The organism is Roseburia lenta (assembly GCF_014287435.1).
Taxonomy (GTDB): Bacteria; Bacillota; Clostridia; order Lachnospirales; family Lachnospiraceae; genus Pararoseburia; species Pararoseburia lenta.
This window is the reverse complement of sequence record NZ_JACOPG010000001.1, coordinates 575,315-630,608: the sequence shown is the minus strand read 5'-3', so window position 1 is coordinate 630,608 and position 55,294 is coordinate 575,315. Positions and strand designations below refer to the sequence as shown.

69 protein-coding genes and 2 tRNA genes (2 of these 71 cut by a window edge) are annotated in these 55,294 nt (G+C 44.0%); 59 read left to right on the top strand and 12 right to left on the bottom strand.

Translation table 11 applies throughout. The annotated features are described in order from the left end of the window. The 3 genes in view from H8R94_RS03220 to H8R94_RS03210 are tightly spaced (at most 3 nt apart) and all read left to right on the top strand, a layout consistent with a single transcriptional unit that may run on beyond the window. A protein-coding gene (locus tag H8R94_RS03220; protein WP_118280832.1) for an AraC family transcriptional regulator crosses the window boundary here: on the top strand, nt 1–787 show its 3' portion. 203 nt of this gene lie to the left of the window's left edge; 787 of the gene's 990 nt are visible here — the last part of the coding sequence; its start codon lies off the left edge, out of view; it ends in the stop codon at nt 785–787. Nucleotides 788–790: 3 nt separating this feature from the next. Next, nucleotides 791–2,290, top strand: a complete 1,500-nt coding sequence (locus H8R94_RS03215; RefSeq protein ID WP_186853871.1) for a class I SAM-dependent methyltransferase — start codon at nt 791–793, stop codon at nt 2,288–2,290. Between the two features lie 3 nt (nt 2,291–2,293). Continuing rightward, a complete protein-coding gene (locus tag H8R94_RS03210; RefSeq protein WP_243238438.1) occupies nt 2,294–4,957 on the top strand; it encodes a putative bifunctional diguanylate cyclase/phosphodiesterase in 2,664 nt (887 codons plus the stop codon). A gap of 37 nt (nt 4,958–4,994) precedes the next feature. On the opposite strand, the gene H8R94_RS03205 is transcribed toward H8R94_RS03210, so the two are convergent. Continuing rightward, nucleotides 4,995–5,078 (bottom strand) — tRNA-Leu (locus H8R94_RS03205). Nucleotides 5,079–5,153: 75 nt separating this feature from the next. Then, nucleotides 5,154–6,533, bottom strand: a complete 1,380-nt coding sequence (locus tag H8R94_RS03200) for a DUF4874 domain-containing protein (protein WP_186853870.1) — start codon at nt 6,531–6,533, stop codon at nt 5,154–5,156. Between the two features lie 147 nt (nt 6,534–6,680). On the opposite strand from H8R94_RS03200, the gene H8R94_RS03195 reads away from it, so the two are divergent. After that, nucleotides 6,681–8,384 (top strand): GGDEF domain-containing protein, encoded by a 1,704-nt coding sequence (locus tag H8R94_RS03195; RefSeq protein ID WP_186853869.1) that lies wholly within the window; start codon nt 6,681–6,683, stop codon nt 8,382–8,384. 145 nt (nt 8,385–8,529) lie between these two features. Then, nucleotides 8,530–9,981, top strand: coding sequence for a 4Fe-4S dicluster domain-containing protein (locus H8R94_RS03190; RefSeq protein WP_118280836.1), 1,452 nt, complete (start codon nt 8,530–8,532; stop codon nt 9,979–9,981). Nucleotides 9,982–10,013: 32 nt separating this feature from the next. On the opposite strand, the gene H8R94_RS03185 is transcribed toward H8R94_RS03190, so the two are convergent. Next, nucleotides 10,014–10,292, bottom strand: coding sequence for a hypothetical protein (locus H8R94_RS03185; RefSeq protein ID WP_118280837.1), 279 nt, complete (start codon nt 10,290–10,292; stop codon nt 10,014–10,016). A gap of 160 nt (nt 10,293–10,452) precedes the next feature. On the opposite strand from H8R94_RS03185, the gene H8R94_RS03180 reads away from it, so the two are divergent. After that, the gene (locus H8R94_RS03180) at nt 10,453–11,454 is read left to right on the top strand and encodes a phosphatidylinositol-specific phospholipase C (protein ID WP_178009995.1); all 1,002 of its coding nucleotides are present in this window, start codon (nt 10,453–10,455) and stop codon (nt 11,452–11,454) included. Nucleotides 11,455–11,476: 22 nt separating this feature from the next. Continuing rightward, nucleotides 11,477–12,085: a DUF1653 domain-containing protein gene (locus H8R94_RS03175; protein WP_186853868.1), complete on the top strand. Its 609-nt coding sequence runs from the start codon at nt 11,477–11,479 to the stop codon at nt 12,083–12,085. A gap of 1 nt (nt 12,086) precedes the next feature. Here H8R94_RS03175 and H8R94_RS03170 read toward each other — a convergent pair whose 3' ends face one another. Then, nucleotides 12,087–12,530, bottom strand: coding sequence for a CYTH domain-containing protein (locus H8R94_RS03170; RefSeq protein ID WP_186853867.1), 444 nt, complete (start codon nt 12,528–12,530; stop codon nt 12,087–12,089). A gap of 94 nt (nt 12,531–12,624) precedes the next feature. On the opposite strand from H8R94_RS03170, the gene H8R94_RS03165 reads away from it, so the two are divergent. The 22 genes from H8R94_RS03165 to H8R94_RS03060 all read left to right on the top strand — a co-directional run bounded on the left by H8R94_RS03165 (nt 12,625) and on the right by H8R94_RS03060 (nt 32,629). Beyond that, a complete protein-coding gene (locus H8R94_RS03165; protein WP_178009993.1) occupies nt 12,625–13,182 on the top strand; it encodes a DJ-1 family glyoxalase III in 558 nt (185 codons plus the stop codon). 134 nt (nt 13,183–13,316) lie between these two features. After that, nucleotides 13,317–13,529 carry an alpha/beta-type small acid-soluble spore protein gene (locus tag H8R94_RS03160; RefSeq protein ID WP_118280842.1) on the top strand — a complete coding sequence of 71 codons (213 nt, stop codon included), beginning with the start codon at nt 13,317–13,319 and terminating at the stop codon, nt 13,527–13,529. 89 nt (nt 13,530–13,618) lie between these two features. Beyond that, entirely contained in the window at nt 13,619–14,185 is a 567-nt protein-coding gene (locus H8R94_RS03155; protein ID WP_186853866.1) for a TetR/AcrR family transcriptional regulator, read from the top strand. Nucleotides 14,186–14,304: 119 nt separating this feature from the next. Beyond that, nucleotides 14,305–15,675, top strand: coding sequence for a radical SAM protein (locus H8R94_RS03150; protein ID WP_186853865.1), 1,371 nt, complete (start codon nt 14,305–14,307; stop codon nt 15,673–15,675). Between the two features lie 209 nt (nt 15,676–15,884). Continuing rightward, nucleotides 15,885–17,291 (top strand): trigger factor, encoded by a 1,407-nt coding sequence (tig, locus tag H8R94_RS03145; RefSeq protein ID WP_118280845.1) that lies wholly within the window; start codon nt 15,885–15,887, stop codon nt 17,289–17,291. 37 nt (nt 17,292–17,328) lie between these two features. Beyond that, complete coding sequence (clpP, locus tag H8R94_RS03140) at nt 17,329–17,913, top strand: ATP-dependent Clp endopeptidase proteolytic subunit ClpP (RefSeq protein WP_118280846.1); 585 nt, start codon at nt 17,329–17,331, stop codon at nt 17,911–17,913. A gap of 67 nt (nt 17,914–17,980) precedes the next feature. Then, entirely contained in the window at nt 17,981–19,315 is a 1,335-nt protein-coding gene (gene clpX, locus H8R94_RS03135; RefSeq protein WP_118280847.1) for an ATP-dependent Clp protease ATP-binding subunit ClpX, read from the top strand. Then, nucleotides 19,315–19,914: a ribosome biogenesis GTP-binding protein YihA/YsxC gene (gene yihA / locus H8R94_RS03130; RefSeq protein WP_118280848.1), complete on the top strand. Its 600-nt coding sequence runs from the start codon at nt 19,315–19,317 to the stop codon at nt 19,912–19,914. Before clpX ends, yihA begins: the two co-directional genes overlap by 1 nt. After that, nucleotides 19,898–20,800, top strand: coding sequence for a metal ABC transporter substrate-binding protein (locus H8R94_RS03125; protein ID WP_186853864.1), 903 nt, complete (start codon nt 19,898–19,900; stop codon nt 20,798–20,800). The genes yihA and H8R94_RS03125 overlap by 17 nt, the downstream gene beginning before the upstream one ends. 12 nt (nt 20,801–20,812) lie before the next feature. After that, nucleotides 20,813–21,640, top strand: coding sequence for a metal ABC transporter ATP-binding protein (locus H8R94_RS03120; protein ID WP_118280850.1), 828 nt, complete (start codon nt 20,813–20,815; stop codon nt 21,638–21,640). Then, nucleotides 21,640–22,452: a metal ABC transporter permease gene (locus H8R94_RS03115; protein WP_186853863.1), complete on the top strand. Its 813-nt coding sequence runs from the start codon at nt 21,640–21,642 to the stop codon at nt 22,450–22,452. The genes H8R94_RS03120 and H8R94_RS03115 overlap by 1 nt, the downstream gene beginning before the upstream one ends. Nucleotides 22,453–22,602: 150 nt before the next feature. Further along, nucleotides 22,603–23,235 carry a stage V sporulation protein AA gene (locus H8R94_RS03110; protein WP_186853862.1) on the top strand — a complete coding sequence of 211 codons (633 nt, stop codon included), beginning with the start codon at nt 22,603–22,605 and terminating at the stop codon, nt 23,233–23,235. After that, the gene (locus tag H8R94_RS03105) at nt 23,225–23,698 is read left to right on the top strand and encodes a stage V sporulation protein AB (RefSeq protein WP_158575133.1); all 474 of its coding nucleotides are present in this window, start codon (nt 23,225–23,227) and stop codon (nt 23,696–23,698) included. Before H8R94_RS03110 ends, H8R94_RS03105 begins: the two co-directional genes overlap by 11 nt. An 18-nt stretch (nt 23,699–23,716) precedes the next feature. After that, a complete protein-coding gene (locus H8R94_RS03100) occupies nt 23,717–24,181 on the top strand; it encodes a SpoVA/SpoVAEb family sporulation membrane protein (protein WP_118534583.1) in 465 nt (154 codons plus the stop codon). A 229-nt stretch (nt 24,182–24,410) separates the two neighbouring features. After that, complete coding sequence (gene pflB, locus H8R94_RS03095) at nt 24,411–26,663, top strand: formate C-acetyltransferase (RefSeq protein ID WP_118280855.1); 2,253 nt, start codon at nt 24,411–24,413, stop codon at nt 26,661–26,663. A 93-nt stretch (nt 26,664–26,756) separates the two neighbouring features. Continuing rightward, complete coding sequence (gene pflA / locus H8R94_RS03090; protein WP_186853861.1) at nt 26,757–27,521, top strand: pyruvate formate-lyase-activating protein; 765 nt, start codon at nt 26,757–26,759, stop codon at nt 27,519–27,521. Nucleotides 27,522–27,586: 65 nt separating this feature from the next. Next, the gene (locus tag H8R94_RS03085; protein WP_186853860.1) at nt 27,587–28,090 is read left to right on the top strand and encodes a hypothetical protein; all 504 of its coding nucleotides are present in this window, start codon (nt 27,587–27,589) and stop codon (nt 28,088–28,090) included. 14 nt (nt 28,091–28,104) lie between these two features. Continuing rightward, nucleotides 28,105–28,785, top strand: coding sequence for a response regulator transcription factor (locus tag H8R94_RS03080; RefSeq protein WP_118280858.1), 681 nt, complete (start codon nt 28,105–28,107; stop codon nt 28,783–28,785). After that, on the top strand, nt 28,775–29,836 hold the full coding sequence (locus tag H8R94_RS03075; protein WP_186853859.1) for a HAMP domain-containing sensor histidine kinase: 1,062 nt from the start codon (nt 28,775–28,777) through the stop codon (nt 29,834–29,836). The genes H8R94_RS03080 and H8R94_RS03075 overlap by 11 nt, the downstream gene beginning before the upstream one ends. Before the next feature lie 79 nt (nt 29,837–29,915). Next, on the top strand, nt 29,916–31,076 hold the full coding sequence (locus H8R94_RS03070; RefSeq protein ID WP_158573019.1) for an aromatic amino acid transport family protein: 1,161 nt from the start codon (nt 29,916–29,918) through the stop codon (nt 31,074–31,076). 107 nt (nt 31,077–31,183) lie between these two features. After that, nucleotides 31,184–32,452: a diaminopimelate decarboxylase family protein gene (locus tag H8R94_RS03065; RefSeq protein ID WP_186853858.1), complete on the top strand. Its 1,269-nt coding sequence runs from the start codon at nt 31,184–31,186 to the stop codon at nt 32,450–32,452. 93 nt (nt 32,453–32,545) lie between these two features. After that, nucleotides 32,546–32,629: transfer RNA gene (locus H8R94_RS03060), tRNA-Leu, on the top strand. Nucleotides 32,630–32,767: 138 nt separating this feature from the next. Here the strand turns inward: H8R94_RS03060 and H8R94_RS03055 are convergent. The 7 genes from H8R94_RS03055 to H8R94_RS03025 all read right to left on the bottom strand — a co-directional run bounded on the left by H8R94_RS03055 (nt 32,768) and on the right by H8R94_RS03025 (nt 37,668). Next, nucleotides 32,768–33,763: a tyrosine-type recombinase/integrase gene (locus H8R94_RS03055; RefSeq protein ID WP_186853857.1), complete on the bottom strand. Its 996-nt coding sequence runs from the start codon at nt 33,761–33,763 to the stop codon at nt 32,768–32,770. A gap of 17 nt (nt 33,764–33,780) precedes the next feature. Beyond that, entirely contained in the window at nt 33,781–34,899 is a 1,119-nt protein-coding gene (locus tag H8R94_RS03050) for a tyrosine-type recombinase/integrase (protein ID WP_186853856.1), read from the bottom strand. A gap of 164 nt (nt 34,900–35,063) precedes the next feature. Continuing rightward, nucleotides 35,064–35,822, bottom strand: coding sequence for a DUF1829 domain-containing protein (locus H8R94_RS03045; RefSeq protein WP_186853855.1), 759 nt, complete (start codon nt 35,820–35,822; stop codon nt 35,064–35,066). A 23-nt stretch (nt 35,823–35,845) separates the two neighbouring features. Next, on the bottom strand, nt 35,846–36,289 hold the full coding sequence (locus tag H8R94_RS03040; RefSeq protein WP_186853854.1) for a DUF6978 family protein: 444 nt from the start codon (nt 36,287–36,289) through the stop codon (nt 35,846–35,848). 417 nt (nt 36,290–36,706) lie between these two features. After that, nucleotides 36,707–36,955 (bottom strand): hypothetical protein, encoded by a 249-nt coding sequence (locus H8R94_RS03035; RefSeq protein ID WP_186853853.1) that lies wholly within the window; start codon nt 36,953–36,955, stop codon nt 36,707–36,709. A gap of 84 nt (nt 36,956–37,039) precedes the next feature. Continuing rightward, nucleotides 37,040–37,231, bottom strand: a complete 192-nt coding sequence (locus H8R94_RS12475) for an ImmA/IrrE family metallo-endopeptidase (RefSeq protein WP_408639001.1) — start codon at nt 37,229–37,231, stop codon at nt 37,040–37,042. A gap of 68 nt (nt 37,232–37,299) precedes the next feature. Continuing rightward, on the bottom strand, nt 37,300–37,668 hold the full coding sequence (locus H8R94_RS03025; RefSeq protein WP_186853851.1) for a helix-turn-helix domain-containing protein: 369 nt from the start codon (nt 37,666–37,668) through the stop codon (nt 37,300–37,302). Nucleotides 37,669–37,804: 136 nt separating this feature from the next. Here H8R94_RS03025 and H8R94_RS03020 point away from each other — a divergent pair, with 136 nt between their 5' ends. Together H8R94_RS03020 and H8R94_RS03015 are read left to right on the top strand one after the other, a co-directional pair. Next, nucleotides 37,805–38,005: a DUF739 domain-containing protein gene (locus H8R94_RS03020; protein ID WP_186853850.1), complete on the top strand. Its 201-nt coding sequence runs from the start codon at nt 37,805–37,807 to the stop codon at nt 38,003–38,005. 50 nt (nt 38,006–38,055) lie between these two features. Then, nucleotides 38,056–38,253, top strand: a complete 198-nt coding sequence (locus H8R94_RS03015; RefSeq protein WP_186853849.1) for a hypothetical protein — start codon at nt 38,056–38,058, stop codon at nt 38,251–38,253. Here H8R94_RS03015 and H8R94_RS03010 read toward each other — a convergent pair. Further along, on the bottom strand, nt 38,248–38,802 hold the full coding sequence (locus H8R94_RS03010) for a hypothetical protein (protein ID WP_186853848.1): 555 nt from the start codon (nt 38,800–38,802) through the stop codon (nt 38,248–38,250). The two genes, H8R94_RS03015 and H8R94_RS03010, sit on opposite strands and share 6 nt — an antisense overlap. A gap of 91 nt (nt 38,803–38,893) precedes the next feature. On the opposite strand from H8R94_RS03010, the gene H8R94_RS03005 reads away from it, so the two are divergent. The 28 genes from H8R94_RS03005 to H8R94_RS02870 all read left to right on the top strand — a co-directional run. Continuing rightward, nucleotides 38,894–39,193, top strand: coding sequence for a helix-turn-helix domain-containing protein (locus H8R94_RS03005; protein ID WP_186853847.1), 300 nt, complete (start codon nt 38,894–38,896; stop codon nt 39,191–39,193). Beyond that, nucleotides 39,180–39,401, top strand: coding sequence for a helix-turn-helix domain-containing protein (locus H8R94_RS03000; protein WP_186853846.1), 222 nt, complete (start codon nt 39,180–39,182; stop codon nt 39,399–39,401). The genes H8R94_RS03005 and H8R94_RS03000 overlap by 14 nt, the downstream gene beginning before the upstream one ends. Beyond that, nucleotides 39,398–39,601 carry a hypothetical protein gene (locus tag H8R94_RS02995; protein ID WP_186853845.1) on the top strand — a complete coding sequence of 68 codons (204 nt, stop codon included), beginning with the start codon at nt 39,398–39,400 and terminating at the stop codon, nt 39,599–39,601. The genes H8R94_RS03000 and H8R94_RS02995 overlap by 4 nt, the downstream gene beginning before the upstream one ends. Before the next feature lie 69 nt (nt 39,602–39,670). Continuing rightward, nucleotides 39,671–39,874 (top strand): hypothetical protein, encoded by a 204-nt coding sequence (locus H8R94_RS02990; protein ID WP_186853844.1) that lies wholly within the window; start codon nt 39,671–39,673, stop codon nt 39,872–39,874. Further along, a complete protein-coding gene (locus tag H8R94_RS02985; protein WP_186853843.1) occupies nt 39,871–40,134 on the top strand; it encodes a hypothetical protein in 264 nt (87 codons plus the stop codon). The genes H8R94_RS02990 and H8R94_RS02985 overlap by 4 nt, the downstream gene beginning before the upstream one ends. Nucleotides 40,135–40,298: 164 nt before the next feature. After that, nucleotides 40,299–41,153 (top strand): DUF1351 domain-containing protein, encoded by an 855-nt coding sequence (locus H8R94_RS02980; protein ID WP_186853842.1) that lies wholly within the window; start codon nt 40,299–40,301, stop codon nt 41,151–41,153. Next, nucleotides 41,153–41,815 (top strand): ERF family protein, encoded by a 663-nt coding sequence (locus H8R94_RS02975; protein ID WP_186853841.1) that lies wholly within the window; start codon nt 41,153–41,155, stop codon nt 41,813–41,815. The genes H8R94_RS02980 and H8R94_RS02975 overlap by 1 nt, the downstream gene beginning before the upstream one ends. Beyond that, complete coding sequence (locus H8R94_RS02970) at nt 41,815–42,402, top strand: hypothetical protein (RefSeq protein WP_186853840.1); 588 nt, start codon at nt 41,815–41,817, stop codon at nt 42,400–42,402. Before H8R94_RS02975 ends, H8R94_RS02970 begins: the two co-directional genes overlap by 1 nt. Next, nucleotides 42,380–42,655: a hypothetical protein gene (locus tag H8R94_RS02965; RefSeq protein WP_186853839.1), complete on the top strand. Its 276-nt coding sequence runs from the start codon at nt 42,380–42,382 to the stop codon at nt 42,653–42,655. Before H8R94_RS02970 ends, H8R94_RS02965 begins: the two co-directional genes overlap by 23 nt. 9 nt (nt 42,656–42,664) lie before the next feature. Beyond that, nucleotides 42,665–43,087 (top strand): single-stranded DNA-binding protein, encoded by a 423-nt coding sequence (locus tag H8R94_RS02960; RefSeq protein ID WP_186853838.1) that lies wholly within the window; start codon nt 42,665–42,667, stop codon nt 43,085–43,087. 8 nt (nt 43,088–43,095) lie between these two features. Then, nucleotides 43,096–43,476: a DUF1064 domain-containing protein gene (locus tag H8R94_RS02955; protein ID WP_186853837.1), complete on the top strand. Its 381-nt coding sequence runs from the start codon at nt 43,096–43,098 to the stop codon at nt 43,474–43,476. Continuing rightward, nucleotides 43,476–44,240: a hypothetical protein gene (locus tag H8R94_RS02950; protein ID WP_186853836.1), complete on the top strand. Its 765-nt coding sequence runs from the start codon at nt 43,476–43,478 to the stop codon at nt 44,238–44,240. Before H8R94_RS02955 ends, H8R94_RS02950 begins: the two co-directional genes overlap by 1 nt. Continuing rightward, nucleotides 44,237–46,774, top strand: coding sequence for a DNA methyltransferase (locus H8R94_RS02945; RefSeq protein ID WP_186853835.1), 2,538 nt, complete (start codon nt 44,237–44,239; stop codon nt 46,772–46,774). Before H8R94_RS02950 ends, H8R94_RS02945 begins: the two co-directional genes overlap by 4 nt. Next, complete coding sequence (locus tag H8R94_RS02940) at nt 46,767–48,470, top strand: DNA cytosine methyltransferase (protein WP_186853834.1); 1,704 nt, start codon at nt 46,767–46,769, stop codon at nt 48,468–48,470. The genes H8R94_RS02945 and H8R94_RS02940 overlap by 8 nt, the downstream gene beginning before the upstream one ends. A 21-nt stretch (nt 48,471–48,491) precedes the next feature. Next, nucleotides 48,492–48,761, top strand: coding sequence for a hypothetical protein (locus H8R94_RS02935; protein ID WP_186853833.1), 270 nt, complete (start codon nt 48,492–48,494; stop codon nt 48,759–48,761). Between the two features lie 2 nt (nt 48,762–48,763). Continuing rightward, nucleotides 48,764–49,138: a hypothetical protein gene (locus H8R94_RS02930; protein WP_186853832.1), complete on the top strand. Its 375-nt coding sequence runs from the start codon at nt 48,764–48,766 to the stop codon at nt 49,136–49,138. Nucleotides 49,139–49,141: 3 nt separating this feature from the next. Then, nucleotides 49,142–49,495 carry an HNH endonuclease gene (locus H8R94_RS02925; RefSeq protein WP_186853831.1) on the top strand — a complete coding sequence of 118 codons (354 nt, stop codon included), beginning with the start codon at nt 49,142–49,144 and terminating at the stop codon, nt 49,493–49,495. Between the two features lie 5 nt (nt 49,496–49,500). Next, nucleotides 49,501–49,683, top strand: coding sequence for a hypothetical protein (locus H8R94_RS02920; RefSeq protein ID WP_186853830.1), 183 nt, complete (start codon nt 49,501–49,503; stop codon nt 49,681–49,683). Between the two features lie 8 nt (nt 49,684–49,691). Beyond that, nucleotides 49,692–49,964, top strand: a complete 273-nt coding sequence (locus tag H8R94_RS02915; RefSeq protein ID WP_186853829.1) for a hypothetical protein — start codon at nt 49,692–49,694, stop codon at nt 49,962–49,964. Next, a complete protein-coding gene (locus H8R94_RS02910) occupies nt 49,961–50,122 on the top strand; it encodes a hypothetical protein (RefSeq protein WP_186853828.1) in 162 nt (53 codons plus the stop codon). The genes H8R94_RS02915 and H8R94_RS02910 overlap by 4 nt, the downstream gene beginning before the upstream one ends. A gap of 44 nt (nt 50,123–50,166) precedes the next feature. Continuing rightward, nucleotides 50,167–50,481 (top strand): hypothetical protein, encoded by a 315-nt coding sequence (locus H8R94_RS02905; RefSeq protein ID WP_186853827.1) that lies wholly within the window; start codon nt 50,167–50,169, stop codon nt 50,479–50,481. After that, on the top strand, nt 50,462–50,647 hold the full coding sequence (locus H8R94_RS02900; RefSeq protein ID WP_186853826.1) for a hypothetical protein: 186 nt from the start codon (nt 50,462–50,464) through the stop codon (nt 50,645–50,647). Before H8R94_RS02905 ends, H8R94_RS02900 begins: the two co-directional genes overlap by 20 nt. After that, nucleotides 50,629–50,799: a DUF551 domain-containing protein gene (locus H8R94_RS12470; RefSeq protein WP_408639000.1), complete on the top strand. Its 171-nt coding sequence runs from the start codon at nt 50,629–50,631 to the stop codon at nt 50,797–50,799. The genes H8R94_RS02900 and H8R94_RS12470 overlap by 19 nt, the downstream gene beginning before the upstream one ends. A 107-nt stretch (nt 50,800–50,906) precedes the next feature. After that, nucleotides 50,907–51,332 carry a hypothetical protein gene (locus H8R94_RS02890; protein WP_186853824.1) on the top strand — a complete coding sequence of 142 codons (426 nt, stop codon included), beginning with the start codon at nt 50,907–50,909 and terminating at the stop codon, nt 51,330–51,332. 180 nt (nt 51,333–51,512) lie between these two features. After that, on the top strand, nt 51,513–52,574 hold the full coding sequence (locus tag H8R94_RS02885; protein WP_186853823.1) for a ParA family protein: 1,062 nt from the start codon (nt 51,513–51,515) through the stop codon (nt 52,572–52,574). A gap of 152 nt (nt 52,575–52,726) precedes the next feature. Continuing rightward, nucleotides 52,727–53,578 carry a terminase small subunit gene (locus H8R94_RS02880; protein ID WP_186853822.1) on the top strand — a complete coding sequence of 284 codons (852 nt, stop codon included), beginning with the start codon at nt 52,727–52,729 and terminating at the stop codon, nt 53,576–53,578. Next, nucleotides 53,571–54,911: a phage terminase large subunit gene (locus tag H8R94_RS02875; protein WP_186853821.1), complete on the top strand. Its 1,341-nt coding sequence runs from the start codon at nt 53,571–53,573 to the stop codon at nt 54,909–54,911. The genes H8R94_RS02880 and H8R94_RS02875 overlap by 8 nt, the downstream gene beginning before the upstream one ends. 58 nt (nt 54,912–54,969) lie before the next feature. After that, a protein-coding gene (locus H8R94_RS02870; protein ID WP_186853820.1) for a phage portal protein crosses the window boundary here: on the top strand, nt 54,970–55,294 show its beginning. Its footprint extends 1,037 nt past the window's final position; 325 of the gene's 1,362 nt are visible here — the first part of the coding sequence; the start codon lies at nt 54,970–54,972; its stop codon lies beyond the right edge, outside the window.

The window sequence follows — 55,294 nt, the reverse complement described above, 5'->3', positions numbered from 1 at the left end:
TTATGTGGAACTCATCTATATGTGTTCCGGACAGACCACGCATATCGTCAATGGTGATCGGATCGAGTTAAAGACCGGTGAAATGCTTTTTTTAAACCAGAACGCCACGCAGGAGATCTATCCGGCAGGCGAGGATGATATTGCTGTCAACTTTATCATCTTACCGGCTTTTTTTGACTATGCCCTCTCTATGATGGGCGAGGAGGACAACCTGATCCGTAAGTTTGTTCTGGAATGTTTAAAGAGTAAGGATGCGGATGTCTCCTATCTGCACTTTCAGGTGTCAGGGGTGCTGCCCATCCAGAATCTCATGGAGAATCTGATCTGGACCATACATAACAAACAGCCCAACAAGCGGAGCATCAACCAGGCGACCATGGGCTTGCTGCTACTGCAACTGATGAATTATACCGACTTGGTCAGTGTTGGTAAAGACAATAAAAATCAGGAACTCTTGATGTCGGTATATCGTTATATCGAGGAGCATTACAAGGATGGTGAATTATCCGAACTGGCGCAGATGCTCCATTATGATGTGTATTGGCTGAGCCGCGCCATTCATTCCTTTACCGGTGCGACTTATACCGAGTTGGTGCAGCAAAAGCGTATGCGTCAGGCGGCATATCTGCTGGAAACATCCGGGCTGACCGTGGCGGATATCGCAGTGGCGGTGGGCTATGAAAATGTTTCTTATTTTCATCGGTTGTTTCAAAAGACCTATGGTATTTCGCCGCGCAAATACCGGACCGCAAAGCGGACAGATAAAGAAGAAAAGAATTTAGGATAGAGCATGGAAATCAAAGAATTATTGACAGAGATCACACAAACAGAAGAGGTAAGATCCCTTTTGAGCAATCTGCGCAGTCAGATCAAGGAGGATAAAAAGGCGGCAGAGACCTATGTAGACGCAGCCTTTATCGGACGCTTAGGGGACTTGCTTTCCCATGCGGATGCTAAGACCAGAAAGAATGCAGCCCTTTTGCTGGGAGATCTTTCTGACCGGGTACAGGCACTGGAAATGGCAGGTCAGGTCACACAGGCACTCTGGGCGGCTTATGAAAGGGAAGATACCAAGTTTGTTCTGGCTTCTTATATCAAGGGACTTTCGGCTTACGACTGTGGAGAGATCTTGGAAAGCCTGCAGGCAGAGAGAAAGCGGCTGGGCGCAGAAGAGATTTGGGAAGAAGACAAAAAACATATGCGTCTTTTGCTGGAGCAGATGGATCTTTTGCTGGAGGCATACCAGGAGAAGGAAAACTACCGGTATCAGGGTATCCACAAGAAACACGCTCTGATCCTTACAACGGATCCTTATATGAGGGAGGCACTCCTGGCACAGGTGCAGGATCTGGGCTATGCGGATGCGAGGATGGTAGGGCGTGGGGTACGCCTGCTCACAGACTCCCTGGATAAATTGAGCCAGATCCGCATCTATCGGGAAATGCTCTTTGTCATTCGATTTCGCGGTCAGACCCTTGCGGCAGAAGAAAATCTGGCGCAGGCGATCGTACTTTCCGAACTTCTTCCCCTTTTGGAGGAGGTCTATGGCAAAAAGAAAAAATACCCGTTTGCCCTGCGGATGCAGATGGACGCTGACAGCAAGACGACCAAGCGACTTGCCTATGCTATAGAGGAAGGCAGTCAGGGAAGACTTGCTAACCGCCCAAAAGATGCGGTCATCGAACTTTTGCCGAGGCAAAAGAAAGATGGGACTTATGTGGTCTATGCCAGAGTCTTAGGACAGGCGGACAGACGTTTTATTTATCGAGAGCATGCCTTGCCGACCTCTATGGCGCCAGTCGTGGCGGCAGAGATGGTGGAGTTGGTCCGTCCATATTTAAAAGAAGAAGCACATGTGATCGACCCTTTCTGCGGTCTTGGCACACTTTTGATCGAACGTATGCAGGCGGGAAGAACGCGTGATGTCTATGGCATTGACAGTTTTGGAGAAGCCATTTTTTATGGCAGACAGGATGCCGAGAAGGCAAAAAAGAACATTTATTTTATCAATCGAGATTATTTTGATTTTACTTCATCGTATCTGATGGAGGAGGTGATCACAGAATTCCCACGCATGGAGCATAAGGAGCGGGAAGAAGTCGATCAATTTTATCGTAGATTTTTTGACAAGACCGGTGAGATCACGGCAGATCAGGCGATGGTATTTGCCCTTTCAACCGAGGAAGGGATCTTGAAAAAACAATTACGTCTGCATGAGGAGTTTCAACTGGTACGCCAGATTCCTATGCGTGGACGTGAGCAGATCTACATTTTGAAAAAAAGAGGGTAGGGTATGTATACAGATCATGAGGGACAGGAACAAGACTTACAAAAGAAAGATGTCATGAATTGTCTGGATCAGGAACAGATGCAGGCAATGCAGGATCAGTTTTGTCAGACACAGGGTGTCTATTGCGTATGCGTCAGCAGAAACATGCGCCGGCTGACATCTTTTTCTGGTACAAAGGAAGAGCAGAACTTTATTGACCGCGTGTTTCCGGTGGCAACGCAGCGAAATCTGATCGCCAGTTTTTCGGATGTAGGGGGAGAAGATGTGATCGCGGTCGAATCCAGTATGCCATGTGTGCAGTTGCGTGGAATCGCCATCCGTGACGAGGATGGCAGATTTGACGGTGCGTGGGTACTGGTTGCTATCGACGCGGAATGCATCAGACCGGAGGATCAGGTGCCGCAGATCATGCGTAAAACAACGACAAAAGCCTTTGATGCGGCGGTGGCACTTTTGGATGTGCTGACAAAAAATTATTTTTCCAGCAAGATCCATCTGGCTGCGCAGGCAGAGGAGATCGCCCAGTTAGAAGCAAACGAAAAGCACATGGAGTATCTTTTGCAAAAGACAGAGGTGCTGACCGAGATCTTAAAGATGATGGAATCGGATGTCACTTTTGCACAGATCATGGAAGATATATTGGAGCGCGTGGGAACTTATATGCATCTGTCCAATGGCAGTCTTTTGAAATTGCAGGTGGACGAAGAACATGTAGAGATGATCTGTGAATGGGCAGATAAGCCGGAACATGAGCATATGCGGACTTACGGCAGCCTGCCGCTGGCAGAAGTACCTTTTATGACAGGACGCCCGTACACGATCTCGTCAGAGACGATTATGCCAAAGCCATTTTTAGACTATTTTACCAGGTATGAGATCCGCTGTGGCGTATTTCTGCCTTTGAATGTCAATGGCAAATGCAGTATGTATCTGTGCTTTACCATGATGGAGGAAGACCGTAAATGGAGCGTAGAAGACCTGCGCTTTTTAAATGACGTCAAGCGCATTACGCAGACGATCTTAGTTAAACGGATCACAAAAAATTCATTGGCAAGTTCCTATGCGGCACTGGATGCGATCTTAGAAAATGCCGGCTGCGGCATCAGCGTCAATGACTTAAAGACCGGACAGATCCTATATGCCAATGATGCCTTTAAGGAAATGAGCATGACAGAGCAAGACCGAATCGAACTGGAGAAAGTGCTGACCATTTCCCCGGATGGCATGGAAGGCATTCATGAGTATCGGGTGGCAGGCAGTGACAAGTGGCTGGAGATCACGTTTTCAAAGATCGGCTGGGTGGACGGCAAAGAGGTGCGTCTGGCAACGATCTATGATATTTCCAAGACCAAACGCTATCAGGAACGTATTGAGCATCAGGCAAATGAAGATTATCTGACAGGCCTTTACAACCGTATGCGTTTTGAGGAGGATCTGACAAAAGAGATCCATGCGACCGTGCGCAGTGGTGGAGAGAGTGCCATCCTTTATATCGATCTGGATGACTTTAACCATATCAATGACGGGCTGGGGCATCATGTGGGTGACCTGCTCTTACAGAATGTGGCAGATGCTCTGGGACATATGGATGGTGTGGCAGGTCACTGCTATCGTTTGGGCGGCGACGAGTTTGCAGTGATCGTGACAACCCGTCATATCGAACAGAGGGATGCGATGATCCGAAATATACAGAATCTGTTTTCAAGACCATGGCTCTTACAGGGGACAGAGTATTACTGCACCATGAGTATGGGCGTTGTGCGTATCCCGAAGGATGGGATCGATCTGTCCTTACTTTTACAGAGAGCGGATATTGCCCTGCACTGGGCAAAAAGTCAGGGAAAGAACCGTGTCGAGTATTACAACAACAACCAGTGCACCAGTTCTGTGGAACGTCTGGATATGGAAAAATGCATGCGTGAGGCGGTAGAACAGGGCTGCAAAGAGTTTGAAGTCTACTACCAGCCTCTCATTGACATTAGCAAGCCGGAGCGTCCGTGCTGTGGGGCGGAGGCTCTGGTGCGTTGGAATTCACCGAAACTCGGCTTTGTGATGCCATCGGAATTTATCGCTTTGGCAGAGTATCTGGGACTGATCAATGAGATCGGCTATCATGTCCTGATCGAAGCCTGCAAGCGCTGCAAATACTGGAATGATTTCGGACATCCGGAGTATAAGGTAAATGTCAATCTTTCCGTCATTCAACTGTTACAGAATGACATTATTGATACGATAAAAAATGCACTGACAGAGACAGAAGTTCAGCCTTCTAATCTGACACTTGAGGTGACGGAAGGGCTTGCTATCAATGATATGAAACGCATGCAGGAGGTCTTAAGAGAGATTAAGAAACTGGGTGTGCGCGTTGCGTTAGACGATTTCGGAACAGGTTATTCTTCGCTGAATCACATCCGTAGTATGCCGATCGATGTGATCAAGATCGACAAGTGCTTTGTTGAGGATGTGGGAGAGGATGTCTTTTCGGAGGCTTTTGTCAAATCTGTTTCCCAACTGGCTGATGCTTTGCATATGCATGTCTGCGTTGAAGGTGTCGAGGACAAGAATCAGTGTGATGCCTTAAAGGATATGAATGTGGATCTGATACAGGGCTATCTGTTTGACAAGCCGCTTAGTGTAGATGATTTTGAACAGAAATATTTATATTGATAATGAAAAAAGGAATCCGAAAAGGATTCCTTTTTGATGCAGGAGATGGGACTTGAACCCACACGATATTGCTACCACAGGCACCTGAAGCCTGCGCGTCTGCCAATTCCGCCACTCCTGCGCGCAAATAGTATTCTATCTGTTTTTACACATGAAGTCAAGGATAAATTGTAAACTTTTTACTGTAAAATCTGATTTATTCGATCACAAGGCTTCCGATCATGTAGCCGTTGGAGGTCAGAGGCATGGTATTTCCCAGTTTGATGACCTCTCCGCTAGAAGGATTCTGTACCAAAAGATAAAGGCTGTAAGTACCTTTGTCATAATCCCGCAGGGCAAGGGACTGCTTTAAGGTGGTCGTTTCCTGCGGATTCCAACTGCGATTATCCGTATCCAGTGGAAGGGTGATCATTTCTTCCGTGTCCTGATTGCGCATGAGCAGGCACACATCATATGGCATGTAAGAAACGGAAAAACCGACATTTTCTATGGAAAGCGTGAGACTTCCGCTTTCGTTTTTCCAGGTGTTAAAAGATAGGGCTGCATCCCGCAGGACATAGCGGTAACCCAGATGGGTCGTCATATAATCATACAGGGTAAGACCATTGTAGGCATCGGAAGAAGTGTAGGTCTGGCTTTTCCAGGATGTCAGCGTGCTTTCCGTCTGCTCGGCGTTCAGATAGGAAATATGGCGTGCCTGAAGCATCTGGATGGCGGTGGCTGCGTCTGCCAGCGAAGGGTCTGCCGCGACAGAGCCGCCGCATGGGGCAAAGTATGCGATCGCAGATGTGGCTTCTGCCTCTGCATTTGATAGGGCAGACGTCAGGCTATCGTTAAAAAGTCCCAGACGGTAGAAAAGGGTCTTGTCGGAAGTAAAAAGGGTCGGTGGTACACTGGTCTGTCCGATCGCCTGCAAATATTGCCCGGCATCGTGCAAGCCCAGATAGAGCGATTTGTCGGTTAGAGAAGCATAGTAGTCTGTCAGGTCGGCAAGGGTGGCATCCGTCAGACTTGGCGATGAGAGTGTCTCACCCTGCGCACCGACAAATATCCCCTGCAACTGGTAGATGTGTGCGGCATAGTCATTGATGATGTCGGACACCTGTTCCATATGGCGATAGACGGTGGTCAGGTCGGAAGGCTCGCTGATAGAATTGTCGCCGGTCGTATCATAGCAGAAACGCAGGATCATCTGCTTGTCGGTCGCCGCCCAGGTGCTCAAAATGGCGCGGATGTCAGCCAGTCCATGATCGGATATGGCACCGGCGGCATAATTTTTGAGGTTGATGCGGACAAGACAGAGGCGTGTGGAATTATCCAGAACCAACGCATAGTCCACGGTGGATGTGTCAAAAGATGTCTCGTCGGAGATCTCATACTCATAGGTGTGATACCAGCCGGTATAAGGATTTGCCAGAGTTTCGTTACTCTCGGCATAGTCCACCGGAGTAAAAGTGGCAGTGACATTGCGGCGCAATAAAAAAACAGTGCCGATGACACTGAGCGCTATTAAAAATAAGATCAGACCACACAAAAAGCGCAGACCGCGGTGCTTTTTCTTTATTTTTCCTGCCATGAGATGCTCCTTTGCTTTGATACAAGGAGTATATCATATTTATAGAAAGAAATATAAAAAATTGCCTAAAAATTGTCGTATTTGTTGGAGCGCAGGGGAGGGATATGATACAATGCCTTTAAGAGGATAATAGTAGGGGGCAGTATCATGGGGACAAGACTGGAAAATAAAAAGAAAACGTTCAAACTCATAGTGGCACTCTTGTCAGCTGCGGCGACTTTGATCTGGGTTTTATTTTTTGCATGGATGCTATGCCAGAACTCGACATCATCGGAGATCCTGGAACTGGCAGAGGGCTGGCAGGTCAGTGTAAACGGACAAGCGTTAGCGAAGGAGGACACACTGGCGGCATACAAGTTCTCACATTTACAGGTGGGGGATGAGATTGTCCTGATGGGAAGTTTCCCTAAGGATATGACTCTGCACCAGACCATGACATTTCTGTGTTATCTGTCCACGATCGATGTGGAGATCGACGGTAGACAGATCTATCATTATGGACAGGAGTATGCCGAGAAGAACTGGGTGGTAGGCAGCGGCTATCATTTTATAGACCTGCCGGACAATGTTTCCGGTAAAGACTTTGTCATTACCTTAAATGTGCGTGAGCCAGACGCTTTTACCAATATCACCAATCCGACGGTGACAGCGACCAGTGAGGTCTATCGGGAGTTTGCAAGACAGCATCTGCTCAGTACCTTTGTGGGGATCTTTTTGATCTTATTGGGAGCAGTCATGACCATTGTCAGTGCGGTCGCTGTCTGCTACAGCAAGTTGTATGTGCGTCTTTTGTATATCGGGATCTTTAGTTTTTTGATGGGCATCTGGTCCATGTGCAATATGAAGGTGTTTGAGATCTTCAAGATCGATCTGGCTTCCAACACGACGGTGGAGTACCTGACCCTGTATCTGGCACCGATCAGTTTTATCTTAATGATCGCGGAAATGCGAAAGCATGTGGCGGTCTGGAAACAGCAACTGGCATATGCATCGGCTATGCTGATGGGACTGTTCTTTGTAGTTTCGACTATTTTGCACTTTTTGAATATCGAGCATTATCCGAGATTCTTGGGATACTTCCACCTCTTTGGCGGCATTTCCCTATTCCTGGTGGCGCTGACCGGATATGATAAAGAAAAAAAACGTGACCGTTCGGAAAGAGCCTTACATATCGGTGTAGTGATCCTGTGCGTGAGTGTGGCAATCGATCTGGTTCGTTTTAATCTGCACAAATATGTCATGCAGGACAATGAACTTCTGACCATCAGTATCATTCCGGTGGGAACCCTGCTCTTTATCGTTATGCTGGTCGTAAGTTATATCTTCTACATCTATGGCATTCTGGTACATGAGGCAGAGCAGGAGTGGCTGGCTGACCGTGCATATCACGATGAACTCTGTGGTACTTACAACCGTACCAAGTGCAATGAGCGCTTTGACGAACTAGATGCAGGAGATGCGGAGTATGCCCTGATCAACATGGATCTCAACGGTTTAAAGACCATCAATGATTCTCTGGGACATGTCCAGGGAGATCTACTCTTGCAGGAATTTGCAGCCATCTTACAGGATGCCTTTTCCGGTATGGGTGAGGTATTCCGCATGGGCGGCGACGAGTTCTTAGTCTTAGTCCGCAAGGAACAGTTTCCACTGATCGACCAGTGCTTAAATAAAATGGTGCGTCTGGAGAAGCGGAGATCCAGCGAACTGACCTTTAATATTGAGGCAGCATATGGCGTGGCAAAAAGCAGCGAGTGTCCAAAGGAATCCGTGCAAAAAGTATATATGCTGGCAGACCGGCGTATGTATGATATGAAGACCAAGCAAAAGATCAATCAGAGACTGCGTTAGTTGTTGGTCTTTTTCGAGTACATGAGGTGGATTTATAGACAGTTTCCCTGAGCCGTGTTATATTACCAATATAAGATTGTTATTTTTTTGACAAAAGTAACAGACCAACCACACAAGTATTGAAAAAAGGGAGGAACCATACCAAATGTATGCTGACGAAAATGTAATTAAGATCAAACATGATGTACTTTATGAAGTAGCCAAATTAGCATTTGCAGATGAATTGGAAGAGAAGAGGGACGGCATTGCGCAGTCTTTGATTCCGGGACCAACACCGCAGTTCCGTTGCTGTATCTATAAAGAAAGAGAAATTATCCGCCAGAGAGTCCGCCTGGCAGAGGGAAAGGCACCGGGCATGCATGACGACGGCAATATCGTTCAGGTCATCAGTTCTGCATGTGAAGATTGCCCGATCTCCAGTTATGTTGTAACCGACAACTGCCAGAACTGTATCGGAAAGGCATGTATCAACGCATGTAACTTTGGCGCGATCGAGATGGGACGCCATCGTTCCCATATTGACGCTTCCAAGTGTAAGGAATGTGGTAAATGTGCCCAGGCTTGTCCTTACCATGCGATCGCAGCCTTAAAGCGTCCGTGTAAGTTCTCCTGTCCGGTCGATGCCATCAGTTATGACGAGAACGGCATTTCCGTGATCAACGAAGAAAAGTGTATCCGCTGTGGACTGTGTATTCACAGATGTCCGTTTGGTGCCATTGGTTCCAAGACCTTTATCGTGGATGTCATCAAGGCGATCAAGTCAGAACATCCGGTATATGCATTGGTTGCACCGGCGACCGAGGGACAGTTCGGTGAGCATATCACCATGAACAGTTGGAAGAAAGCCATGAAGGCAGTCGGCTTTACCGATCTTGTGGAAGTAGGACTTGGCGGTGATATGACAGCAGCCTACGAAGCAGAGGAATGGGCAGAAGCATACAAGAATGGCAAGAAGATGACCACTTCCTGCTGCCCTGCATTTGTCAACATGGTAAAGAAGCATTACCCGGAACTGATCGAAAATGTATCAACGACCATTTCACCTATGTGTGCCGTATCCCGTATGTTAAAGGCAAAAGAACCGGATGCGGTTACCGTATTTATCGGACCTTGTATCTCCAAGAAATCCGAGGTCAAGGATCATGCCATTGAGGGCAATGCAGACTATGCACTGACCTACAGTGAGATCCGTGCCATCATGCATGCGAGAAACGTAGAACTGGAGGAGGACGACAACTCTTATCAGGAGTCATCCATCTACGGCAAGCGTTTTGCAAATTCCGGTGGTGTTACCGAGGCAGTTTTGCAGAGTTTGAAAGAAAGCGATGATGAGATCGCAGCGACCGTCAACAAGTGTAACGGTGCCGCAGAGTGTAAGAAGGCATTGCTTTTGATGAAGGTCGGCAGATTGCCGGAAGACTTTATCGAGGGTATGATCTGTGAGGGCGGCTGTGTCGGCGGACCGAGTGCTTTCCGTCCACAGGCTTCTTTCAAAAAGAACCGTGAGACGATTCTTTCCGAAGCGGATGAGCGTGGTATCCATGAAAATCTGGATCATTACGATATGGATGCATTTTCCATGCATGCAAAGAGATAAAAGAAAACGAATACATAAAGACAACCGGAGCATCAAAACTCCGGTTGTTTTTCGTTTAGCCAGTCGACAAGAGCACAGAGACCTTCTTCGGAAAAGTCTGCTGTCTGGCGTGTCATTTTTTCTTCGTCCGTCTTAGCAAAGGCGAAAGGTCCCGGCCAGATGGTGGCTTGCAGTTTGACTTCTTTTTCATCCTCCGTATCCGGGATGGGGAATTCTATTTTTTCCACGCGGTAGCGCATATTGCCATCGCTCCCGGTAAAGGGGGACTTTTTATAAAAATTGAGTGCTAATAAAGAATGACGATCAATCATGAAAAAATCCTTTCTTTGTATTATTTTCTTTTCTGCTTTCTATTATAATATATAGTAAGAAAAAGAAGTAAAAAATTTGCTTTTTTTCCGGTGGATTATGCTATACTATATTCTTATCATAATGGCACTGGGGGAAGTGCTTATAACAGGAGGTTTTTATATGAGGGGATTTTTCAGAAAATGGGGAGCAGTGGCTCTGGCACTGGTCTTGTCGCTATCGGTATTTGCCGGTATGGATGGATCAAGCGTGCAGGCGGCAGAAGATCATGCAGAGGATTGGATGGCAGACATCGATGGGGAAACGATGCTGAGTTCGATCTCCATTCCGGGCACGCATGACAGCGCGACACAGTATGTAGGCATGCGCTATATCTTTCAATGTCAGGACACCAGCATCGCACAGCAGTTGGTCGATGGCTACCGCTATTTTGACATGCGTCTGGTCTTAGACGGCAAGGAAGATGAGCAGACACTGATCTTGAAGCACAATTTTGCAAAGTGCAAAGAGGGCGGCGGACTTTTTGCAAAAGCACTCAAACTGTCCAATGTCTTATCGGATGTCTATGCCTTTTTGCAGGAACATCCGTCCGAGACGGTCATTCTTTGTATGAAGGCGGAAAACAGCAAGGATGATGTGGCACAGGTACAAAAACTTTTGTATGAACAGATCGATCAGAACCCACAAATGTGGTATCTTGCCAACGAGATTCCGACTCTGGAGCAGGTACGGGGCAAGATCGTTTTGGCAACACGTTTTGAGGATGCCATGGAACTTGGTCAGCAAAAGAGCGGACTGCATTTTTACTGGGAAGACCAGGGAGACCGGGAGATCGTGGATGTGCCGTATGCACTCTCTGCCATTAGTGACAGTGCCTCTTTGTGGGTGCAGGACCGCTATAATTATGACACGTCCGACAAACTGGATGCCATTGTGGATGATCTGGAAAATTGTCAGGCGGCGGATGATACCTTTTCCATTAACTTTACCTCGACCAGTGGCAGCGGTAAGGTAGGACATCCAAAGAAATATGCCACGACCATCAACGATTATCTCTTATCCTATGACTGGCAGGCAGGGACATCTTATGGTATTGTAGTGGTAGATTTTGCGACAAAGGATTTGGCAAAATGCATTTATGAGACCAATACCTTTGTAAAATAAGACAGGATAGAGGGTGAAGTTTATGCCGCAGGGCAGACCCATGCCGGGAGAGATCTACCGGCATTTTAAAAATAAGACATATCAGATTCTTGCCGTGGCAAGACATTCGGAGACCAGAGAATTATATGTCGTTTATCAGGCTTTGTATGGAGATTACCAGACTTATGTCCGACCATACGATATGTTCATTAGTCCGGTAGACCATGAAAAGTACCCGGAGGTAGAGCAGGAATATCGTTTTGCCTATATAGCATTCCCGGCAGAGACCATCTGCCAGCCGGAAGATATGGCATCCGCGGGCGACAGTACAAAAGCCATGACACAGGATCAGAAAGTGCTTGCGAAAAAAGCGGCAGGACAGCCGGAAAGACCTGTGGCAAAAGAGCCGGAAGTTGACGCAGAATTACAGGGTGTCAACCCGCATTTTCTGGATTTTTTAGATGCAGATACCTATGGCAGAAAATATGATATCGTGACCGAGATGGAGGAGGAACTGGACGATCATCTGATCAATCAGATGGCGGCATCCATAGATGAGATCATTGAGGATGGGCGGCTGGAAGACCGCATCCTGCAACTGGAAGCCTGCCTTAGAACAAAGGCGCGGTATGAATTGAACCGCGCCAGATAAACTATTGGTAGAGAGCCATATTTACATTATGATAACGGCGATCCATGGTGACATCCTGACCGAACCAGTCCGGTGGCAGGAAGACATTGGCTTCCTCGATGGAGGCAAATTCCACCTCCGCCATGATGAGCGGTTCCATATCGCCATGAAAGACATCAAGTTCGATGGTGTGAGGCGCAAGCGGGATAAAATACCGGGTCTTGCTGATAATCTTACCATCGGCTTTGGTGCACAGATGTTCATAGGCTTCCTTGGTAAGCGGGAATTCACTTTCCTCCCTTGCCATCATCCCTTTGGACTTGTAGGTAAGGATATAATCATCATCCTTCCTGCGGATGCGAAGTACAGGATTTTCATTTAAATAAGCCTGTTCGATCTGACTGCAGGGATAAGAGGTCAGATCCTTTGGCAGATCTTTGATCAAAAATTTACGTTCGATTTCCATGCGATTCTCCTTTGGCGCTTTTTCTTATATTATAGCGCAGGCGGGAGCCCATGGAAAGAAGGAAGAAAACAAAAGAAAGAAATGAGGAAAAGATATGAGTAAAGTAGCAATTTGTATGGCAGACGGCTGTGAAGAGATCGAAGGACTTACCGTGGTAGACGTATTGCGCCGTGGGGGAATGGATATTGATACCGTATCCATTTCCGGTGATCCTTATGTGACAGGATCACACAATATTGCCTTTTGTGCAGATAAGTTGATCTCAGAGTTGAACTGGGCAGATTATGATGGGATCGTTTTGCCAGGCGGGATCCCGGGCACACCGAATCTGGCAGCAAGTCCGGCGGTGACAGATGCCCTTAAATTATTTGATGCAGAAGGAAAACTGATCGCAGCGATCTGCGCTGCACCGAGCGTCTTGGGACAGATCGGACTTTTGGAGGGCAGGGATGCAACTTCATATCCGGGCTTTGCAGAAAAGATGCCGGGCTGCAATTACAAGACAGATGCCGTTGTGCGGGATGGCAATATCATCACCAGCCGCGGCATGGGAACAGCGATCGAATTTGCACTAGCCATCGTAGAATATTTTTCAGACCATGAGACGGCAGTTGCTCTTGGCGATAAGTTTATCTACAGTTATGGTGCATAAGAGATACTAATAATTTCCAACTATATTTTCCCGTATTATGTTCATACTAGCATTAGATAAATCTTCTACAGAAGACATCAGACAAGATCCGGTGTCAGAAGATTTGTCTTAAAATAAATCTGGAGGTAATGAACATGAGCGGATCTTCAAACTCAAATTCTAACAGAATGGCAGTTCCTGAAGCAAAGGATGCCATGAATCGTTTTAAGCAGGAGGTTGCCAGCGAGATTGGCGTGCCACTTAAGGATGGTTACAACGGTGAGTTGACATCAAAGCAGGCAGGTTCTATCGGTGGTGAAATGGTCAAGAAGATGATCATGAAGCAGGAACAGGAAATGAGCAAATAAGTTTGCCCAGACCTTAGAGAGCAGCCTCGGGACTATCCCGGGGCCGCTTTTTTCTTTTCCTTTATAAAAAAAATGTGAGGGATACATACATGAAAGAGTTTACAAAGGCTGCCATTGCAGATACTTTTATGGAATTGTTACAGGAGCACACGATCGACCATATCACGGTTAAGGATCTGGCAGAAAAATGCGGTATCAACCGGCAGACATTTTACTATCATTTCGCAGATATTTATGATCTGATGGAGTGGACGCTGGATAATGAGTTAAAGAAATTCTTAGAGCGTTATGACAAGACGGATGCAGACTGGAAAGAGCAGTTGCAGCAGTTGTTCGTCTTTTTCCGTTTTCGTGGACAGCAGGTCTTACATGCCTACGATTCGCAGAACCGTCTTTATTATGAGCAGTTTATTTACCGGCAGATGCTGCCCGCCATCCACAAACTGATCCTGACCTATGAGGAGGCAGAGACTTTGGCGGAGGGCAAGGCCGAATTCATCGAACATGTCTATACGCGCATGATCGTCAATTTCTTTTTGGATTGGCTGGATGAGGGCATGCCGGATGAAGAAACGGTGCGCCTGAGTGATTATGTCCATTTTATGGAGGGTAGTTTACAGAGTACCCTGGTCACCTTCCAGGACAAAAATGTATAAAATTACTACAAATGTGCCTTGGTGTCAAAATTTTAGACATCGGGGCATTTTGTCTGTTTTATGAAGGAACGACCAGCGTTATAGTAATAAAAAATTTAAGGAAATGGCTGGTGTTTCATATGAACAGATCAAGTAAATTAGTTCAATTTGGACTGAAAAAAGCATTCGGATATATTGAAAAAGATCCGGAAAAGAATCTTGTCAAATTACTCGACATCGTCGATCAGTTTGCAGGCGATGATCCGAATATGATGGGAAAGCAAAGAGAGGCATTTCGTCGGGTCATCGACGATCCGGACAATAACATGAATCAGTTGATGATGCGTGTATTAAAGGATACTGATACCGAGGTCGTCAAAGCCATGTTTGAGAATTTCTTCCTCAATGCCAACTTTATCGGCTGGCAGACCCAGGAGGAAATGCGCAAGAAATATAACTGCAATATCCCGTGGGCGATCCTTTTGGATCCGACTTCTGCCTGCAACTTAAAATGTACCGGTTGTTGGGCGGCAGAGTATGGCAACAAACTGAACCTGACATTTGATGAGATCGATTCCATCATCATGCAGGGCAAGGAACTGGGCGTATATTTTTATATCTATACCGGTGGCGAACCGCTTGTGCGCAAGAAAGATCTGATCGCACTTTGCAGAAAACACCATGATTGTCAGTTCCTGACCTTTACCAACGGTACTCTGATCGATGAAGAGTTTGCAGATCAGATGCTGGATGTCAAAAATCTGGTGCCTGCGATCTCTGTTGAGGGATTTGAGGAGGCAACGGATGGCAGACGTGGAAACGGTACTTATGAAAAGGCTGTCCGCGCGATGGGATATTTGAAAGAAAGAAAACTTCCGTTTGGTATCAGTTGCTGCTATACCAGCCAGAACTTAGATTCCATTGCCAGTGATGCATTTTTTGACCAGATGATCGACTGGGGGGCTTACTTTGCATGGTATTTCCACTATATGCCGGTCGGAAATGATGCAGCACCGGAACTTCTGCCGACACCGGAGCAGAGAGAATATATGTACCACAAGATCCGGGAGGTGCGTGTGACAAAACCGCTCTTTGCCATGGACTTCCAGAACGATGGAGAATATGTGGGCGGCTGTATCGCCGGAGGCAGACGCTATCTACATATCAATGCCAACGGAGATTGTGATCCTTGTGTATTTATCCATTATTCCAATACCAATATCCGCCACAATACTCTGCTTGAGGTATTACAGTCACCGATCTTTATGGCATATCATGATGGTCAGCCGTTCAACGACAACCATCTGCGCCCATGTCCGATGTTGGAAAACCCGGAGGCTCTGCAAAAGATGGTAGAAGCCACAGGGGCACGTTCCACAGACTTGCAGTCACCGGAGACGGTAGAGCATCTATGTGCTAAATGTGAGGACTACGCAAAGAACTGGACACCGACCGCAGAACGGCTGTGGAAAGACAGTTCCCGCAACCCGGCAAATCAAACACAAGCATAATTTTTGACAGGAAAAATAAATGGGGTTTTTCGAGGTCTGGATGCCTTGAAAAGCCCCTATTTTTCATTGGTTTTCCTTATTGCTATTTAAAATATGGTGTGATATAATATCCCAATGACTGCACAAGGGCTGAATGTCCTTTTTATAATAGAGGTTCTATTATAGGTGATTAGTACATGAGTTACAATTTTAAGGAGGAAATGAATTAAATGAGTGTACAGGTTGAAACATTAGAGAAGAATATGGCAAAACTCACAGTTGAGATTGAGGCTGAGCGTTTAGAGAAGGCACTTGACGCTGCATACAACAAGCAGAAGAAGAGCATCTCTATGCCGGGATTCCGTAAGGGCAAGGTTCCGAGAGCCATGGTTGAGAAGATGTATGGCGTAGAAGTATTCTACGAAGATGCAGCCAACATCCTTTTACAGGAGACATATCCTGAGGCATATGACGAGAGCGGTCTTGAGATCGTTTCACAGCCATCTATCGATGTCGTACAGTTAGAGAAGGGCAAGCCATTTATCTATACAGCAGAAGTTGCTGTTAAGCCGGAAGTTACACTTGGCAAGTATAAGGGCGTTACCGTTACCAAGATCGACACAAGCGTTTCTGATGAAGAAGTAGACGCAGAGGTCGAGACACAGAGAAACAACAACGCAAGAACTGTTTCTGTAGAGCGTCCGATCGAGAATGGCGATACCGCAGTGATCGATTTTGAAGGATTTGTAGATGATGTAGCATTTGAAGGCGGAAAGGGCGAGAACTACGACTTAGAGATCGGATCTCATTCTTTCATTGATACCTTTGAAGATCAGTTAGTAGGCAAGGTTGCCGGAGACGACGTAGAAGTAAATGTTACATTCCCAGAGCAGTATCAGGCAGAGGAACTTGCCGGCAAGCCAGCAGTATTCAAGGTTAAGATCCATGAAGTAAAGGCTAAGGAATTACCGGAACTTGATGATGAGTTCGCACAGGATGTATCTGAGTTCGATACTCTTGCTGAGTACAAGGAAGATGTCAAGAAGAAACTGACAGAGCGCAAGGAAGCAGATGCGCATCGTACAAAGGAAGATGAAGCAATCGAAAAGATCATCGATGATGCTAAGATGGACATCCCAGAAGCAATGATCGACAATCAGGTTAACAGCATGATCAATGATTTTGCAAATAACATGATGCAGCAGGGACTTTCTATGGAGCAGTATATGCAGTTTACCGGCATGACCATGGATAAGTTCAAGGAGCAGGTTCGCCCGGATGCTGTTAAGAGAATCCAGTCTTCACTCGTATTAGAGCAGATCGCTAAGGACGAAAATCTTGAAGTTACCGATGCTGATGTAGATGCTGAGATCGAAAAGATGGCAGCAGCATACGGCATGGAAGTTGATAAGGTTAAGGAATACATCCAGGATGCTGAGAGAGAATCTATGAAGAAGGATATCGCTATCCAGAAGGCAGCAGACTTCATCATGGAGAATGTCAAGGAAAGAGCAAAGAGAACCACAAAGAAGGCAGCCGCTGACGAAGAGAAAGAGCCGGCAAAGAAGACTACCGCAAAAAAGACAACAGCGAAGAAGACAACTAAGAAGGCTGACGAGACAAAAGACGCTGAGTAATCAGACGTAATAAGGTCAGGAAAGAGAGGTTCATAATATGGCAACAATACCTTATGTCATTGAGCAGAATAGTAGGGGAGAACGTTCCTACGATATCTATTCCAGATTGCTGAAAGATAGAATTATCTTTCTGGGGGAGGAAGTAAACGAGACAACTGCAAGTCTTGTAGTTGCACAGTTATTGTTCTTGGAGTCAGAAGACCCGAGCAAGGACATCCATCTTTACATCAATTCCCCGGGCGGAATGGTGACTGCGGGCATGGCCATCTATGACACCATGCAGTATATCAAGTGTGATGTATCTACGATTTGTATTGGTATGGCGGCAAGTATGGGAGCATTCCTCTTAGCCGGTGGTGCCAAGGGCAAACGTTTTGCACTTCCAAATGCGGAAGTCATGATTCACCAGCCATCCGGTGGTGCCAAGGGTCAGGCAACAGAGATCCAGATCGCTGCAGAGAACATCTTAAAGACAAAGAAAAAGTTGAATCAGATGTTAGCAGACAACACAGGAAAGCCATACGAAGTTGTGGCAGCAGACACAGAAAGAGATCATTGGATGAGCGCAGATGAAGCCCTAGATTATGGCTTGATCGATGGAATCATCACAAAGAAAGAGTAATGCATAAGAGGGTACCCCATATGGGATACCCTCAATGTGCATATCATAAGGAAATGAGAGAAGTAAAATGGCAGGAAGAATGAATGACGATAAGATGGTCAGATGTTCCTTTTGTGGCAAAACACAAAATCAGGTACACAAGTTGATCGCGGGACCCAATGGGGCGTTTATCTGCGATGAATGTGTGGACATCTGCACAGAGATCATAGAAGAAGATTTAATGGAAAAGGGACTGATGCCGGAGTATGATGAGCCGGAGCAGGAAGGAAAACATTCAGACGCTAAAAGAAAGGCAAATGAGGAATTTGAGATCAATCTTTTGACTCCACAGGAACTTAAAGCCTTTCTGGATGATTATGTCATCGGTCAGGATGAGGCAAAAAAGGTACTTTCCGTCGCAGTGTATAATCATTACAAGCGCATCACATCCGGACAGGACATTGATGTGGAATTGCAAAAGAGCAATGTCCTCATGTTGGGACCGACCGGTAGCGGAAAGACATTGTTGGCACAGACACTTGCCCGTGTCCTTGGCGTACCGTTTGCCATCGCAGATGCTACGACACTGACAGAGGCAGGTTATGTAGGTGAAGATGTAGAGAACATCCTGCTCAAGTTGATCCAGGCAGCAGATTTTGATATCCAGGCAGCCGAGATGGGCATTGTCTATATTGATGAGATCGATAAGATCACCAAGAAATCCGAAAATGTTTCCATTACCAGAGATGTCTCCGGTGAAGGTGTGCAGCAGGCACTCCTCAAGTTGATCGAGGGTACGGTTGCCAGCGTGCCGCCAAAGGGTGGACGCAAGCATCCGCAGCAGGAGTTGATCTCCATCGACACCAAGAATATCCTCTTTATCTGTGGTGGGGCTTTTGAAGGTCTGGACAAGATCATTTCTGAGCGATTAGACAGCAATGTCATTGGTTTCCAGTCAGAGACCAAGGAGCGCAATCAGGATGACCTTTCTACGCTCTTAAAGCAGGTATTGCCGCAGGATTTCATCAAGTTTGGTTTGATCCCTGAGTTTATCGGACGTGTGCCGATCAATGTTTCCTTACAGGAACTGACGGAGGAAGATATGGTGCGTGTTCTGACCGAGCCGAAGAACAGTCTGGTCAAGCAGTATCAGGCACTTTTTAAGATGGATGATGTGGACTTGGCTTTCGATCATGATGCCCTGGTTGAGGTTGCCAGAAAGTCCATCGAGCGTAAGACAGGTGCGAGAGGATTGCGTGCGATCTTGGAGAACGTCATGATGGATTCCATGTACGAAGTACCATCCGATAAGACGATCACAAGCGTGCATGTTACCAAAGAGATGGTGGATGAAAATCTCCTCTTGGAGGACAAAAGCGGAAGCATTACAGCCATCGGAGAAGAGCAGGAGAAGAGTGCATAATGGTCATTAAGAATGTGGAACTGGAGACGGTCTGTGGCGTGACGAGTATGCTTCCGGACAATAAACTGCCGGAAGTGGCATTTGCGGGCAAATCCAATGTCGGCAAATCGTCACTGATCAATGCGCTGATGATGCGTAAGTCATTGGCGCGGACATCGGCACAGCCGGGCAAGACACAGACGATCAATTTTTACAATATCAATAAAGAAATCTATCTGGTAGATCTGCCGGGTTATGGCTATGCCAAGGCTTCCGAAAAAGAACGGGAGGCATGGGGGCAGATGATCGAGCGCTATCTGAACACTTCAGAAAAACTGCGTGCGGTCTTTCTTCTGGTCGATATCCGGCATGCACCGTCTGCCAATGACAAGCAGATGTTTGAGTGGATGGCATATGTAGGATATGATCCGATCGTCATTGCAACCAAGTTGGACAAGATCAAACGAAGCCAGATTGATAAACAGATCAAGATCATCCGTCAGGGATTGGGCGCGGATAAAGAGACTATTATCGTTCCATTTTCTGCGGAGACAAAACAGGGAAGAGATATAATCTGGGATTTTATGGATCAGGTGATTGAGAATGAAGAAGAGGCATAAAGGATTATTTGTGAGTGCGCTGCTTGCCGCCATTTTTGTGGTGGCATTTGGCTGTACTTTTTTTATTTATCAGAAACAGGAAAAAAATGCTAAGGCAGAGGATCTGACCGTGGTCACATCCTTTTACCCTATGTATATCGCAGCCTTAAATGTCTGTGATGGCGTGGAAGGCATACATTTGGAAAATCTGAGCGAGCCGCAGACCGGCTGCCTGCATGATTACCAACTGACACCGGAAGACATGAAACTTTTGCAGACGGCGGATGTTTTTATCGTTAATGGTGGCGGTATCGAAAACTTTCTTACCGATGTGGCAAAGGCATGTCCGAATCTGACCATCATCAATGCGAGTCAGGGACTGGATCTGATCGAGGACAATGCCCACGCATGGATGAGCGTTGCCCTGCATGAAAAGCAGGTAGACAATATTGCAGAGGGGCTGGCGGCAGCGGACGCAGACCATAGCAAGGCATATGCAAAAAATGCCAAGGCATACCAGAAAAAATTACAGGCGCTGGAAAAGCAGGAAGAAGAAATGACCCAATATACCAAGGGACGGTCTGTGGTCCTTTTCCAGGAAGCCTATGAATATCTGACAAGGGATCTGGGGCTGGAAGTATCCTATGTCCTGGATCTGGACGAGGAACGTCAGGTCAGTGCGGGCGAGGTATCGGATGTCATGTCTGCCATTGCAGGAGACCGTATCCGGGTCGTTTTTGCGGATGATGTCTATGGCAAGGAAATGGGCGATATGGTGGAGGCAGAGACCGCAGCCAATACCGTCTATGTAGAGACTCTGGTCAGGGGAGACTATGACAAGGATAGTTATATAGAGCACATGCAGGAAAATTTGGATGCCATACAGATGGCTTTTGCTGCGAGATAGGAGATAGTATTTATGCATAAGATCAAAAAACCATGTGGTTTTCACTGTATCAAGATGAAAGATATCGGCGTGTCCTTTGGCGATCAGGTCGTGTTGGAACACATCAATCTGCATATCCACTGTGGCAGCCTGACGGCGCTCATCGGACGAAATGGTGCGGGAAAGTCTACCCTGCTCAAGGCGATCTTAGGGGACATTCCCCATACGGGAAGTATTACTTTTTCCGATACCGAAAATGGAAAAATGAAAAAAATGAAGATCGGGTATGTGCCGCAGTCACTGAATTTAGAGCCAAATACGCCCATGAATGTATATGATCTGATCACGAGTTTCCGCTATGATTATCCGGTCTTTTTGAAGAATAAAAAGTTATATCAGGAGATCAAGGAAGCCTTGGCAGAGTTTGAGGCAGACCATCTGATCGACCAGCCGATCGGCAAACTTTCCGGTGGAGAATTGCAGCGTGTCTTACTATCGCTTGCGGTCATGGACGAGCCAAATCTTTTGCTTTTGGACGAGCCGGTGTCCGGTATTGACAAAAACGGTATGGATCTTTTCTATGAAAAGATGGATTACCTGCGCAAAAATTACGATATGGCGATCATCATTATCTCACATGATCTGGACTATGTGGCAAAGTATGCCGATAAGGTCGTACTGATCGATAAGACCGTCACGGCAGACGGCAATCCCAAGGAAGTCTATGAAAGCCAGGCATTTCATCGCGTCTTTGGTGATGCGACCTATGCCTATGGCAACAATGTAGGACATGTGCGCAAGGTGGAAGCGAAAGAAGCCCCTTATGAGGCTGGCTATAAAGGAAAGAAGGAGGAAGCATAATGACAGGTTATTTTACAGAGTTATTCCAATATGATTTTATGCGTCGTGCCTTTCTTGCCATCCTGATCATTACGCCGCTTTTAGGTATCTTGGGTACTATGATCGTCCATAAAAAGATGGCGTATTTTTCGGATGCACTGGGACATTCTGCCCTGACCGGTATTGCGATCGGCGTGGTCTGCGGTATCAGTGACACCAATCTGTCCATGGTGCTGTTTGCCATTGTATTTGCCTTTCTGCTCAATCAGATCAACCGTAAAAATCTGGCGGCGACCGATACCATCATTTCTGTTTTTGCCAGCTGCAGTACGGCGATCGGTCTGGCAATCCTATCCAAGGGGGGCAATTTTAGCAAGTATTCCGCTATTTTGGTGGGAGATATCCTGAGCATTTCTACGCGGGAGATCATCTATCTGATCCTGATCTTTGCGGTGACTCTGGTATTCTGGTGCTTTGCCATCAACAAGTTGAATGCTATCAGCATCCATGCATCCTTGGCAAAGAGTCGCAATATTTCCGTGCGTCTGGTGGAGGATATCTTTGCTATTATCATTGCGCTCATTGTGACATTGTCGATCAAGTGGATCGGTATTTTGCTCATCAATGCCCTTTTGATCCTGCCAGCGGCATCCAGCCGGAATATATCGGACAACATGCAGGAATATCACCTCTATGCCGTGATCTTTAGTCTCTTTTCCGGAATCGTGGGATTGGTCATTTCTTATTTTACCAATGTGGCGACCGGACCTATGATCGTGATCGTGGCATCTGTGATCTATTTTGCAACCTATTTTTATGGAAAGAATAAGTAAGGAATAAGTAAGAGACGTTCCTTTTGCCACAAGGAGTGTCCCAAATGGCTTTAGACCTGTCAGTCTGACAGGTCTTTTTCTTTTGTAAAAAATGCATAGAGCCGGAAAAACTGGAAACAATAGTTAGAAAAGGAAAGGAATGATGGCAAGATGGGATATGATGGAAACAACGAGACCCTCTATATCAAATTAGACCGGTCTGCCCTGCGCTATGAAGCGGATTTTTACATCAAGGATCTGGGCGGGATAGAGTGCAGTAACAGTGATATATTAGCGAGGGTAAAGGCACATGCCGTTTACCATTTCAAACATCCGGGCAATATGCCTGTATCCATTACCAAGGTGGTCGAGGAGATCCACAGCTTTTATCCTAAACTGACTGTGGTGAGTCTGGGCGAAACCGATGTCATCATGGAGTATCGGAGCAAGGAGCCGGAGCCCTTTATGCAAGGGGCAAAGACGGGATTCCTTTGCGTACTGCTCTTTGTCGGAGCAGCCTTTGCCATCATGGCATTTCACAACGATATCAGTATCACGGAACTCTTTGACCGTTTTTATTTGCAGGTCATGGGAAGCAAAAAGCCTGCGGTCAGTCCGCTGGAGATTGCATATTCGATCGGACTTGCGGTGGGAATCTTATTCTTTTATAACCATTTTGGCAAGAAGAAATTGACCCATGATCCGACACCGATCCAGGTGGAAATGCGCAAGTATGAGAAGGATGTAGATACTGCGATCATAGAGAATGGGGCAAGGAGAGGAGAAAATCTGGATGTTTCTTAAAAGGACGGTCATCATTGTCGCAGGGCTGATCTTTGGAGGCGCAACGGCAGCCGGTGTGATTGCCCTGCTCACGACCTTGGGGTTTGTCTCGCGTATGATCGCAAGGCTGCAACTGGCGAAAGATACCATGCATTGGGAGAATGTCATCATCTTAGGAAGCCTGAGTGGTTGCCTTTTATCGGTTTTTGAACCGAGCCCTGTGCTTTTCTCCTTTTGCCAGGGGATAGCCGGGAGAGTTTTTGCAAAAGGGCTGGGACTGCTGGCATTGGTTTTGATCGGCATCTGTGCTGGTATTTATGTGGGCTGTCAGGCAATGGCGCTGGCAGAGATCTTAAATATGTTTCCCATACTCTTTCGCAGGGTAAAACTGCAAATGGGGCTGTCTTTTGCCATCCTTGCCATTGCTCTGGGAAAGCTGGCAGGCAGCCTCTGGTATTTTATTTTTTCATATGCAAGTTCATAAAAATGAGGTGATAAGAGAATGAAACAGGAAGAAAAAGAGCAGATCAATGAGACTTATAATGACTATGTGGAGAGTGTGACGCCAAAGGCAAATCTTTGGCTGCGCATGGCAAAAGCTTTTTTGGTCGGCGGACTGATCTGCCTTTTGGGGCAGTGCATCATCAACATAGGAAAAAAATATGGCTTGGACGATCAGACGGCGGCAAGTTATTGCAGTCTGACCCTTGTATTCCTAAGTGCCCTTTTGACAGGCACGGGGATCTACCCGGTCATTGCCAGTTTTGGCGGTGCGGGAGCATTGGTTCCCATCACGGGCTTTGCCAACAGTGTAGCGGCTACCGCCCATGGTTTTAAGGTTGAAGGACATGTCTTTGGTGTCGGTGCCAGGATCTTTCAGATCGCCGGGCCGGTGATCCTGTATGGGATTTTTTCGTCCTGGATCCTTGGTTTGATCTACTGGTTTATGACGACACTTGGTATGTGATTGAAAAAATACCATAAATTGTAGTTATAAATTTATAAAAACCACTAGATATTGTGCCGCACTTCCTGTATAATGAAAAACGCGCCAAGATGAAAAACATGTGCAAAGATTGTATCTAAATAAAAACTTGCACTTTTTTCAAAATCTTGTTATAAAATTAACGAGAGTTAGAAAAGCCTAACTCAAGTTATAAGGAACGAATTGTTTACTAGAATAGGAGGCAAACACAATGGTAGAAATGAAGGAATGGGACGGATTTGATGGACGACTTTGGAAGGAAGAGATCAATGTCCGCCAGTTCATCCAGGATAACTACACACCGTACGAAGGTAATGAGGACTTTTTGACAGGTCCGACAGAGTCGACCAACCGTTTATGGGATGCACTTCAGAAATTGCAAAAAGAAGAACGTGCCAAGGGCGGCGTGCTTGATATGGAGACCAAGGTGGTTTCAGGTCTGACCGCTTATGGTCCGGGATACATTGATGAAGACCTCAAGGATCTGGAAAAGGTCGTTGGTCTTCAGACAGATAAACCACTCAAACGTGCTTTTATGCCATATGGCGGTATCAAGATGGCGGTGCAGGCATGCGAGACTTATGGTTATGAAGTAGATCCTTTGTTAAAGGAAATCTTTACCAAGTATCACAAGACACATAATACTGCTGTGTTTGACGCATATACACCGGAAATGTTAAAGGCCCGCCACAATAAGATCATGACCGGTCTGCCGGATACTTATGGACGCGGACGTATCGTCGGCGATTATCGTAGAGTGGCGCTTTACGGTATCGACTTTTTGATCGAGGAGAAAAAGGAAGACAAGGCAAAATGCGGCAGTGGCAGCATGAAGGGCGAAGTCATCCGTCTGCGCGAGGAGATCGCGGAGCAGATCCGTGCACTGGAAGGCATGAAAGAGATGGCAGCCATTTACGGCTATGACATTTCCAGACCGGCAAAGGATGCAAAAGAGGCGATCCAGTGGCTTTACTTTGGTTATCTGGCAGCCATCAAGACCCAGAATGGTGCAGCCATGTCTGTAGGACGTGTCTCTACCTTCCTTGATATTTATTTCCAGAGAGATCTGGATAAGGGCATCATCACAGAAGAAGAAGTACAGGAACTGGTCGATCACTTTACCATGAAACTGCGTATGGTCAAGTTTGCCAGAATCCCATCTTACAACCAGTTGTTCTCCGGGGATCCGGTATGGGCAACACTGGACGTGGCAGGAACGGGTGTAGACGGCAGATCTATGGTGACAAAGACAGACTATCGTTTCCTGCATACCTTAGAGAACATGGGACCGGCACCGGAGCCAAACCTGACAGTATTGTATTCTTCCAGACTGCCGGAGAACTTCAAGAAATACGCATCCAAGATCTCCATTGCGACAAGTTCTGTCCAGTATGAAAATGACGATGCCATGAAGCCGGAATGGGGCGATGATTATGCCATCTGCTGCTGTGTTTCTGCAACACGTACCGGTAAGGAAATGCAGTTCTTTGGAGCCAGAGCCAACCTTGCAAAATGTCTGCTTTATGCCATCAATGGCGGTGTGGATGAAAAGACCGGCGATCAGGTCGGACCAAAGTATCGTCCGATCACATCAGAGTATCTGGATTATGATGAGGTCATGGAACGCTATGACGACATGATGGAATGGCTGGCAGATCTCTATGTCAATACACTGAACCTGATCCAGTACATGCATGATAAATATTACTATGAGTCAGCCGAACTGGCACTCATGGATACCAATTTGGAACGTACTTTTGCAACCGGTATTGCAGGATTTTCACATGTGATTGATTCTTTGTCCGCGATCAAGTATGCCAAGGTCAAGGTCATTCGTGATGAAAATGGTCTTGCAAAAGATTACGAGATCGAGGGCGATTTCCCAAGATACGGTAATGATGATGACAGAGCCGATGAGATCGGCGTATGGCTCTTAAAGACTTTTATGGATAAGATCAAGAGACATCATACCTACCGCAGAAGTATCCCGACCACATCCATTCTTACCATCACATCCAATGTGGTCTATGGTAAGGCAACCGGATCTATGCCGGATGGACGTAAGGCGGGCGAGCCGCTTTCTCCGGGAGCAAATCCAAGTTACGGAGCAGAGCAGAACGGTCTGCTGGCATCTTTGAACTCTCTGACCAAACTCCCATATGAGTGGGCGCTGGACGGTATTTCCAATACCCAGACCATCAATCCGGGAGCACTTGGCAATGCCGAGGAGGAGCGTGTGGATAATCTGGTACAGGTTATGGACGGCTACTTCGATCAGGGAGCACATCATCTGAATGTCAATGTCTTTGGCAAGGAAAAACTGATCGATGCGATGGAACATCCGGAGAAGGAAGAGTACGCAAACTTTACCATCCGTGTATCCGGTTATGCAGTCAAGTTTATCGACCTGACCAAGGAACAGCAGATGGATGTGATCGCAAGAACTTGTCACGATCATATGTAACATTCATCCTTTGAAAAGGATAAAAGTAAAGTCTAGGTAGAAGCAGGCCGCGGGATCTCATATCTCGCGGCTTTCTTAGAAAAAGGTGAAAATATGGAAAAAGAAATTTTGGGAAACATTCATTCCGTGGAAAGTTTTGGCTCGGCAGACGGTCCGGGCGTGCGCTATATCGTCTTTTTGAAAGGCTGTCAGATGCGGTGCAAATATTGCCACAATCCGGATACCTGGGCAAAAGCCTGTGGCAGTATGGATGCGCCCAAAGAGGGGGAAAACTGGCAGCGGGCGAAAGATGTGCTCGAAAAGGCAAAACGCTACAAAGCATACTGGAAAAAGAATGGTGGCATTACGGTTAGTGGTGGGGAAGCCCTTTTACAGATTGATTTTCTACTGGAATTATTTACACTGGCAAAAAAAGAGGGTATCCACACCTGCCTTGATACATCCGGGAATCCTTTTACGACAGAAGAACCCTTCTTTTCAAAGTTTGAGAAATTGATGGAAGTGACCGACCTTGTCATGCTGGACATCAAGGAGATGGATGCAAAAAGACACAGAGAATTGACCGGACAGGATAACGCTAATATTTTAGAGATGGCAAGATATTTATCTGACCATGGGAAGGTAATGTGGATCCGTCATGTCCTTGTGCCGGGTGTGACGGATCAGGAAGAGGATCTTTTGGCATTACGGGATTTTGTGGCTTCCTTAAAAACGGTAGACCGCGTGGAAATATTGCCATATCATACACTTGGCGTATTCAAATGGAAGGAACTGGGACTGTCTTACGGTCTGGAAGATGCCGAACCACCGACAAAGGAGCAGTTAGAACGCGCCAAGAAATTGCTTGGCATAGCCTAGTCTTTAATGTATTATTAACAAAACTATACTAGTATGGCAGATATGGGGAGAGAAGAGGGAAACGCATGGAAAAGGATTTTACAAAATACGAATATGTCAATGTGACCATCTTAAAAAGCCTTGCGGGTCTATGCAGGGAGTCCTACGAAGCCTTTGGTTGGGAAGTAATGGGAAATACAAGAGGAAAAGATGAGTGCATCCATATGCGCAGATCGCGCAATGTACGTGAGCGTAACCGGCTGATGGCAGAGCAACGCAAGATGGAGGATGCGCTTATGGCGATTGAGGAATATGAGCAGAAAAAGAGTCTGACACCGGTGATGTTCGCAATTATGACTGGATTGATTGGTGCCGGCTGGCTGATCGCATCGGTCATCGCGATATCCTACCGACACATGATACTGTTTACCATTTTTGAAATCATAGGGTTTATTGTCTGTGCCATGGCGATGGTTGTTTACAACTGGGAATCGGATCGGCACAAAGACGATTATGCGGCAGAGGAAAACGCTTTGTATGACAAAATATATGAAGCCTGTGAAAAGGCTGACCGGATTCTCGGAAACTAAGGAGGCTAAGATACATGATTACCATACTTGTTGTAGAAGATGATACAAAATTAAATTTTATCGTGAGCAAAAAATTAGGTGAGGAAGGATTTGAGGTAAAGCGTGCGGAAAATCCAATTCAGGCCTTTGATATCATGGAGAAGACCAAAGTTGATATGATTGTTTCTGACATTATGATGCCGCAGATGGATGGTTATGAGTTTGCCAGAGAAGTGCGGTCTTTTGATGACAAGATGCCCATCCTTTTCATGACAGCAAAAGATGATATTGCCTCCAAGAAAAAAGGATATGATATCGGTATTGATGATTATATGGTAAAACCGATCGATCTGGTGGAACTTGTGATGCGCGTGGAAGCCTTGCTTCGCAGAGCGGATATTGCGACCGAAAAGCAGTTGCAGGCGGGCAATCTGGTTCTAAAGGAAGAAGAGACTATGGCTTATTACGAGGGAGAGGAACTTCCGCTTACGGTAAAGGAATTCCAGATTCTCTTTAAAATGCTTTCCTATCCCAAAAAGACCTTTACCCGTATGCAGTTGATGGATGAGTTCTGGGGCTTTGACAGTGAGAGTAATCCGAGAACGGTAGACGTTTCCATTACAAAACTCCGTGACAAGATCTCTGCTGTTAAGGAAGTGGAGATCCTGACGGTGCGCGGACTAGGCTATAAGGCGGTGATACATAGTGAAGATTAGTTACGAGGAACCGAAAGATCTGCGCATTGATGCCAAGCGTCCGATCTGGAGAGAGTTTTTCATGGTCTTTGTGGTGCAGACAGTATGTGTTTTCGCCGGCATTGGTCTGTATCAGAACCATGCCCTTTCCACGCTGGGAAATTGGGGCATTTATGTGGCATTGATCTTAAATACCATATTCTTGGCCGCAGTTTCCATGCTTTTCACCAAGATCAACTATCGTATGACCTTTTCAAAGCCTATACAGGAGTTGCGCGGTGCAGCCAGGCGTGTGGCTGGCGGAGATTTTACGGTTCGTATTCTGCCACAGCGTGGAGATGGCAAACGGGATGAGATGGAAGTCCTGATCGAAGATTTTAATATCATGGTGACAGAACTTGCCGCCAATGAGACCTTAAAGAGTGATTTTATCGCGAATGTATCGCATGAGATCAAGACACCGATCGCCATCATACAGAATTATGCCCAGATGTTAGAAAGTCAACATTTGACGGAGCAAGAAAAAAAGGAGTACATTCATACGATCGTGGAGTCATCGGAGCGTCTGTCCGGTCTTGTCCAGAATATTTTGCGCTTGAATAAGATGGAGAGTCAGGCCATCGTTGAGAAGGAACGTTTCTGTCTGGATGAACAACTGGCAGAGTGCATTATCGCTTTCGATGAACCTTTTGATGAGAAAGAATTAGAGGTCAATATTGATCTGGACGAGGGAGTTTATATTGTAAGCGATGAGAGCCTCTTATCTATCGTGTGGAACAACCTGTTAAGCAATGCCATCAAATATACACAAGAAGGCGGCACGATCGATATTTCAATGAAAAAATATGGAGAAAATGGTGCCCTGGTTTCTGTGAAGGATAATGGTTGTGGCATGAGCGAGGAGGTTGTCCGCCGTATTTTTGATAAGTTTTATCAGGGAGATACTTCGCATACTTCCAAGGGAAATGGACTGGGACTTGCCATGGTAAAACGTGTTGTGGAACTTTTGGATGCCAAGATTTCAGTGGAGAGTGAGCCGGGAAAAGGGAGCACATTTACGGTCGAACTTTAAGGTTGTAAATACCCCTGCCGGATGGTATTCTTTTTACTATAATGTACAAAGAAAGGTACAAAATGAGAGGTGGGGTATTATGACAAAAGAAATTAAGACAGAGGCGAGACTGACCTTTTTTGAGGCGACCAGTATTATCGTCGGACATGGCGTGGGATCCGGCATTTTGTCGGTTCCTTTTTTGGCGTCCAGAAATGACTGGAAGGATATGCTCTGGATCGTTGCAGTGGCATATCTGATCAATCTGATCATGCATTATATGATCGCAGAACTTTCCTATAATAATGGGGGCGCGCAGTTTATCAAATGTTTTGAAAACGAACTGTTTGTTGGACGTTTCAAGAAATTTGCTACATGGGTGGCATTCGGACTTTTGGGATTGTCCGTTGTCCTCAATGTCAGTGGTTTTATTGCAGGAGCAGCAGCCGTATTTCATGCATGGTTCGGTCTGCCTAACTGGGCAGGCATGATCCTTTATTACATACTGGCTGCCAGTGTGATCTACTTTGGCATGAAACTGGTCGGTATCTGTGAAAAGATCTCCGTCGGTTCCATGGTGGCGGTTATCGGCATTTTGTTCGTAGCAACGCTGGTTTCCGAGATCAGCCCACTGCCGACCAAGTTTATTGCGACGACCAATCTGGTCGCACTTTACAGTATGATCTCCTTCTCCCTGTCAGCCGTGATGTCGGTGCCACAGGTGGTAAAGGGATTGCAGGGCGATATCAAACGGATCCGTGGAGCCATCGCGGCAGGAACAGGGATCAATACGGGCTTGATCCTTTTGATCACCTTTATGACATTGCTGGGGGCTGGATCGGATATTTCGGAAAACGGAGCATTGGTGGATCTGTCCGCACATCTGGGCGGCTGGGTCAGCATCATCGGTTATATCTTCTCCCTTTTGGCTTTGTCTACGTCTTTCTGGGCAAATACCTTAAATCTGCGTGACATCGTGCATGAGCAGACCAAGTGGAATGTCAAGGTCTCATGGCTGGTATCCAGTGTGCCGTGTCTTTTGATCGCACTGGTGGGCGTATCCAGTTTTGTAGGCTTTACCCGTTTGGCAAGTGTGGTACAGGTATTGACAGGCGTGGGTATCATCATCTCCTACAACCGTTCCAGAAGAAGGGAAAAGAATGCGCCGATCTGCGGTGTTTGGGGCACTTTACCATTTCAGATCCTTGTTGTGGTCAGTACGCTCTTTGCGACCATTGGTGCATTGGCAAAAGTGTACTAAAATCCGGCATCAGATTTGTAAATAATTTTGACACTGCCCGGAATTCATGCTATTATTTTCTCAGACAAAAAATGCATATTTATACAGAATAGATGAAGGAGATCGACATGGCTAAAACACCTTTTGTAACAAAAGAAAAAGTAGAAGAGATCGTGAAAAGTATTCCGACCCCGTTTCATTTGTATGATGAAAAGGGAATTCGTGCCAATGCGCAGGCAGTAAAAGAGGCTTTTGCATGGAATCCGGGATTTCGTGAATATTTTGCAGTGAAAGCCAATCCGAATCCTTTTCTGATCAAGATCTTGCAGGAGTATGGATGTGGGACAGACTGTTCTTCCCTGACAGAACTCATGCTCAGCAAAGAATTGGGGTTTTCCGGGGAAGAGATCATGTTTTCTTCCAATGATACACCGGCAGAGGAGTTTGTCTATGCCGATGAGATTGGTGCGACCATCAATCTGGATGATTTTACCCATATTCAGTATTTAGAGGATACGATCGGACACATTCCGGAGACGATCAGTTTGCGTTACAATCCGGGCGGTGTCTATGAGATTTCTAATGGGATCATGGATAATCCGGGGGATGCCAAGTATGGCATGACTAAAGAGCAGCTTTTCGAGGGATACCAGATCCTGCGCGATAAAGGTGCAAAGCGTTTTGGCCTGCATGCCTTTTTGGTAAGCAATACCGTGACGAATGATTATTACCCGGCTTTGGCAAAGACTTTGTTTGAACTTGTAGTCGAGTTGAAAGAAAAGACCGGTATTGAGATTTCCTTTATCAATCTTTCCGGTGGCGTGGGGATTGCCTATAGACCGGATCAGACACCGAATGATATCCGCGTGATCGGTGAGGGCGTACATCGTGTCTATGATGAAGTCTTAGTACCGGCTGGTCTTACAGATGTTGCCATCTACACAGAGATGGGACGTTTCATGATGGGACCGTATGGAGCGCTGGTAACAAAGGCAATTCATGAGAAGCATACCTATAAGGAGTACATCGGCGTGGATGCCTGTGCGGTCAATCTGATGCGTCCGGCAATGTATGGCGCATATCACCACATCACAGTCCTGGGCAAGGAAGATGCACCATGTGACCACAAGTATGATGTGACAGGTTCTCTTTGCGAGAACAACGACAAGTTTGCCATTGATCGTATGCTGCCACAGGTGGAGATGGGGGATTATCTCTATATCCATGACACGGGAGCACATGGCTTCGCGATGGGATATAATTACAATGGTAAGTTAAAGTCTGCTGAGGTGCTTTTGAAGGAGGATGGTTCTTACCAGTTGATTCGTCGTGCAGAGACACCGAAGGATTATTTCGCAACTTTTGACTGCTTCGATATCATCAAGGGACTTGTTTAAAAAGACTGAAAAAGATGAAAAAAGAGATTGACAATCTTATCATGTTGATATAAACTATTATTCGTTGATGGCGCATAGCCATAGTATCAACGAGCCGGTGTGGCGGAATTGGCAGACGCACAAGACTCAAAATCTTGCGGGGGCAACTTCGTGTGGGTTCAAGTCCCACCGCCGGCACTTTTTTAAAAGATAACGTATGTAATAAAAAACCTCGAAACCATTGAAAATATTGGGTTTCGGGGTTTTTTACTGTATCAGACTGTCTCAAAAAAATCACTCATTTTTGCCCCATTTTGCCCCATTTTTGCCCCACGATTATTGGGCTGCTTTTAGATATGAGTATTTTACGTTGTCCAATGTGTTCCTATAATAGCCTCTAGTGGTGTTGATGGAAGTATGCCCTGCCAGTTCTTGCACATCTTGTAAAGGCATCCCCCTATCAACCAAGTGTGTTATCCGGCTGACACGGAACCTATGTGGATGCAACCGTTCTATGCCGGCGCGTTCCCCGACTCCATGAACCATAGTACGAATACCTGCAGCACTCAGCGCATGTCCTTTTTGTTTACTTTCAAATAAGGCGCTTATCGTCAAATCTCTATTCATCAAATATTCTTCCAGATACATTGCAGACTTGTCTGTGAACAATGAGATACGGTCTTTTCCGCCTTTTCCATGGATCAGTACCGTGCGTTCATTAAAATCTATATCAGATAACTTTACCCCTGCCACTTCTGACACGCGAGCTCCTGTCTCATACATAAACGATATGATTGCTTTATCGCGAATGGATTTACAATTAATCATAGCTTTTTCTATCTGACCAGAAGTCAGCGCAGGTTCTTTCTTGATTTGAAACTTGATCTGTTTTATTCTTCGTGCCGGAGATTTATCTATGTAGCCTGCAAATTCCGCCCACGAATAAAAGGCACAGATGCAACGTCTCATTCCATCCAGTGTGCTACTTGCTATCTTTCTTCTTTGCTGATAGAGCGCAAGGTAGTATCGTATATCCTCTGAGTTGATTTCTTTTAACGGCTTCTGAACCCACTCCATCATAAGACGCAACTGCTCCATGTACCGGTCAATCGTCTTAGGCGACTTTCCCTCAACTTTCAATGATGCGTAATATTGTTCACAAAGAAAACGGTCGAAATCGTCGTATTCTATGATTTCGTTCTTTTCTTGTGTAACATCATAATCATGTAATGAAATCGTTAGTATGTTGTAGAGATAGTCGAGCTGATCGCTTTGCAGTACCGGTCCCATCTTTGTGATAATTTTATTGATTAGAATAGTCTTTGCTTCCATGTTAAAACTCCCCCAAATTAAATTAGTGATACTCTTGATACAATTTCATTGTCGCGTTCTTTCATTCTTTCGGTCACGTGTAGATAAACCCTCTTTGTTATATCGCTGTCTTCGTGCCCTACGCGCCTTGTAATTGTCTCTAGTGGAACACCAGCCTCTGCAAGCAGTGAAACGTGTGTATGGCGCAATACGTGCGTCGTAATAGGTCTCCCAAGTGTAGCAATAGATGTTTCTTTTAAATATTTATTGAATGAATAGTAGCGCAGGTAATCTCCGTTCCTGTCACAGAATAGAAGATTACTACGAAATCCATAGAGCATTTTTCTTTTATTGGTTTCTTTTCGTATTTCATGCAATAACTTTTCGAGTTCCGGCTGCATGAACACATCACGATTAGAAGTGACAGTTTTAGGCGAAGTTACCTTGTGGTTCACGGTATCGTATGTTTTAGATACGTGAATGACCTTTTCTTTGAAATCAATATCATTCATAGTCAATGCTAATGCTTCACCAACGCGTAGGCCAGAGAGAGCCATTAGCGAGGTTAGATAGTACCAGTGTTTTACCTTCATTGCATCGAGCAAACATTTTAAATCAGATTTCTCTAAAAATTTATGCTCCAATTTTTCGCGTGCCTCTTTATCTGGTAGAGGTTTGATTTTGTCCAGGTATTTGATATCTGAAATAAAATCATTCTCATAACCCCATCGGATCATTGCTTTGAATCGTCGAATACGTTCATTTACAGTGTATGGTGCGTCATCTTTCTTAATTATTCTTGACTTCACATAACCTGCAGAAAGGTTTTTCGCAAGTGTGTCTGCACCGAGAAGTTTTAACATGGTTTCGGTTGCGTAGTAATTGCGCCGGTATGTTGATGCAGTCACCGCATTTTGTTGGTATGACCGATACAGGTCAACCAACTCCTCTAAGGTAAGGTTGTCTTGCTTTACATACAGACACGTAGAGGACAGTGCATCATTGATACGTGCCTGTAAGACCTCTGTAGCCTGTTTTCGTGTTGCAGTGGTATTTTTATCGAATACTACCGAAACTTTCTTCGTTTGCCCTGTCAGAGGCTCTATGTAACGTTCTACAAACCTTACTTTTCCATTCTTCATTTTTTCAGTCCACATAGTATCATCCTCCTTAAAAAAGTGTACAAAAATAACAGCCTGCAAAGAACAATTGTTCCGCTTGCGTATGGCTGCCTAAGAATGATACAATATGCTTGTTTGAAGGGCATTTGTATCATACAAAGGCTTGACCGCTCTGGTGTTGGTAGCACTGGGGCGGTTTTTTATGCAGTTAATAGGTGAATATTTGCCGGTTGATTACGCTCACTCCAGCGAATAGTATCGATTTCGTAATTATGAAATGCATCCTCAACATTTTTTCCTAATTTATTGGAATCATTCAAAAAAACGATAAGTTTGGAGTCTTTAGGTCTATCTGGTTTAGTATCATCCCAAGCAAAGATTGTACTACTGAGGGTAGTACGAGAGGGATTATTTATGGCAAGACATAATCGCTCTGGCATATTGCGAGTTCGCTGTATGGCAAAATCATAATTATGTGCATAGCCAGATTTCCCAACAAATTGCATATTATTGAAACAGTAAATCTCTTTTTCTGTAAAAAAATCTTGTATATCATCTAGAAAATATGAGGTAACCTTTGAACGTGATGACATATATAAGTCATTGACTTTTAGCATACATTGTATAAATGCATGTTTCCTTTTTGCAAATTCTGTTGCTGGTGCAGAGAGAATTAAATCGTTATGATCTAAATGAACACCATATTGATTAAGAATAGAGGATAATTGTTTTTTTCTATTAGGTGTCATTTTAAAGCCGGTTGCCTCTAAATCGTTTATGGTGTAACCGTCATCAGTAAAGAACAGATTGTTTCCATCTTGTTTTACATAAAATTGAAGGTAATCGTTTTTACAATCTAAAAAAGGAGTATTAATTTCATAATATTCACCGATTTTTGTGAAGGTAATTTCACTTTTTAGCCAATTTGTATAATCATCAATATACTTCTCTATATCCATTATTATGCACTCCTTTCACTTTATTATAGTAATTCAAGTTGGCAATTTATTCGTGGTTTTTCAATTACATTAAATCTATTTAGAAAGAGCAGTGTATTATCTATAAATTTTTCAGATTGAATGTCTTCGGCTGGAAAAGCCAAATGCCGACCATATTCTTCTGTATAAATATGCCAATGCGAGCCGACTAATTTTGAACCATCAGGATTTTGATGTGGTTTTCCTGGATTTATATGTAATTCTAATAACATAGTTCCGTTTTTTCTTATTCTTGCTCCAATTTCGTATTTATTACGGTTAATTTTACCACGATATATTCTAATTGAAAATAGATCTTTGGCGGTAGTTCCCCTAACGTCAAATTCTGTTGCGTTTCCCTTTTCTGGAAAAGTAATTTCATCAGTCAGAGAATATTTTAACATCTTTAAAATTTCTTCGGCTTCTGTTTGTGTTAATGTTACACTCATTTGTACCTCCAATAATCAAACACCAGTTCGGTAATACAGCGTTTTTTTTATTGTGCAGTTCGAGACAGCCACATTGACAAAAATGCAACTGTGAGTTTATAATACATTTAGCAGGAAAGCCGATAGATAGCCGCCACTATCTACTCCGGCGAAAAACTATTGATAAAATAACCGCCAGTTCTTGTCAGGAGCAGGGCGGTTATTTTTTATGTAGCAAAGAAATAACTAGCGAAACAATAGTACATATCATTATCACAAAAGTGAATAAATCAGAGTATGTGACCATTGGCATCATCCCCCTTCACAGGCTCGGAGTAGATGCAACCGTCCCTCGACTTCCCAGGTAAATGTATTAAGTTGTCAAGGTATCATATGTAGCAGTAGTAGTTCCCCGGTGCTAATAGCACCGGGGATTTTTTATTTAATGCCCCAAGAATTTCCGCAATTTTGACATAAACAAACTTTTTCGTTTGTGAATGTTGTTTTTTCATTGCCTTTGGATTTTTTCCATACGAGATTGGACATTCCTAAGGTGCACATGGCGGTCAAGCCTCTTGCAGCATTATTCACATGACCACCTAACCCATTGCCATGTTTTTTTGTTTTGCTTTGAGCTTGGACAAGCTCAATGGTTACGTTTTCACTTCCACATTTTGGACATTTCATAACAAAGCCTCCTTGTATGTATTTTATTATATCAATTTGAGTCTGTAGCTACAGTGCTCAAATAGATAACATAACATAAAAATGTTATTTATGTGCGAATATCTCTATTAACCCAGCGGAACAACTGGAATCGAAATCATTGTTCACGATATGAGATAATTCGTGTGCATATGTGATTACATTTTTTTCGTGTGATAAATTCTGATTAAGAATTATTGTGTAAAAATCATCCTGCCTTATGGTGTAACCGCCAATGGTATTAGGCAAGTCAGCCATTATAGTCCTAATATTATCCATATCAATACCTCCATTTGGATAATAGCAAATAGGATGTACCATTAATGTCATTCACTAAATAATCCGAGGGCAGTGAGAGCCTTTTCTATATCCTCAGGTTTAACTTTCCGTGATGCATCAAATAGTACTTGGTATTCAGGGTGATGCAGGAGAAAATCTGCATATTGTGCTGTATCTTGGTTAAGATAATAGCCGGTTTGATTTTCGTCTTCTGGTTCTTCCCATCCCATCAAATAAGAAGGAGAATATCCACTCACCTTTGCTATTGCTTCTATTTTGTCTGATGGTATATTGGTTATTATGTTATTTTCATATTTGTATAGAGTTTGTTTTGAAACGCCTATTTTGTCGGCAAAGGAAACTTGACTTATTCCAAGTCTTGTTCGGACTTCTTTTATTCGCTCACCAATAGTCATAACGAAAACTCCTTTCTAATGAAGTAACTTTATGATAGCACAAAAAAGTTATAAAATCAATCGAAAATATCTTGACAAGTTACAAAAATGTGATATATTTATAGTAACCTCACAAGTTACAGAAAGGAGAGATATTGTGATAAAGACAGATGAATTAAGAGGCATCATTGCGAAAAATGGACTTTCGCAATCAGATGTGGCAATTAAAATAGGAATCACACCGAAAACATTCTATGAAAAAATGAAAAATGGAGTGTTTGGTAGCGATGAGATTCAGATTATGATTAACGAGTTGCATATTGAAGACCCAGTATCTATTTTTTTTGCCAACGAGTAACTTAAAAAGATACCAGGGATGCTAAAATCTAGGAGGAAGGAGAAAACACAATGCAAGTAGTGTATGACACATATGATCCAGATATATGCAATGAAGTAGTGTTGGAAATTTCTAAAACTAGGGAAATCAGAGAAAAAATCATAGATGTTCTAAAGCAGGAACTTCCACAGGAAGCCCAGACATTAGAAACAGTTGAATATATTTTGGATGAGGTGAAAGACAGATTGAGGAAGACACCAATTTTATAAATGTTTTTCCACTAAATCTTGGAGTGCAAATGACATGATTTTGAGTTCTTCCCCTGGGGTTGATGCTCTGGTTTGAACCATATTGGCAGTTACGTCTGGATTGATGGAAAACGAATCAGAATACAAATGACCGTTAGCAGTGTATGTAATCGTGAAGTGGAAAGTAACAGGTTGAGTAAATACCTTTTTTCTATCAAGGGAACACACAAACGACTGATCTGGAGCAATGGTTTCATTTCTAAAGTTTGAAAAAGGAACATGACTATTACATAAAGAGTAGTCGACCAGATTAGGTGAACAGTCAATGGAACAGATGGTAGCACCAGATTGCCCATAATTTTTCAGAATCAAGTAGTATGTGGGCATTTGAAAATTAGTTAGGGCTTGGTAGATGACAAGATAAGGACGCGTAGATTCCTCAATCATCTTGGAATTTTGTTTCAGGGTTTTAACAGAAATAATGATGGCAATAAGGCTTGCGATGGAAGAAAAGATTATGCCTAGGATTTCGATAATGTTGGTTGTGGTCAAAGGGGAAAAAGAAAACATTGTAAGGAACCTCCTTGAAGAAATTGAACTTAAGGTTACGCAGGCAGTATAGCACAGATAGTAGATGAAAATCTAGGAGAAAGGAGAGAGCATGAAAAACGATATTACCATATACCAAAACAAATCGTCATTGTGCCGAACGTTTGGTATGAGCAGGCAGACGGTGTACCGAATTGAAGCAGGCATACGAGAACAGATGGAGTTGGGAAGATACAATTCATACGCGATTATCGACAACGAGATAAACGTAGGAGTCGTTGCTGATTACATAAAGTATCGAAAGCTGCTCAAGGATAAAAACGCACGGAAGTATGTTCCGAAGTTTAATCTTCGGGAAGCACTTGACATGGTCGTCCCCGAAGATGAGGAGGTAGACGATGACGCAGTGTGAACAAATCATTGATTACCTCAAAGATCATGTTGGCATCACAACAAAAGAAGCCATGGAAGAGTTGGGTGTGTATCGGTTGGCAAGTCGTATACACGACCTAAAAGAAGAGGGTTACGAATTTGAAAAAATAACCAGAGAAGAAAGAAATCGGTATGGCAAAAAGACTACTTTTACCGAGTACCGACTAAAGAAAGGGGTGGAAAAATGAAAGACGTTCTGTTGGCTCTATTAGGCGCGGTGGTGTTCTTTGGATGTATCGTGTTCGTAGATGTAACAAAGAACGCGCCACAAGACATGATAAACAAATTTGGAACTGCTGTAGAAGTGATAGAGGACATGAACGTTGAGCAGGCAAGAGATATAGAGTTTATCAGATATATTGAGACTCTGGACGAGTCAGAGACATAAAAAGAAGCACCGACGAAGCGGTGCAACTTTAAAATCAATCAATCAAATTATAAAGGACAAAGAAGAATTATGCAAGAACCATGGGAATTACAAGCGGTTCATGACTTAGAGAATGAGCGCAAGGAAGAAGCCATGTGCCACTGTGACAGGTGTGGTGGTGTCATATGGGAAGATAAAGCGGTCTATTACAACGGCCAGTGGTTTTGCTGGGAGTGTGAGGAAGACATTTGGAAAGACATTAGAGAAGATTATCTGGAAAGGACGGCATCATGAAAGAAAGTGCAAGATACAAATTACACAGGATCTTAGACCTTGCTATGGATGCAAGTGAGCAGGGAGATATATCCATTAACATATGCTGCTGTACAGACGGCGCTGCGAGTGTTTTTACGACAATTTGTAACGGCGAGTATAAGAAGGACGTACAGATGGAGACGATGAGCACATATATCGACAAGGAGGGCAAAGCATCCATCCAAGAGATAGTCAATGAAATGAGACATCGGATGACCAAGGATGGCTATGTACGGTAGGAGGCGATTATGTTTTTTAGGGAATGCCCTTATTGTGGGTGCAATCTTGATCCCGGCGAAAGATGCGATTGTCGGGACCAGAAACAGAGGAAAAAGGATAGGTTGGCTGAACTGGTAGAGAGCGACCAGTTCGGGCAAATGACAATGAAATTGGAGGAATTGAAATGCAGGAAATTGAGTTATTAGTGTCAACAGAAAATGGAAGTATTGTAACAAATATTGATGGTATTAAGAAGCATATTGCGGCTGGATTGGAAGAGTATAAGCATATGGTCTTTACGGAGGAAACCAAGAAAGAAGCAAAGGCAACGGTAGCAGATCTTCGCAAGTTAAAGAAGGAGGTCAACGCAAGAAAAATTGAGGTTAAAAATCGCTATATGGCTCCTTATGAGGAGTTTGAGGCGCAGGCAAAGGAACTGATGAGCCTTATTGATGAACCTATCAATTATATTGATGGTCAGATCAAGGCATTTGAACAGAAGCGCATTGAGGAGCGCAAGGCTCATATTACAGAGATTTACGACGGCATTATGCAGGAGCATGAAGAAGTCAAAGAGTATTTGTCGTTGAACCGCATATACAACAGTAAGTGGGAGAATGCTACAACCTCCATGAAAGCGATTAGTGAGGAGATTATGGAGCGTGTGGAACATACAGAAAAGGATCTGGCAATGATTCAGAGCATGGAGTCTGAATTTGAAGATAAAGGTATTGCTGCATATGCAAGATCATTGGAATTAGCGGATGCCATTTCTATTATGAACCAGTACCAGAAACAAAAAGAAGAAATTCTGCGCCGGCAGGAAGAAGATGCTAAGCGTAAGGCAGAGATAGAAGAACATAGGGAAGCGGTTGAAGAACCGATGCCGGTAGTCAAGGTGGAAGGATCTTCAAAATTTGTTGAGCCGGAAGAGACACTTTTTAATGCAAGGTATGATGTAACAGCAGATGCTTTTCAGATTGTTAAATTGGAATCTACTATGCGCGAGTATGGTATCGAATTTAGGAGGGTGCAGTAATGGCAGATACCGCAAAGAAGATGAATATTTATGAGGCAATATCTAGGTGTATGGAAGATATTGGAGCGGTCGGAAAGAATGATCGTAATAAGCAGCAGGGGTTCATGTACCGGGGCATAGATGCGGTTATGAACGCAATCAATCCCGCACTGACAAAAAACCATGTTTTTGTTGTTCCAGAGGTATTGGAACAGCAGCGTCAGGAGAGAACAACTCAAAAAGGAGCAGTGCTGATTTATTCCATTTGCAAAGTGCGTTTTACATTTTATGCAGAGGATGGATCAAGTGTTTCGGCGGTTACTATAGGGGAGGGAATGGATTCCGGGGATAAAGCAACGAATAAGGCAATGTCAATAGCATTTAAGTACGCATGCTTTCAGGTGTTTTGCATTCCAACCGAGGAGATGCAAGATCCTGATGCAGAGACACCGGAACCTGTTACTCCAGCATTTGTGCCAGCAACAGCGGAACAGTTACATAAACTGAACGAATTTGTATCTGCCTATGCAGAAATGTGTGAGAATGCGAAGGAAACTGATATTTGGAACAAACTGAAGGAGATGTATCACTTTAATAATACTGGCGAAGTATCGAATGAGTTGGTTACTAAAATCATTCATCAGGTAGAGACATGGTACAAGAAAAAGAAAGAGGCTAACTAATGGAAGTATCTGGAAAGGTTGTCTCACTGTCTAAGGATTGGGTCACAGGAAAGTTCCTGTTGACCCTTGAGGTAAACGAGGAGGCGGTTGTAGAGAGCCAATTTGACCAACTTAAGGAATTGGATAAGTTGAAAATAAAAGTGGCGAAATGGACGAATAAACGAAGCCTGGATGCCAATGCTTATTTCCATGTTCTGATAGGTAAGATCGCAGATGCCATGCCAACTCCTATTTCAAAGGCACATTGTAAAAATATGATGATAACCAGATATGGTCAGCCGGAAATGATAGATGGGCAACCGATGATCTACAAGACGAATGCCCCTGTGGAGTATATGCAGGAATTGGAGACATTACATACCATCTGTGTTAAGGCATCTGAGGAGAATGGAAAGGAAGTGTTTTTCTATAAGGTCTACCGAGGTAGCCATTCTTATGACTCCAAGGAAATGAGCGTGTTGATTGACGGAACTGTTGAAGAAGCCAAGGCACTTGGTATTGAGACTTTACCACCGGAAGAGTTGGAGCGGATGATGGAGCATTTTAAGAAGAAAGAGGCAAAGAGTGAGAAGCATATTACAGGATAAAAAGGAATGCTGGGTGTGTCGAACCACAAATAATCTGGCTTGCCACCATATATTTTATGGGACAGCCAATCGGCAGAAATCAGAGAAATGGGGACTGAAGTTATGGCTTTGTTACAACTGCCATACCGGTCCTAATGGGGTACATTTTAACCCATCTTTGGACAAGCGTTTAAAGGTAATGGCTCAGCAGGAATTTGAAAAGGTATATGGACATGAAAAGTTCATGGAAGAGTTTGGAAAAAACTATGTGTAGGAGGTATTTATGAACAAAATAATTATGATGGGTAGGTTAACCCGAGATCCAGAGATCAGATACGGAGGTGTAAATAATGACAAGGCGGTAGCCCGCTATACCATTGCCGTTGATCGCAGATTTAAGCAGGAAGGACAGCCTCAGGCAGATTTTTTCAATGTTGTTTCATTTGGAAAGGCTGCGGAGTTTGTTGAAAAATATTTGCGCAAGGGTACCAAGATTGTGATCGAAGGTGAATTGCAAAATAACGACTACACCAATAAAAATGGCGAAAAGGTCTATTCCATACAGATTGTAACTTCGCAGATTGAATTTGCAGAGAGCAAGGCATCACAGAATCATCCGCAGGAGCCGCCAGTTGGAAATGTACCGGACGAAGGTGGCTTCATGAGCATCCCAGATGATATTGAAGATGAATTGCCGTTCAACTAGGAGAGCGTATGAGATATAGAAAATACAATAACAAGAAAATCACGGTTGATGGTATGGTGTTTGATTCAAAGAAGGAAGCAAAAAGGTATGAAGAACTTTTCATGCTGCAAAAGGTAGGAGCAATCTCAGGGCTACGCAGACAAGTCAAATATGTGCTTATTCCAGCGCAACGTGAGTGGTGTGATGAGATCTACACCAGAGGCGAAAATAAGGGCAAAAACAAGCCCGGAAGATTGTTGGAAAGAGAATGCACATATGTTGCTGATTTTGTCTATTACCAGGACGGCGAGGTGGTCGTGGAGGATACAAAAGGTTTTAGAACCAAGGAATATATCATCAAGCGTAAGTTGATGCTTTATATGCATCATATACGGATTAAGGAGATCTAGTGAACGAGACAGGAAATTGGATAAAGATCAACCGAGGTATCCGTGAGAGTTGGATATGGGAAGATCCCAGATACCTAAAATGGTGGATTGATATCTTGATGATGGCATCCTACAAAGATAAAAAAATTCTTGTAGGAAAAGAATTGATCAAGATTGAGAGAGGATCATTTATCACAAGTCAATCTAAATTGGCAGAACGTTGGAATGTAGACAGGCGCACGGTAAAAAGATACTTAGATTTACTTCAAGATGCACAGATGATTGTACACATTTTGCACAGTAAAAAAACCATCGTAAAGGTGCTAAATTACAACGTTTATCAAGATACAGGCGAAAGCATTAGAACGACTAGCGGTACAGATGAATGTACAGTTAAATGCACAGATGGATGTACAGTTGAATGCACACAACACAAGAAGGGAAAGAAGGGAAAGAATATATATATATTAGCGCAAGGCGCGGGCGCGCGCGTGATACCACCAACTTTTGCAGATGTCAAGGATTATGTGACAGAAAATCATTTGTCTGTTGATCCTGATGAATTCTACAGAACGTATGCACCGGATTGGATGAAAGGTGATGAACCAATCCGCGACTGGCAGGGATTGATCAGGGGATGGCATCGTAGGGCGCTGAGAGAAAGAGACAAGCCTGTTAGTGGTTCCAGGAACCGTTTCCGCAACTTTAAGGAGCGGGATCACGACGATGCTTACTATGACGATTTGGAACAGGCGTTGTTGAGGAGTGAAAGTAGGAGTGTATGACATATCAAGAATTTTTAGAGACCAAGATAGAACTGGCGCAGGATAGTGGATTTGTTGTTGCGCCGGAGAAGATCAATCAGGTGCTAAAGCCGCATCAGAGGGATGCCGTGGCTTGGGCACTTAAAGGTGGCAGGAGAGCATTGTTTGAGTCTTTTGGACTGGGAAAGACGGTGCAGGAATTAGAGTTTTGCCATCTGGCAGCGGAGCATGAAAAGGGACGAGCCTTGATCGTGTTACCGCTGGGAGTAAAGCAGGAATTTACCAGGGATGCAGTAGAGATCCTTGGGTATGAGCGACCGACATATTGCAGGAAAATGGATGAGGTCAAGGCATGTGATAGCCAGATCGTGCTGACAAATTATGAGCGTGTGCGAGACGGTGATATAGATCCGTCATACTTTGTGGCAACGTCACTGGATGAAGCCAGCGTATTGCGGTCCTTTGGAAGTAAGACCTACCAGACATTTCTGGATAAGTTCAAGAATGTGCCGTATAAGTTGGTGGCAACGGCTACACCAAGCCCGAACAAGTACAAGGAACTGATCCATTATGCCGGATATCTGGAAGTTATGGACACCGGACAGGCATTGACCCGGTTCTTCCAAAGAGACAGTACAAAGGCAAACCATCTGACATTATATCCAAACATGGAAGATGAGTTTTGGCTATGGATCTCATCATGGGCATTATTTATTACAAAGCCGTCAGATCTGAACCCAGAATATTCAGATGAGGGATATGATTTGCCACCCTTGGAAGTACGCTGGCATGAGATTCCAATCCACTACGGCGATGCTATGGAAAAAGATGGTCAGATGCAACTTTTTCAAGAAGCAGCGGAGGGGCTGAAAGAGGCGGCACAGGTAAAGCGCGAGAGTATTGATAAGCGTGTGGAGAAGATGAAAGAGATCGTGGATGCATCGCCGGAGGACAATTTCCTGTTGTGGCATGATCTGGAAGCAGAGCGGCATGCGATCAAGAAAGCCCTGACGGAAGTGGTAGATATCTACGGATCAATGGACTATGACCTGAGAGAAAAGCGGGTGATCGATTTCTTCGAGGGCAAGATGCGACTGTTTGCAACCAAGAAGTCTCTGTCCGGATCTGGATGTAATTTTCAGAGGCATTGCCACCGGGAGATTTTTCTGGGGATCGATTATGAATTTAATGATTTTATCCAGGCAGTGCATCGGTGCTATCGTTTCCTGCAACAGGATACTGTAGTGATCGACGTTATTTACATGGAGAACGAGAAAGCCATCAAGGATGCGCTGATGGAGAAATGGAAAAATCATAATCACATGGTGGATAAGATGATTGCCATTGTGAAGAAATATGGACTAAATGCAGCAAATAAGGCAGAGAGGCTGGAAAGGAAGATGGGAGTGGAAGGTACAAGAAAAGAAAGGACAGTGCAGGGAGCACATTATACGGCGGTGTATGGAGATTGTGTGGAAGAGACACGCGCCATGGAAGATAACAGCGTGGATCTGATCCATACGTCGATACCATTTGGCAATCATTATGAGTATTCGGCCAATTACAACGACTTCGGGCACAACCAGAATACAGACCGGTTCTTTGAGCAGATGGACTATCTGACACCGGAACTGCTCCGGGTCTTAAAGCCGGGAAGAGTTGCTGCCATTCATGTCAAGGACAGAGTGCTGTTCGGCAATGCGACCGGGACAGGGATGCCGACGATCGAGCCGTTTCATGCGGTATGCATTGAACACTATATGAAGCATGGATTTCAGTATTTCGGGATGATTACAGTAGTGACGGATGTGGTAAGGGAGAACAATCAGACCTACCGCTTAGGCTGGTCGGAGCAGTGCAAGGATGGATCTAAGATGGGCGTGGGATGCCCGGAGTATATTTTATTATTCCGCAAATTGCCGACAGACAGATCCACGGCATATGCAGATACACCGGTCAAGAAAAGCAAAGAGGACTATACAAGAGCACAGTGGCAGATTGACGCTCACGCATACTGGAGAAGTTCCGGTGACTGCCTTATCAGCAAGGAAGACTTGCAGAATGCATCGGTTGATACCTTGCAGGCGGTCTACCGGGAATATAGCAGGGACACGGTATATAACTACGATGAACACGTTGCACTTGCCAAGAAGTTAGATACCGAGGACAGATTGCCGGCAACTTTTATGGTGGTGGCACCGGGATCATGGAACCAGTTGGAAGTATGGGATGACATCAACAGGATGCGGACGTTGAACACTACACAGAGCCGCAGACGTGCCCAGATGCATGTATGTCCTTTGCAGTTGGATATCGTTGAGCGTATCGTCAACCGCTATAGCAATGAGGGGGATGTGGTCTATGATCCGTTTGGTGGACTGATGACTGTACCGATGATGGCTGTCAAGATGCATCGCTATGGAAAAGGGTGTGAACTTAACCCGGATTACTTTAGAGATGGTGTTGGATATCTGGAAGCAGCAGAGAGTGAGGTCGATATGCCGACTCTGTTTGATTTGTTCCCAGAGGTTATGCCGGAGGTAGCAGATGATTAACGGAGAATTAATTGTAGATAATTTTGCCGGTGGTGGCGGTGCATCCACCGGGATTGAACTGGCAACTGGCTACAGTGTGGACATAGCAATTAATCATGACCCCGAAGCGATAAAAATGCATAAGGCAAATCACCCATATACAAAGCATTATTGCGAAAATGTATGGGCGGTCGACCCAATCAAAGTATGTAATGGGCATCCGGTCGGGCTTGCCTGGTTCTCCCCGGACTGTAAGCATTTCAGCAAGGCAAAAGGCGGCAAACCAAAGGATAAAAACATCAGAGGTCTTGCCTGGGTAGCTTTAAGATGGGCTGGACTTGTAAGACCGAGAGTGATCATGCTTGAGAATGTAGAAGAATTTAAAACATGGGGACCGTTAAACAGGCGGCATCATCCAATTAAGCGTAAGCAGGGAAAGACATTTGAAAGGTTTGTACAACAGCTTACTGATCTAGGATATGAGGTGCAGTTCAAGGAGTTGGTAGCGGCAGATTATGGAGCACCAACCATGCGAAAGAGATTTTTTATGATTGCCCGGTGTGACGGCAAGCCGATTGTATGGCCGGAGCCGACACACGGACCAGCAGACAGTGAAGAAGTCAAGAAAGGACTATTAAAGCCATATGTTGGAGCATACACACAGTTGGATTTTTCCTTGCCTTGTCCAAGTATTTTTGACACTTCCGAAGAAATCAAAGAAAAGTACGGCATTCGAGCGGTACGTCCATTAGCACCTAAAACAATGGAGCGTATTGCCCGAGGATTAAAAAAATTTGTACTGGAAAATCCGGAACCTTTTATTATCCAGTGCAATCACGGTGGTGAGCGTAGACCGAACGATATCCGGGAGCCGATGCCGACTATCACTGGAAAGCACGGATATGGGATTGTAGAGCCATATATGGTGCAGATTGGGCAGACTGGATTTACAAAAGACCGAAGCAAGGATGTTAGAGAGCCGCTTACAACGATTGTGAGCAAGAATGAGCATTGTCTTATTAGTCCTACATTGATTCAGTACCATTCAGAAACTTCAAAAGATGGAGTAAGAGGACAGACTATAGAAGCCCCAATAATGACAGTAGATGGATCTAATCGGTACGGACTAGTCACATCTTTTTTGCACAAATACTACGATGGTGGTTATACAGGTGCAGGAGAAAATATGAGAAATCCATTGCCGACAGTAACTGCCTGGGATCATAACAGTGTGGTTACGGCAAATTTAATTCAAATGAACAATCACTGTGATGGAAGAGATATGCGAAAACCTATTCCCACTATTACTGCTGGCGACGGTCATTTCGGAGAAGTGCGAGCCTTTCTCATTAAATATTATGGTCAAGGAACAGGACAAGACATAAAAGCTCCACTAGATACAGTCACAGCACAGGACAGATTTGGATTGGTGACAATCAATGGTGTGGACTATCAAATAGTGGATATAGGGCTGAGAATGTTGGAACCAAGAGAGTTGTATGGATGCCAGGGATTTCCAGACGATTATATAATTGACCATGATTACACTGGAAAAACATATCCAAGAAGCGAACAGGTAAAGAGGTGTGGAAACGCAGTATGTCCACCGATTCCTGCAGCATTGGTCAAAGCGAACTTACCGGAGTTGTGCTTAGCAGAGCGTACACCAAATATGAAAATTCAATACGAAGAAACAGGTCAACTAAAATTTGCATAGAGATTAAGGAGCATGAAGGAAATGGAGAGAAAAACATACACGAAGGTGTGTAAGCGGTGCGGAAAGACGTTCACAGCGAAGATGAAGCAGACGCGCTTCTGTCATTCCTGTGCAGGCGCGCAATGTGCAGGCAGAAAGAAAGCACATGGAGAGGAAAGAGGTAAGCATGTGAAAAACAACATGGAAGGGCTGACGAACGCATCAATAGAGGCAAGAGCACATGGCATGACATACGGCCAGTGGATGGGACAGAAGTATAAAGGCAGGGTAAAGGTTTACAGAGAGGAGTAGGAATGGAGAGATTAACAGAAAGAATTGATAATGTTCCAGATGGAGAATCGGGTGTGTGGGTAAAAAATCATGATTATGTTTCAGCTGCGGAAAAATTGGCTGATTATGAAGACTTAGAGGAACAGGGCAGACTTTTGAAACTGCCTTGCAAGGTGGGAAATACAGTATATGTGATTTCGATGGGAAAGATTATCAGCCTTGTGGTAGAAGAAATTTCGACGTTCTACGTTAAAAATGAAAAGATAATCAACGTAAAATGCCAAAATGCTGACATTTTCAGAAACTATATAGAAAGAGAGTTTGGTAGGGTCGTATTCCTTACAAAGGAAGAAGCCGAAGTAAAACTGAAAGAATTGTGGAAAGAGTATGGAAATTGAGAGGTGGAAAAGTTGAGGAAGGCTATACCTAAAACGGTTCGACTTGCCGTTTATGATAAATGTAATCATAGATGTGCCTATTGCGGTATTCCGCTTGAGTACAAGCAGATGCAGGTAGATCATGCAACACCATTAAGGGTAGGCGGAGAAGATGACATATCTAACTATTTGCCTGCTTGTAGAAGTTGTAATCACTACAAGGCAACTTTAGATATCGAAGGGTTTAGAGACTATTTATCCAAAATACACAACAGACTTATGCGAGATAGTATTCCATATCAAGTAGCCGAAAGATTTGGAATTGTTGAACATAAGAGTGACGAGATAATATTTTATTTTGAAAAATTGGAGAGGTAAGAGAAATGACTAACGCTGATAGAATCAGAAGTATGACAGACGAAGAACTGGCGGATATGATAATGAACATAGAAGATATTTGCCTTATAGATTTTATGTGTCACGTTGATTGTGAAGGGAAAGTTTGTTCAGAGTGCATAAATGAACATCCAGACCTTGTGGAATGGCTTCAATCAGAAGCAGAATAGGAGAGAATATGAGTAGCAATTATTGGAATGAGGAAGATGATGAGAATATCATCTGTCCGTATTGTGGCGAAGAATACGAGCCGTCTTATGAAGATACATATATAGGCGATGATTGCGCTGATTGTTACACGGAAGATACTAACACATACACTTGTGATAAATGCGGAAAGAAATTCACAATGTATGGTTATCAAGCAGGATGGAAATATCACACCGAAACAATCGACGGAGAAGCTACAGAGGAAGAAGTAGAAGATTTGAGGGGATGGGAGAGAGCATGATGAATGAAAATTATTATAAGAATATGCCAGAAGACTTCAAAAAAGCGGTAGCGGTAATCAAGAACTACTGCCAGCATGAAGACTGTGCAGCAGACTGTGAATGTGACGAATGTCCATATCCGTTAAGCATGATACGGTGTGGAGATGAGGAAAGATGATGAACGCGTGACAATCTGTCACGGGTTGGAAGGAGTAATTAAGAATGAGGTTAATTGATGCAGATGAATTGAAAAAAGAATTATATCAACAATGGTTTATGGATATTCTTCTTACACAAAGAAACAGCGAGGATATGTTCTTTGCGTTGGCACAAAAGATTGACGAACAGCCAACAGCCTATAATGTAGATAAGGTTGTGGAGCAGTTAAGGGAGCAACAAGAGAAGTTAGAAACAGATATTTTTGCAAGAGAATCTGATAATTGGTATGGGCAATACTGTAATGGAATACATGAGGGAATTGATAAGGCAATCGAGATTGTAAAGGCAGGAGGAGTAAATGATAATAGTAAAATGTGATATGTGCGGTTGTGATGTTGATTACAATTTGAACGGTGTAAATGTAAATTTTAATCACTATGGAACTGTACAAATGAGTGGTGGAGAAAGGGAGTATCAGGTATGTAATGTATGTGCAAGCAAGATTGATGCTTTTATAAAGCAGAAATCAGAAGAAAGGAAGTAGCAGAAGAATACAACAACGGTTGGATTCCATGCAGTGAGCGGTTGCCGGAAGAAATGGAGTTAGTGCTTATTTATGCAGAAAGTACGGCAAGGGGCGGTTCTATAAGAGTTGTTGCTCAATTAGACAATGGTTTTTGGTTTTCACAGACATAAAGTGATACATTGGGACTTACTGGAATAGGTCAGTACAATGTTATCGCATGGAAGCCACTACCAGAACCATATCAGACGAAGGGATAGTTAGAAAAGGAGGTAGAGAGATGGCAATATTGAATTATACGACATCAGTAGATTCATTTAAGACGGTTTCAGAAATTGAATATATTCTCATGAAGCATAATGCCAAAAGCATCATGAAAAATTACGACGGAGAGAGTATCACCGGCTTATCGTTTCTGATCGATACAGGTATGCAGCAGGTTCCGGTAAGACTCCCGGTGAAAATTGATGAATGCCTCGAAGTTCTTAAAAGAGAAAAGCAAAAAGGAACTAAGAATATTAAAGCGACCAGAGAGCAGGCTGAACGTGTCGCGTGGCGCATATTGAAAGATTGGGTTGAGGCACAGATGGCATTATTGGATATTGAGATGGTTAAGTTGCAGGAGATATTCTTGCCATACATTGAATTGAATGGCAAGACGATATACCAGGCTCTCGAACAGAAGCAATTTTTGTTGGAAGGATGATAATGGTATTAGTATCAACCCTTATCATCATCGCATAGTTCTTGTCGGGCAATGATGTTGGCAATCATGTATTAATGATTCGAAAACTGACAAAACGCGAATGAAAGTACAATCATCTATAAAACTTCCAGTTGACAAATAAACTTCCATGAGTTATTATGTAAAAAAGGAGGTAAAAGTATGCAAGAATTATTTGATAGATATGAAAAAATATTGTCGGACGATTCAGATTCCATAATATTGCCAGATAGTAAAAAGTTTCAAACATATGCAGTGACTAATTTCCGCGGTGGAATAGGAAAAACAACACTTTCTTTTAACTTAGCTTATGCAATGTGCCAAAAATATATGACACTTTTTTTGGATATGTGCCCGCAACAAAATTTCACAACGCTATTTTTGAATAATAAAGAGCCTTATGAAGGGGCTACAATACACGATGCTTTAATGGAAAAAATGATGGGAGAGGCATGGGATATAGATAGCGAACGACTTGCATTAAGAGTTCAAGATACAAATGCCCAGTTTCAAGATGGAAAAACCTGTTATTATATTCCTGGTAGTAGTAAGTTATTTTTGTACCCTAGTCAGTTTTATTCTAGGTTGAATGAGTATTACGGAATGACAACACAAGGAGGGAATAAAAAAGCTGTTGCAGTAGTATTAAACATGCTTAAGGACATAATTGAACAGCAGGTTGAGTTGACAAAAACTGAGAAAGTTTTAATTGATACGAGTCCATTTTTTGCAGGAGGAACTCATTTGGCATGGGCTGCATCAGAAGCACTTATTATTCCAGTCAGGGTAGATGAACAGTCAATATATTCATTAGAACTAACATTGCAAATGTTAAAAGATGATGGCAGTGATTTTAATCTGTGGAGACAAAGGGCTGGTATTGAGGAAAAACCAGTTGTCCAAGCTGTGTTAATGACCCATTGTGGTTGGAATAGGCAAGCAGATCATCAAATAGATAAAGCATCAAGAATGTATATTGAAAGGGCAATGGAGATTGCAGAAAAATATGCAGATGTATTTTCTTCAGATAATGTAGTTAATCATTTTGCACTTCTGTCTGATTTTCATAGTTCTGGAAGAATTAGTGGATCTAAAGCAATTCCCATAGATAAACTTTCTGAGGGGTCGCAATTTAGAATTGAAGGGAAGAAAGTCGAAGTAAATAGGAGTGTTAGGAGATATAAAAAGGAATTGCAATATGCTTTTAAATTAATTGATAACTAGATAGACGAGTTCATGTTACATTGAAAGGATTTGACGCATATATCGATTCAGTTATATAATAATTACATAACAACAGAGCCTAAGAGCCGAATATATGAGACTATGAAGTTTCGTATGTTCGGCTTTTTTATTTTGATATGAGAGGAAGTGAGATGGTGGAGAACTACGAGAAGGCTGAAAAAGATTATATGGATGGTATGAAGTATAAGGACATTGCTGAGAAGTATGGGACCACTATCAATACTGTAAAGAGTTGGAAGAAGCGCTATGCCTGGAATAGAGATAAGGTTGCACCCAATACAGAAAATGTGTGCACACAAAAGCATAAAGGTGCACACAAGGGAGTATCACTCATCGATGATGGTACAAAGGAGACATTACAGAATGATGATTTGACACCGGAACAGCAGATGTTCTGCATATATTACAGCCGGACATTTAATGCTACACAGAGTTATATGAAAGTATATGGGTGCAGTTATGAGTCCGCAATAGCAAATGGTTCGCGACTGCTGACAAAAGATAAGGTTCGGGCAGAGATAGAGCGTCTGAAAGAAATCAAGCGCCAACAGATAGTTGCTGACTCTGAGGATATAGTGGAGTTGCAGATGCGGATTGCCTTTGCTGATATTGGTAACTATATGTCATTCGGGCAGAGAGAGTTCAATGATCCTGAGACAGATGATACATATATGATTAACACTGTCGATTTGAAAGAATCCAAAGATACCGATACTCAGTTGGTGCAAGAGATTAAGCAAGGTCGAAGTGGCATTTCAATTAAATTGGCTGATAGGCAGAAGGCTATTGATTGGCTTTCGAAGTATTTCCTTATGCATCCAGAAGATAAATACAAAGCAGAATATGACAGGAAGAGAGCAGAGGTTAAGGACAACGATGCTGAAAAACTACTACAAAATATGCATACCATCACTGATATACTGCAGCATCCGGTAAGCAACCGGAGTATAGAAGACTTTGAGGAGGTGCAGGACGATGAATAATCCAGCACCGCTAAGCCAAAGACAGTATGACTATATGCTCCGGTGCTTCGGTAGTTGGTTCAATGTGGCAGAGGGCGGCAAGCGTGGTGGTAAGAATGTTCTGCAAACATTGATATTCTGCTCCATGCTTGAAGTACATAAGAATAAAATTCATTTGGTGGCTGGTGTGTCCAATGCTACTGCCAAACTAAATATACTGGATTGTGATGGATTTGGATTGCTCAATTACTTTGAGGGACGCTGCCGGGAGGGAAAGTACAAGGACCGTGATTGCGTCTATGTGCAGACCAAGACCGGGGAAAAGGTCGTGCTGGTTTCCGGCGGTGGCAAGGATGGAGACGAAAAACTTATCAAGGGTAATACCTACGGCATGGCATATGTGACCGAGGCGAATGAGTGTCATCCGAAGTTCCTGAAAGAGGTATTTGACCGTACGTTGTCCAGTTCTGACCGTAAGATATTCCATGATCTGAATCCTAAGGAAGAGGAACACTGGTATTATACGGATATCCTTAAGTTCCACGAGGAGCAGCAGGCGGTCAACTCGAGATATGGATATAATTACGGGCACTTTACGCTAGTTGACAATATGAGTATGTCAGATCAGCAGATTGAAACTGTGCTTAGCACATATCAGAAAGATACCGTATGGTACAAGCGAGATATTCGCGGCGAGCGTGCAGTAGCCGAAGGTGTCATCTTCCGGAGATTTGCGGAGAATAACGAACCGTACTTATATGACGACGATACCGAACCGTTGTTAGAGCGAGATAAAGATGGCAGACTCATTCACAGGCCATCGAAGGTGACAATTGGCATAGACTTCGGTGGCAACGGATCTATGACAACATTCGTACTTAAGTTGTACTTCAACGGATATCACGATTTGAGGACGGCAGAGGAAGATTGTCTGGAACTGTCACCAGATATTGATTCGGACGCGATCTGCAATAAATTCATAGAGTTTTATCGAATGTCCAGAGAAAAATATGGCCGCGTTGATTGGGTGCTCCCGGACAGTGCCAGCACTACAATGATAAACAGCTTGCGGAGTTCCGCTAAAAAGGCAGGACTGCCATATAGAAATATCAAGGGGTGTCGTAAGAATGAAATCTCTGACCGACCTAGGACGTTTGATATATTACTGAATACAGGTCGACTAAAGATTAACAGGAAATGTGTGAAATTACGCAAGGCGATTGGAATTTTGAAATGGGATGAGAAAAAGCCGAACATCCCGGAAGATAAGAACATCGGTAATTGCAACGACTGGTGGGATGGCGAGTGCTATACCTGGTTGGATTTTGTTGAGTATATTGATTTAGACAGATAAGGAGAGTGGTAACAGGAAAGAGTGTGTAAAGGTGTATTTGAATGGATTAGGGTATTCAGTGAATCAGAATGCGCTGTCGATCATTAAGTTGTGCGATGATTGGTATTCCAATCGTGATATTGATGAATTCCACAAGCGAAAAAATCTGAACAACGTGGATTATGAGTTGAGCAAGATGAACTTCGCAAAGCGGTGCTGTGCCGACGATGCGAATTTGTGTGAAATCGTATCAGTTGCGCCGGAGAAAGAGAGCGCGTCGCAGGAGTTCATTAAAAATCTGCTGTCAGACAACCGCTTCGATGTCCGTTACCGGGAGCAGTTGGAGAAAACCTCTGCAACCGGAACTGTCGGAGCCTATATCTATCTGCGCAATGCAGACTATT

What these genes read in the sequence shown, in the direction of transcription:
- H8R94_RS03100 (WP_118534583.1), top strand. Translation starts at nt 23,717, where the DNA reads ATGAAACAGGAAGAAAAAGAGCAGATCAATGAGACTTATAATGACTAT.
- H8R94_RS03190 (WP_118280836.1), top strand. Translation starts at nt 8,530, where the DNA reads ATGTATGCTGACGAAAATGTAATTAAGATCAAACATGATGTACTTTAT.
- H8R94_RS03170 (WP_186853867.1), bottom strand. Translation starts at nt 12,530, where the DNA reads ATGGAAATCGAACGTAAATTTTTGATCAAAGATCTGCCAAAGGATCTG.
- H8R94_RS03195 (WP_186853869.1), top strand. Translation starts at nt 6,681, where the DNA reads ATGGGGACAAGACTGGAAAATAAAAAGAAAACGTTCAAACTCATAGTG.
- H8R94_RS03180 (WP_178009995.1), top strand. Translation starts at nt 10,453, where the DNA reads ATGAGGGGATTTTTCAGAAAATGGGGAGCAGTGGCTCTGGCACTGGTC.
- H8R94_RS03085 (WP_186853860.1), top strand. Translation starts at nt 27,587, where the DNA reads ATGGAAAAGGATTTTACAAAATACGAATATGTCAATGTGACCATCTTA.
- H8R94_RS03055 (WP_186853857.1), bottom strand. Translation starts at nt 33,763, where the DNA reads ATGGAAGCAAAGACTATTCTAATCAATAAAATTATCACAAAGATGGGA.
- H8R94_RS03045 (WP_186853855.1), bottom strand. Translation starts at nt 35,822, where the DNA reads ATGGATATAGAGAAGTATATTGATGATTATACAAATTGGCTAAAAAGT.
- H8R94_RS02875 (WP_186853821.1), top strand. Translation starts at nt 53,571, where the DNA reads ATGAATAATCCAGCACCGCTAAGCCAAAGACAGTATGACTATATGCTC.
- H8R94_RS03000 (WP_186853846.1), top strand. Translation starts at nt 39,180, where the DNA reads ATGACGCAGTGTGAACAAATCATTGATTACCTCAAAGATCATGTTGGC.
- H8R94_RS03025 (WP_186853851.1), bottom strand. Translation starts at nt 37,668, where the DNA reads ATGACTATTGGTGAGCGAATAAAAGAAGTCCGAACAAGACTTGGAATA.
- H8R94_RS03185 (WP_118280837.1), bottom strand. Translation starts at nt 10,292, where the DNA reads ATGATTGATCGTCATTCTTTATTAGCACTCAATTTTTATAAAAAGTCC.
- H8R94_RS03150 (WP_186853865.1), top strand. Translation starts at nt 14,305, where the DNA reads ATGAACAGATCAAGTAAATTAGTTCAATTTGGACTGAAAAAAGCATTC.
- tig (WP_118280845.1), top strand. Translation starts at nt 15,885, where the DNA reads ATGAGTGTACAGGTTGAAACATTAGAGAAGAATATGGCAAAACTCACA.
- H8R94_RS03125 (WP_186853864.1), top strand. Translation starts at nt 19,898, where the DNA reads ATGAAGAAGAGGCATAAAGGATTATTTGTGAGTGCGCTGCTTGCCGCC.
- H8R94_RS02910 (WP_186853828.1), top strand. Translation starts at nt 49,961, where the DNA reads ATGATGAATGAAAATTATTATAAGAATATGCCAGAAGACTTCAAAAAA.
- H8R94_RS03110 (WP_186853862.1), top strand. Translation starts at nt 22,603, where the DNA reads ATGGGATATGATGGAAACAACGAGACCCTCTATATCAAATTAGACCGG.
- H8R94_RS03160 (WP_118280842.1), top strand. Translation starts at nt 13,317, where the DNA reads ATGAGCGGATCTTCAAACTCAAATTCTAACAGAATGGCAGTTCCTGAA.
- H8R94_RS03210 (WP_243238438.1), top strand. Translation starts at nt 2,294, where the DNA reads ATGTATACAGATCATGAGGGACAGGAACAAGACTTACAAAAGAAAGAT.
- H8R94_RS03035 (WP_186853853.1), bottom strand. Translation starts at nt 36,955, where the DNA reads ATGAAATGTCCAAAATGTGGAAGTGAAAACGTAACCATTGAGCTTGTC.
- H8R94_RS02930 (WP_186853832.1), top strand. Translation starts at nt 48,764, where the DNA reads ATGGAGAGATTAACAGAAAGAATTGATAATGTTCCAGATGGAGAATCG.
- H8R94_RS02940 (WP_186853834.1), top strand. Translation starts at nt 46,767, where the DNA reads ATGATTAACGGAGAATTAATTGTAGATAATTTTGCCGGTGGTGGCGGT.
- H8R94_RS03200 (WP_186853870.1), bottom strand. Translation starts at nt 6,533, where the DNA reads ATGGCAGGAAAAATAAAGAAAAAGCACCGCGGTCTGCGCTTTTTGTGT.
- yihA (WP_118280848.1), top strand. Translation starts at nt 19,315, where the DNA reads ATGGTCATTAAGAATGTGGAACTGGAGACGGTCTGTGGCGTGACGAGT.
- H8R94_RS02995 (WP_186853845.1), top strand. Translation starts at nt 39,398, where the DNA reads ATGAAAGACGTTCTGTTGGCTCTATTAGGCGCGGTGGTGTTCTTTGGA.
- H8R94_RS02905 (WP_186853827.1), top strand. Translation starts at nt 50,167, where the DNA reads ATGAGGTTAATTGATGCAGATGAATTGAAAAAAGAATTATATCAACAA.
- H8R94_RS03005 (WP_186853847.1), top strand. Translation starts at nt 38,894, where the DNA reads ATGAAAAACGATATTACCATATACCAAAACAAATCGTCATTGTGCCGA.
- H8R94_RS03155 (WP_186853866.1), top strand. Translation starts at nt 13,619, where the DNA reads ATGAAAGAGTTTACAAAGGCTGCCATTGCAGATACTTTTATGGAATTG.
- H8R94_RS12475 (WP_408639001.1), bottom strand. Translation starts at nt 37,231, where the DNA reads ATGGCTGACTTGCCTAATACCATTGGCGGTTACACCATAAGGCAGGAT.
- pflB (WP_118280855.1), top strand. Translation starts at nt 24,411, where the DNA reads ATGGTAGAAATGAAGGAATGGGACGGATTTGATGGACGACTTTGGAAG.
- H8R94_RS02980 (WP_186853842.1), top strand. Translation starts at nt 40,299, where the DNA reads ATGCAGGAAATTGAGTTATTAGTGTCAACAGAAAATGGAAGTATTGTA.
- H8R94_RS03115 (WP_186853863.1), top strand. Translation starts at nt 21,640, where the DNA reads ATGACAGGTTATTTTACAGAGTTATTCCAATATGATTTTATGCGTCGT.
- H8R94_RS02915 (WP_186853829.1), top strand. Translation starts at nt 49,692, where the DNA reads ATGAGTAGCAATTATTGGAATGAGGAAGATGATGAGAATATCATCTGT.
- H8R94_RS02945 (WP_186853835.1), top strand. Translation starts at nt 44,237, where the DNA reads ATGACATATCAAGAATTTTTAGAGACCAAGATAGAACTGGCGCAGGAT.
- pflA (WP_186853861.1), top strand. Translation starts at nt 26,757, where the DNA reads ATGGAAAAAGAAATTTTGGGAAACATTCATTCCGTGGAAAGTTTTGGC.
- H8R94_RS02920 (WP_186853830.1), top strand. Translation starts at nt 49,501, where the DNA reads ATGACTAACGCTGATAGAATCAGAAGTATGACAGACGAAGAACTGGCG.
- H8R94_RS03070 (WP_158573019.1), top strand. Translation starts at nt 29,916, where the DNA reads ATGACAAAAGAAATTAAGACAGAGGCGAGACTGACCTTTTTTGAGGCG.
- H8R94_RS03010 (WP_186853848.1), bottom strand. Translation starts at nt 38,802, where the DNA reads ATGTTTTCTTTTTCCCCTTTGACCACAACCAACATTATCGAAATCCTA.
- H8R94_RS03105 (WP_158575133.1), top strand. Translation starts at nt 23,225, where the DNA reads ATGTTTCTTAAAAGGACGGTCATCATTGTCGCAGGGCTGATCTTTGGA.
- H8R94_RS02935 (WP_186853833.1), top strand. Translation starts at nt 48,492, where the DNA reads ATGGAGAGAAAAACATACACGAAGGTGTGTAAGCGGTGCGGAAAGACG.
- H8R94_RS02990 (WP_186853844.1), top strand. Translation starts at nt 39,671, where the DNA reads ATGCAAGAACCATGGGAATTACAAGCGGTTCATGACTTAGAGAATGAG.
- H8R94_RS02890 (WP_186853824.1), top strand. Translation starts at nt 50,907, where the DNA reads ATGGCAATATTGAATTATACGACATCAGTAGATTCATTTAAGACGGTT.
- H8R94_RS02900 (WP_186853826.1), top strand. Translation starts at nt 50,462, where the DNA reads ATGATAATAGTAAAATGTGATATGTGCGGTTGTGATGTTGATTACAAT.
- H8R94_RS03165 (WP_178009993.1), top strand. Translation starts at nt 12,625, where the DNA reads ATGAGTAAAGTAGCAATTTGTATGGCAGACGGCTGTGAAGAGATCGAA.
- H8R94_RS03015 (WP_186853849.1), top strand. Translation starts at nt 38,056, where the DNA reads ATGCAAGTAGTGTATGACACATATGATCCAGATATATGCAATGAAGTA.
- clpP (WP_118280846.1), top strand. Translation starts at nt 17,329, where the DNA reads ATGGCAACAATACCTTATGTCATTGAGCAGAATAGTAGGGGAGAACGT.
- H8R94_RS03175 (WP_186853868.1), top strand. Translation starts at nt 11,477, where the DNA reads ATGCCGCAGGGCAGACCCATGCCGGGAGAGATCTACCGGCATTTTAAA.
- H8R94_RS02975 (WP_186853841.1), top strand. Translation starts at nt 41,153, where the DNA reads ATGGCAGATACCGCAAAGAAGATGAATATTTATGAGGCAATATCTAGG.
- H8R94_RS03215 (WP_186853871.1), top strand. Translation starts at nt 791, where the DNA reads ATGGAAATCAAAGAATTATTGACAGAGATCACACAAACAGAAGAGGTA.
- H8R94_RS02960 (WP_186853838.1), top strand. Translation starts at nt 42,665, where the DNA reads ATGAACAAAATAATTATGATGGGTAGGTTAACCCGAGATCCAGAGATC.
- H8R94_RS03050 (WP_186853856.1), bottom strand. Translation starts at nt 34,899, where the DNA reads ATGTGGACTGAAAAAATGAAGAATGGAAAAGTAAGGTTTGTAGAACGT.
- clpX (WP_118280847.1), top strand. Translation starts at nt 17,981, where the DNA reads ATGGCAGGAAGAATGAATGACGATAAGATGGTCAGATGTTCCTTTTGT.
- H8R94_RS03080 (WP_118280858.1), top strand. Translation starts at nt 28,105, where the DNA reads ATGATTACCATACTTGTTGTAGAAGATGATACAAAATTAAATTTTATC.
- H8R94_RS03065 (WP_186853858.1), top strand. Translation starts at nt 31,184, where the DNA reads ATGGCTAAAACACCTTTTGTAACAAAAGAAAAAGTAGAAGAGATCGTG.
- H8R94_RS02970 (WP_186853840.1), top strand. Translation starts at nt 41,815, where the DNA reads ATGGAAGTATCTGGAAAGGTTGTCTCACTGTCTAAGGATTGGGTCACA.
- H8R94_RS02880 (WP_186853822.1), top strand. Translation starts at nt 52,727, where the DNA reads ATGGTGGAGAACTACGAGAAGGCTGAAAAAGATTATATGGATGGTATG.
- H8R94_RS03040 (WP_186853854.1), bottom strand. Translation starts at nt 36,289, where the DNA reads ATGAGTGTAACATTAACACAAACAGAAGCCGAAGAAATTTTAAAGATG.
- H8R94_RS02985 (WP_186853843.1), top strand. Translation starts at nt 39,871, where the DNA reads ATGAAAGAAAGTGCAAGATACAAATTACACAGGATCTTAGACCTTGCT.
- H8R94_RS02955 (WP_186853837.1), top strand. Translation starts at nt 43,096, where the DNA reads ATGAGATATAGAAAATACAATAACAAGAAAATCACGGTTGATGGTATG.
- H8R94_RS02885 (WP_186853823.1), top strand. Translation starts at nt 51,513, where the DNA reads ATGCAAGAATTATTTGATAGATATGAAAAAATATTGTCGGACGATTCA.
- H8R94_RS03120 (WP_118280850.1), top strand. Translation starts at nt 20,813, where the DNA reads ATGCATAAGATCAAAAAACCATGTGGTTTTCACTGTATCAAGATGAAA.